The 56,645-nt window shown below is 67.3% G+C and carries 53 protein-coding genes and 3 tRNA genes (2 of these 56 only partly in view); 37 read left to right on the top strand and 19 right to left on the bottom strand.

Annotation, left to right across the window (positions count from 1 at the left end; genetic code table 11):
* The 3 genes from FBY39_RS12230 to pepN all read right to left on the bottom strand — a co-directional run.
* Positions 1-489, bottom strand: the 5' portion of a protein-coding gene (locus FBY39_RS12230) for an ABC transporter permease (RefSeq protein ID WP_141932553.1). It extends 369 nt beyond the left edge of the window; 489 of the gene's 858 nt are visible here — the first part of the coding sequence; the start codon lies at positions 487-489; the stop codon falls past the left edge of the window.
* On the bottom strand, positions 486-1,397 hold the full coding sequence (locus FBY39_RS12235; RefSeq protein WP_141932554.1) for an ABC transporter ATP-binding protein: 912 nt from the start codon (positions 1,395-1,397) through the stop codon (positions 486-488). Before FBY39_RS12235 ends, FBY39_RS12230 begins: the two co-directional genes overlap by 4 nt.
* Positions 1,398-1,509: 112 nt before the next feature.
* On the bottom strand, positions 1,510-4,056 hold the full coding sequence (pepN, locus tag FBY39_RS12240) for an aminopeptidase N (RefSeq protein WP_141932555.1): 2,547 nt from the start codon (positions 4,054-4,056) through the stop codon (positions 1,510-1,512).
* Positions 4,057-4,188: 132 nt separating this feature from the next.
* Between pepN and FBY39_RS12245 the strand changes: the two genes are divergently transcribed.
* Genes FBY39_RS12245 through FBY39_RS12265 form a run of 5 tightly spaced genes read left to right on the top strand, consistent with a single transcriptional unit; the run spans position 4,189 to position 9,108 of the window.
* The gene (locus FBY39_RS12245; RefSeq protein WP_186336951.1) at positions 4,189-5,376 is read left to right on the top strand and encodes a ferrochelatase; all 1,188 of its coding nucleotides are present in this window, start codon (positions 4,189-4,191) and stop codon (positions 5,374-5,376) included.
* A 21-nt stretch (positions 5,377-5,397) separates the two neighbouring features.
* The gene (locus tag FBY39_RS12250) at positions 5,398-5,940 is read left to right on the top strand and encodes a ribose-5-phosphate isomerase (protein ID WP_141932557.1); all 543 of its coding nucleotides are present in this window, start codon (positions 5,398-5,400) and stop codon (positions 5,938-5,940) included.
* Positions 5,940-6,941: an Fpg/Nei family DNA glycosylase gene (locus FBY39_RS12255; RefSeq protein WP_141932558.1), complete on the top strand. Its 1,002-nt coding sequence runs from the start codon at positions 5,940-5,942 to the stop codon at positions 6,939-6,941. Before FBY39_RS12250 ends, FBY39_RS12255 begins: the two co-directional genes overlap by 1 nt.
* 32 nt (positions 6,942-6,973) lie before the next feature.
* Positions 6,974-7,627: an FMN-binding negative transcriptional regulator gene (locus tag FBY39_RS12260; RefSeq protein ID WP_141932559.1), complete on the top strand. Its 654-nt coding sequence runs from the start codon at positions 6,974-6,976 to the stop codon at positions 7,625-7,627.
* Positions 7,624-9,108 carry an amidohydrolase gene (locus FBY39_RS12265; protein ID WP_141932560.1) on the top strand — a complete coding sequence of 495 codons (1,485 nt, stop codon included), beginning with the start codon at positions 7,624-7,626 and terminating at the stop codon, positions 9,106-9,108. Before FBY39_RS12260 ends, FBY39_RS12265 begins: the two co-directional genes overlap by 4 nt.
* A gap of 2 nt (positions 9,109-9,110) precedes the next feature.
* On the opposite strand, the gene FBY39_RS12270 is transcribed toward FBY39_RS12265, so the two are convergent.
* Together FBY39_RS12270 and FBY39_RS12275 are read right to left on the bottom strand one after the other, a co-directional pair.
* Positions 9,111-10,391 (bottom strand): ion channel protein, encoded by a 1,281-nt coding sequence (locus FBY39_RS12270; RefSeq protein ID WP_141932561.1) that lies wholly within the window; start codon positions 10,389-10,391, stop codon positions 9,111-9,113.
* Between the two features lie 87 nt (positions 10,392-10,478).
* A complete protein-coding gene (locus FBY39_RS12275; protein ID WP_141932562.1) occupies positions 10,479-10,964 on the bottom strand; it encodes a Dps family protein in 486 nt (161 codons plus the stop codon).
* Positions 10,965-11,132: 168 nt separating this feature from the next.
* Here FBY39_RS12275 and FBY39_RS12280 point away from each other — a divergent pair, with 168 nt between their 5' ends.
* From FBY39_RS12280 to FBY39_RS12290, 3 genes are all read left to right on the top strand, one after another.
* Positions 11,133-13,277 (top strand): acyltransferase family protein, encoded by a 2,145-nt coding sequence (locus tag FBY39_RS12280; RefSeq protein WP_141932563.1) that lies wholly within the window; start codon positions 11,133-11,135, stop codon positions 13,275-13,277.
* 10 nt (positions 13,278-13,287) lie between these two features.
* Positions 13,288-13,824: a gamma carbonic anhydrase family protein gene (locus FBY39_RS12285; RefSeq protein ID WP_141932564.1), complete on the top strand. Its 537-nt coding sequence runs from the start codon at positions 13,288-13,290 to the stop codon at positions 13,822-13,824.
* Positions 13,825-13,918: 94 nt separating this feature from the next.
* Positions 13,919-15,241 (top strand): right-handed parallel beta-helix repeat-containing protein, encoded by a 1,323-nt coding sequence (locus FBY39_RS12290; RefSeq protein ID WP_160133126.1) that lies wholly within the window; start codon positions 13,919-13,921, stop codon positions 15,239-15,241.
* Between the two features lie 214 nt (positions 15,242-15,455).
* Here the strand turns inward: FBY39_RS12290 and FBY39_RS12295 are convergent.
* Positions 15,456-15,529, bottom strand: a tRNA-Gly gene (locus FBY39_RS12295).
* A 185-nt stretch (positions 15,530-15,714) separates the two neighbouring features.
* Here FBY39_RS12295 and FBY39_RS12300 point away from each other — a divergent pair.
* The 6 genes from FBY39_RS12300 to clpX all read left to right on the top strand — a co-directional run bounded on the left by FBY39_RS12300 (position 15,715) and on the right by clpX (position 20,708).
* Positions 15,715-15,788, top strand: a tRNA-Pro gene (locus tag FBY39_RS12300).
* A gap of 89 nt (positions 15,789-15,877) precedes the next feature.
* Positions 15,878-17,329: a trigger factor gene (tig, locus tag FBY39_RS12305; protein ID WP_141932566.1), complete on the top strand. Its 1,452-nt coding sequence runs from the start codon at positions 15,878-15,880 to the stop codon at positions 17,327-17,329.
* Between the two features lie 75 nt (positions 17,330-17,404).
* The gene (locus FBY39_RS12310; protein WP_141932567.1) at positions 17,405-17,890 is read left to right on the top strand and encodes a tetratricopeptide repeat protein; all 486 of its coding nucleotides are present in this window, start codon (positions 17,405-17,407) and stop codon (positions 17,888-17,890) included.
* 82 nt (positions 17,891-17,972) lie between these two features.
* Complete coding sequence (locus FBY39_RS12315) at positions 17,973-18,557, top strand: ATP-dependent Clp protease proteolytic subunit (protein ID WP_141932568.1); 585 nt, start codon at positions 17,973-17,975, stop codon at positions 18,555-18,557.
* 33 nt (positions 18,558-18,590) lie between these two features.
* A complete protein-coding gene (locus FBY39_RS12320; protein WP_141932569.1) occupies positions 18,591-19,262 on the top strand; it encodes an ATP-dependent Clp protease proteolytic subunit in 672 nt (223 codons plus the stop codon).
* 177 nt (positions 19,263-19,439) lie between these two features.
* Positions 19,440-20,708, top strand: coding sequence for an ATP-dependent Clp protease ATP-binding subunit ClpX (gene clpX, locus FBY39_RS12325; RefSeq protein ID WP_141932570.1), 1,269 nt, complete (start codon positions 19,440-19,442; stop codon positions 20,706-20,708).
* A 631-nt stretch (positions 20,709-21,339) separates the two neighbouring features.
* On the opposite strand, the gene FBY39_RS12330 is transcribed toward clpX, so the two are convergent.
* A complete protein-coding gene (locus FBY39_RS12330) occupies positions 21,340-23,391 on the bottom strand; it encodes a M3 family metallopeptidase (protein WP_141932571.1) in 2,052 nt (683 codons plus the stop codon).
* Positions 23,392-23,481: 90 nt separating this feature from the next.
* On the opposite strand from FBY39_RS12330, the gene FBY39_RS12335 reads away from it, so the two are divergent.
* A complete protein-coding gene (locus tag FBY39_RS12335) occupies positions 23,482-24,105 on the top strand; it encodes a helix-turn-helix domain-containing protein (protein ID WP_141932572.1) in 624 nt (207 codons plus the stop codon).
* Positions 24,102-24,311 carry a hypothetical protein gene (locus tag FBY39_RS12340; protein WP_141932573.1) on the top strand — a complete coding sequence of 70 codons (210 nt, stop codon included), beginning with the start codon at positions 24,102-24,104 and terminating at the stop codon, positions 24,309-24,311. Before FBY39_RS12335 ends, FBY39_RS12340 begins: the two co-directional genes overlap by 4 nt.
* A 14-nt stretch (positions 24,312-24,325) precedes the next feature.
* Here the strand turns inward: FBY39_RS12340 and FBY39_RS12345 are convergent, their stop codons facing one another.
* From FBY39_RS12345 to FBY39_RS12365, 5 genes are all read right to left on the bottom strand, one after another.
* Complete coding sequence (locus FBY39_RS12345) at positions 24,326-24,574, bottom strand: hypothetical protein (protein WP_141932574.1); 249 nt, start codon at positions 24,572-24,574, stop codon at positions 24,326-24,328.
* A complete protein-coding gene (gene valS, locus FBY39_RS12350) occupies positions 24,574-27,156 on the bottom strand; it encodes a valine--tRNA ligase (protein ID WP_141932575.1) in 2,583 nt (860 codons plus the stop codon). The genes FBY39_RS12345 and valS overlap by 1 nt, the downstream gene beginning before the upstream one ends.
* 85 nt (positions 27,157-27,241) lie before the next feature.
* Positions 27,242-28,054, bottom strand: coding sequence for a MetQ/NlpA family ABC transporter substrate-binding protein (locus FBY39_RS12355; RefSeq protein WP_141932576.1), 813 nt, complete (start codon positions 28,052-28,054; stop codon positions 27,242-27,244).
* 41 nt (positions 28,055-28,095) lie between these two features.
* Entirely contained in the window at positions 28,096-28,767 is a 672-nt protein-coding gene (locus tag FBY39_RS12360) for a methionine ABC transporter permease (protein WP_141932577.1), read from the bottom strand.
* The gene (locus FBY39_RS12365; RefSeq protein WP_141932578.1) at positions 28,764-29,507 is read right to left on the bottom strand and encodes an ATP-binding cassette domain-containing protein; all 744 of its coding nucleotides are present in this window, start codon (positions 29,505-29,507) and stop codon (positions 28,764-28,766) included. Before FBY39_RS12365 ends, FBY39_RS12360 begins: the two co-directional genes overlap by 4 nt.
* A 116-nt stretch (positions 29,508-29,623) precedes the next feature.
* Here FBY39_RS12365 and FBY39_RS12370 point away from each other — a divergent pair, with 116 nt between their 5' ends.
* From FBY39_RS12370 to ndk, 5 genes are all read left to right on the top strand, one after another.
* Complete coding sequence (locus FBY39_RS12370; protein WP_141932579.1) at positions 29,624-30,037, top strand: OsmC family protein; 414 nt, start codon at positions 29,624-29,626, stop codon at positions 30,035-30,037.
* A gap of 250 nt (positions 30,038-30,287) precedes the next feature.
* Positions 30,288-33,686 carry an isoleucine--tRNA ligase gene (ileS, locus tag FBY39_RS12380; RefSeq protein ID WP_141932581.1) on the top strand — a complete coding sequence of 1,133 codons (3,399 nt, stop codon included), beginning with the start codon at positions 30,288-30,290 and terminating at the stop codon, positions 33,684-33,686.
* Complete coding sequence (locus tag FBY39_RS12385; RefSeq protein ID WP_141932582.1) at positions 33,683-35,035, top strand: folylpolyglutamate synthase/dihydrofolate synthase family protein; 1,353 nt, start codon at positions 33,683-33,685, stop codon at positions 35,033-35,035. Before ileS ends, FBY39_RS12385 begins: the two co-directional genes overlap by 4 nt.
* Positions 35,032-35,433, top strand: coding sequence for a DUF4233 domain-containing protein (locus tag FBY39_RS12390; protein WP_313901703.1), 402 nt, complete (start codon positions 35,032-35,034; stop codon positions 35,431-35,433). The genes FBY39_RS12385 and FBY39_RS12390 overlap by 4 nt, the downstream gene beginning before the upstream one ends.
* A 39-nt stretch (positions 35,434-35,472) precedes the next feature.
* Entirely contained in the window at positions 35,473-35,886 is a 414-nt protein-coding gene (ndk, locus tag FBY39_RS12395; RefSeq protein ID WP_141932584.1) for a nucleoside-diphosphate kinase, read from the top strand.
* Positions 35,887-35,892: 6 nt separating this feature from the next.
* On the opposite strand, the gene FBY39_RS12400 is transcribed toward ndk, so the two are convergent.
* A complete protein-coding gene (locus FBY39_RS12400; RefSeq protein WP_141932585.1) occupies positions 35,893-36,492 on the bottom strand; it encodes a vitamin K epoxide reductase family protein in 600 nt (199 codons plus the stop codon).
* A gap of 287 nt (positions 36,493-36,779) precedes the next feature.
* Between FBY39_RS12400 and FBY39_RS12405 the strand changes: the two genes are divergently transcribed.
* Complete coding sequence (locus FBY39_RS12405) at positions 36,780-39,047, top strand: Rne/Rng family ribonuclease (protein ID WP_141932586.1); 2,268 nt, start codon at positions 36,780-36,782, stop codon at positions 39,045-39,047.
* A gap of 3 nt (positions 39,048-39,050) precedes the next feature.
* On the opposite strand, the gene FBY39_RS12410 is transcribed toward FBY39_RS12405, so the two are convergent.
* The gene (locus FBY39_RS12410) at positions 39,051-39,323 is read right to left on the bottom strand and encodes a DUF4031 domain-containing protein (protein ID WP_141932587.1); all 273 of its coding nucleotides are present in this window, start codon (positions 39,321-39,323) and stop codon (positions 39,051-39,053) included.
* A 215-nt stretch (positions 39,324-39,538) separates the two neighbouring features.
* On the opposite strand from FBY39_RS12410, the gene rplU reads away from it, so the two are divergent.
* The 10 genes from rplU to FBY39_RS12460 all read left to right on the top strand — a co-directional run bounded on the left by rplU (position 39,539) and on the right by FBY39_RS12460 (position 46,313).
* Positions 39,539-39,847, top strand: coding sequence for a 50S ribosomal protein L21 (gene rplU, locus FBY39_RS12415; protein ID WP_186336952.1), 309 nt, complete (start codon positions 39,539-39,541; stop codon positions 39,845-39,847).
* A gap of 20 nt (positions 39,848-39,867) precedes the next feature.
* On the top strand, positions 39,868-40,125 hold the full coding sequence (gene rpmA, locus FBY39_RS12420) for a 50S ribosomal protein L27 (protein WP_141932588.1): 258 nt from the start codon (positions 39,868-39,870) through the stop codon (positions 40,123-40,125).
* An 85-nt stretch (positions 40,126-40,210) separates the two neighbouring features.
* Positions 40,211-41,719, top strand: a complete 1,509-nt coding sequence (obgE, locus tag FBY39_RS12425; RefSeq protein WP_141932589.1) for a GTPase ObgE — start codon at positions 40,211-40,213, stop codon at positions 41,717-41,719.
* The gene (gene proB, locus FBY39_RS12430) at positions 41,716-42,567 is read left to right on the top strand and encodes a glutamate 5-kinase (RefSeq protein ID WP_260837921.1); all 852 of its coding nucleotides are present in this window, start codon (positions 41,716-41,718) and stop codon (positions 42,565-42,567) included. Before obgE ends, proB begins: the two co-directional genes overlap by 4 nt.
* Complete coding sequence (locus tag FBY39_RS12435) at positions 42,567-43,826, top strand: glutamate-5-semialdehyde dehydrogenase (protein ID WP_141932591.1); 1,260 nt, start codon at positions 42,567-42,569, stop codon at positions 43,824-43,826. Before proB ends, FBY39_RS12435 begins: the two co-directional genes overlap by 1 nt.
* A gap of 55 nt (positions 43,827-43,881) precedes the next feature.
* A complete protein-coding gene (locus FBY39_RS12440) occupies positions 43,882-44,106 on the top strand; it encodes a hypothetical protein (protein WP_141932592.1) in 225 nt (74 codons plus the stop codon).
* An 11-nt stretch (positions 44,107-44,117) separates the two neighbouring features.
* Positions 44,118-44,714, top strand: coding sequence for a nicotinate-nucleotide adenylyltransferase (gene nadD, locus FBY39_RS12445; RefSeq protein WP_141932593.1), 597 nt, complete (start codon positions 44,118-44,120; stop codon positions 44,712-44,714).
* The gene (locus tag FBY39_RS12450; protein ID WP_141932594.1) at positions 44,711-45,793 is read left to right on the top strand and encodes a hypothetical protein; all 1,083 of its coding nucleotides are present in this window, start codon (positions 44,711-44,713) and stop codon (positions 45,791-45,793) included. Before nadD ends, FBY39_RS12450 begins: the two co-directional genes overlap by 4 nt.
* On the top strand, positions 45,790-46,167 hold the full coding sequence (rsfS, locus tag FBY39_RS12455) for a ribosome silencing factor (RefSeq protein ID WP_141932595.1): 378 nt from the start codon (positions 45,790-45,792) through the stop codon (positions 46,165-46,167). Before FBY39_RS12450 ends, rsfS begins: the two co-directional genes overlap by 4 nt.
* 70 nt (positions 46,168-46,237) lie before the next feature.
* Positions 46,238-46,313, top strand: a tRNA-Ala gene (locus FBY39_RS12460).
* Between the two features lie 301 nt (positions 46,314-46,614).
* Here FBY39_RS12460 and FBY39_RS12465 read toward each other — a convergent pair.
* Positions 46,615-47,853, bottom strand: a complete 1,239-nt coding sequence (locus tag FBY39_RS12465; RefSeq protein WP_141932596.1) for an RNA polymerase sigma factor — start codon at positions 47,851-47,853, stop codon at positions 46,615-46,617.
* Positions 47,854-47,873: 20 nt separating this feature from the next.
* Positions 47,874-48,293, bottom strand: a complete 420-nt coding sequence (locus FBY39_RS12470; RefSeq protein WP_141932597.1) for a YciI family protein — start codon at positions 48,291-48,293, stop codon at positions 47,874-47,876.
* A gap of 143 nt (positions 48,294-48,436) precedes the next feature.
* Between FBY39_RS12470 and FBY39_RS12475 the strand changes: the two genes are divergently transcribed.
* The 4 genes from FBY39_RS12475 to FBY39_RS12490 are packed head-to-tail and all read left to right on the top strand — an operon-like array spanning position 48,437 to position 52,984.
* Positions 48,437-48,913 (top strand): VOC family protein, encoded by a 477-nt coding sequence (locus FBY39_RS12475; protein ID WP_141932598.1) that lies wholly within the window; start codon positions 48,437-48,439, stop codon positions 48,911-48,913.
* Positions 48,910-50,040, top strand: coding sequence for a sorbosone dehydrogenase family protein (locus tag FBY39_RS12480; protein ID WP_260837938.1), 1,131 nt, complete (start codon positions 48,910-48,912; stop codon positions 50,038-50,040). Before FBY39_RS12475 ends, FBY39_RS12480 begins: the two co-directional genes overlap by 4 nt.
* A 41-nt stretch (positions 50,041-50,081) precedes the next feature.
* Positions 50,082-51,761, top strand: a complete 1,680-nt coding sequence (locus tag FBY39_RS12485; RefSeq protein WP_141932599.1) for an acyl-CoA dehydrogenase family protein — start codon at positions 50,082-50,084, stop codon at positions 51,759-51,761.
* 26 nt (positions 51,762-51,787) lie between these two features.
* The gene (locus tag FBY39_RS12490) at positions 51,788-52,984 is read left to right on the top strand and encodes a glycoside hydrolase family 3 N-terminal domain-containing protein (protein WP_186337015.1); all 1,197 of its coding nucleotides are present in this window, start codon (positions 51,788-51,790) and stop codon (positions 52,982-52,984) included.
* On the opposite strand, the gene FBY39_RS12495 is transcribed toward FBY39_RS12490, so the two are convergent.
* Genes FBY39_RS12495 through FBY39_RS12505 form a run of 3 tightly spaced genes read right to left on the bottom strand, consistent with a single transcriptional unit; the run spans position 52,985 to position 55,495 of the window.
* On the bottom strand, positions 52,985-53,704 hold the full coding sequence (locus FBY39_RS12495) for an SOS response-associated peptidase (protein ID WP_141932600.1): 720 nt from the start codon (positions 53,702-53,704) through the stop codon (positions 52,985-52,987).
* A gap of 52 nt (positions 53,705-53,756) precedes the next feature.
* Positions 53,757-54,794, bottom strand: coding sequence for an App1 family protein (locus FBY39_RS12500; RefSeq protein WP_141932601.1), 1,038 nt, complete (start codon positions 54,792-54,794; stop codon positions 53,757-53,759).
* A 5-nt stretch (positions 54,795-54,799) separates the two neighbouring features.
* The gene (locus FBY39_RS12505) at positions 54,800-55,495 is read right to left on the bottom strand and encodes a DedA family protein (protein WP_141932602.1); all 696 of its coding nucleotides are present in this window, start codon (positions 55,493-55,495) and stop codon (positions 54,800-54,802) included.
* A gap of 42 nt (positions 55,496-55,537) precedes the next feature.
* On the opposite strand from FBY39_RS12505, the gene pabB reads away from it, so the two are divergent.
* Positions 55,538-56,645 carry the 5' portion of an aminodeoxychorismate synthase component I gene (gene pabB / locus FBY39_RS12510; RefSeq protein ID WP_141932603.1) on the top strand. 185 nt of this gene lie beyond the right edge of the window, so 1,108 of the gene's 1,293 nt are visible here — the first part of the coding sequence; its start codon is at positions 55,538-55,540; the stop codon falls past the right edge of the window.

Raw genomic sequence — 56,645 nt, forward strand, 5'->3', positions numbered from 1 at the left:
GTCCGACACCGCGAGGACCGGGGCGATCGCGAACGCCGTGGCGGTGAAGATGACGACGCTCGCGACGAAGACGAATCCGCCGACGACGACGCACTTCGCCAGCAAGGAACCGATTCGACCCGGTGCCGCCGTCAGAGTGGAACGGATCATTCCTGTCGAGTACTCGCCCGTGATCTGGATGCTTCCGAGGATCGCGGCGAGGAGCACCGTGAAGGATGTCGGCAGGAGCACCATGTTCACGGCCGTGCCCGCACCGACACCTGCGGGACCGCCGATGTCGTCGGGAATGCTCTGCAGCGACCATGCGGCGAGGAGGGCGAACCCGACTGTCATGACGGCGACGATGGCGATGGACCACCACGGCGATCGCAGAGTAGTGAGCTTGATCCACTCGCTGCGCAGCAGGCGGAGGAAGGACACGCGGTGGCCGTCCGCGTATCGCGAGGCAGGAGCCGAGACGTCCGTCTCGGGGGCGGTGAGCGAGGTCATGAGATCTCCTTCGACTTGTACTCGACGGATTCCCCCGTGAGCGCGAGATAGGCGTCTTCGAGTGATCCTGTGGTCGACGCCAGCTCGTGGAGCGGTATGCCGTGAGCGGCAGCCGTGTCGCCGATGCGGTCCATGGGGATTCCGCTGATGGTCGCGGTGTCCGGCGCGCCTGTCGTGATCGTGGCCCCGTCGCGCGCCATGAGCTCCGCGAGTTCACCGAGGCGTGGGCTCCGGACGCGCACCGTCGTCGTCGTCCAGTCGCGGACGACATCGGTCATGGGGGCGTCGGCGAGCACCCGGCCACGCCCGAGGACGATGATGTGGTCGGCCGTCAGAGACATCTCGCTCATGAGATGGCTCGACAGAAGCACCGTCCGGCCCTGTCCGGCGTAGTACCGGACGAAGTCTCGCACCCAGCGCACACCCTCCGGGTCCAGACCGTTGACGGGTTCGTCTAGGATGAGGGTGCGCGGATCGCCGAGGAGTGCAGCCGCGATCCCGAGCCTCTGCCCCATGCCGAGGGAGAAGCCTCCCGCCCGCTTACCGGCGACGGACTCGAGCCCTGTCAGAGCGATGACCTCGTCGACCCGCGACGACGGGAGACCGTGCGTCGCGGCGAGAGCGCGGAGGTGGTTGCGCGCGGTCCTTCCCGTGTGGACGGCCTTCGCGTCGAGCAGCACTCCCACCTCCGTGAGTGGTGAGCGCAACCGCGAGTAGTCCTTGCCGTCGACGGTCACCCGTCCTCCCGACGGGCGGTCGAGTCCCACGATCATCCGCATCGTGGTGGATTTGCCGGCGCCGTTGGGGCCGAGGAACCCCGTGACCTTTCCGGGTTGCACGGTGAAGCTGACGTCGGACACGGCGTGCTTGGCACCGTAGTCCTTGCTGAGGTGTTCTGCGACGATCATGCTTCCACGCTAGGCAGAGCGCGCAGGATCCGAATCCGGCTGGGGGATGATCCTGAACCGTCCGGCGTGGTACCACGGTGCCACGCCGGACGGTTGCCAGGCGGCGGCGGTGCTACTCGGTGTCGCGCTGCTGGACCGACAGCGCACGCTCGACACCGGCGAGGTTCTCCGCGACGAGCCGGCGGAGAGCCGCGGGGGCGTCGGTGTTCGCGGCGAGCCAGGACCGCGTCGCGTCGCGCAGACGCACGTTGGCAAGTGGCGCGGGGTACAGGCCGGAGATCAGGTACTCGGCGATCTTGTAGGACCGGGACTCCCAGATCGGCAGCAGCATGTCGAAATAGACGTCGACGAAGTCCTCGAGGAGGTCCCGTCCGGCGGGATGCGTGAAACCGAGGGTCGTGGAGCGCACGATCGTGTTCGGCAGATCGTCGCGCTCGACGAGCGAGTCCCACGCGGCCCGCTTCGCCGCGAGCGTGGGAAGCGCCGCTTTCGCCTGTGCGGCGAACTCGCCGCCCTTTGCCGTGTTGTCGGCCTCGAGCGCTGCGGAGATGTCGCTCTGATCGACGAGACCGCCCGCCGCGAGCGACACGAGCAGCTGCCACGAGAGGTCGGTGTCGATCTCCAGACCTTCGAGAGTGATCTCTCTAGCACGCAACTGCCGGACTCGCTCCCACTGCGCGGGGGTCGATGCGGCTGACGCGAACGCCGTGGCGAACTGCAGCTGGTTGTCGCTGCCGTGAGCGGCCGACTCCGCAAGGCCCCACAGTGCGTCGGCGATGCGCGCACGCGTGCCCTCGCGCGTTTCCGGCGCGACATACGCGTTCGCGGCCAACTGGAGCTGCGCGAGCGTCGTGCGGACGGTCGTCGACTCGGTCTCCGCACCGATGTTGCCCAGAACGAGGTCGACGTAGGCGGATGCCGCAGCCTCGGCGTCGCGGGTCTGGTCCCACGCGGCGCCCCACACGAGCGAACGGGCGAGCGGGTCGCTGATGCGTGCGAGGTGATCGATCGCTGTGTCGAGCGAACGGGCGTCGAGACGGATCTTCGCGTAGGCGAGGTCGTCGTCGTTGAGCAGCACGAGGTCGGGACGCGTTAGGCCCTTGAGGTCCGGGACTTCCGTGAGATCGCCGTCGACGTCCAGTTCGATCCGGTGGGTGCGCACGAGCGCGTCGTCCTGGAGGTTGTAGAAGCCGACGGCCAAGCGATGCGGACGGATCGTGGGATAGTCCGCGGGGGCCGTCTGCACGATGGCGAAGCGGGTGATGGCGCCCGTGGCATCCGTTGTGATCTCCGGCGACAGCGTATTGACGCCCGCCGTTTCGAGCCACTTCTTCGACCACGACGCGAGTTCGCGGCCGCTCGTCGCCTCGAGTTCGGTGAGGAGGTCGCCCAGCTCGGTGTTGGACCATTCGTGCTTCTTGAAGTAGGCGGACACCCCTCCGAAGAAGGCGTCGATCCCCACCCACGCCGCCAGCTGCTTGAGGACGGACCCGCCCTTGGCGTAAGTGATGCCGTCGAAGTTGACCTGGACGTCGTCGAGGTCGTTGATCTGAGCGACGACCGGGTGCGTCGAGGGCAGCTGGTCCTGCCGATAAGCCCAGGTCTTCTCCATCGCGTTGAAGGTGGTCCACGCCTCGGTCCACTCCGTGGCCTCGGCGGTCGCGATCGTCGACGCCCATTCGGCGAAGGACTCATTGAGCCAGAGGTCGTTCCACCACTTCATCGTCACGAGGTCGCCGAACCACATGTGCGCGAGTTCGTGGAGGATCGTCACGACGCGACGTTCCTTCACGGCGTCTGTGACCTTCGAGCGGAAGACGTACGCCTCGGTGAAGGTCACCGCGCCCGCGTTCTCCATGGCTCCGGCGTTGAACTCCGGGACGAAGAGCTGGTCGTACTTCGCGAACGGGTAGGGGTAGTCGAACTTCGCCTCGTAGTAGGCGAATCCCTCCCGGGTCTTGTCGAAGATGTAGTCGGCGTCGAGGTGCTGCCACAGGCTCTTGCGCCCGTAGACACCGAGCGGGATGACGCGCCCCGAGGCGCTCGTCAGCTCGGCGAAGGTCGCCTCGTACGGACCCGCGATGAGGGCGGTGATGTACGACGAGATCGGCGGCGTCGGCTCGAACGTCCAGGTCGCCGTGCCATCTCCGTGGCGCTGAGGCTCGGGCGTGGGGGAGTTGGACACGACCTTCCACTCTTCCGGCGCCGTCACCGTGAACTGGAACGTCGCTTTGAGATCGGGCTGCTCGAAGACGGCGAACATGCGGCGTGAATCGGGCACCTCGAACTGCGAGTACAGATAGACCTCGTCGTCGACGGGATCGACGAAGCGGTGCAGACCCTCGCCCGTGTTGGTGTACAGGCAGTCGGCCTCGATGACGAGCTCGTTCTCGGCCGCGAGCCCCGTCAGCGCGATGCGCGAGTCGGAGAAGGACGTCGACGGATCGATCGAGCGACCGTTCAGCGTGATCTCGCGGACGTCGCGCGCGATGAGATCGATGAAGGTGTCGGCACCCTCCGTCGCAGCGAAGCGGATCACGGAGCGGGAACCGAAGATCTCGGCCCCTCTCGTCACGTCGATCGCCACCTCGTACGCGTGGGTCTGGACGATCTCGCGGCGCTCCTGCGCCTCGATGCGGGTGAGGTTCTCTCCTGGCACTGCACTGCTCCCGTGGGTGAGGGGTGGGATGCCGCCTCACGGCGCGGCTGGCGCCGACGGCAACCCGCTCAGCTTAGTCCGGGCCTTCGCGTCGTGGCCTGTCGAGTGTCGAAGCGGTGCGAGGATAGGCGGGTGAACTCGCATGCGCTTCCCATCGAAGTCCCGTTCGCTTCGGATGCCGCAGCATCCGGGCCTGCTCACGTCGAGGTCCCCGTCGCGTACGACGCCCTCCTCCTCGCCGGCTTCGGCGGTCCCGAGGGTCAGGACGACGTGATCCCGTTCCTCCGCAACGTCACGAGAGGCCGGGGGATCCCCGACGAGCGTCTCGAGGAGGTCGCACACCACTACCGCCATTTCGGCGGTGTGAGCCCGATCAACGCTCAGAATCGTGCGTTGAAGGCTGCTCTCGAAGAGGAATTGGCGCGTCGCGGCATCGACCTGCCGGTCCACTGGGGCAACCGCAACTGGGCGCCCTATCTCGAAGAGGCGGTGCAGGATGCCGCGGCCGCGGGCCACACGACACTGCTCGCCCTCGCGACGAGCGCCTACTCGTCCTTCTCGAGCTGTCGGCAGTATCGCGAGGACTTCGCACGAGTGCTCACGGAAACGGGTCTGGGGGATCGGGTCACGATCGACAAGATCCGCCAGTTCTTCGATCACCCCGGCTTCGTTCAGCCGTTCATCGACGGCGTGCGCGACGCGGTCTCGACGTTCCTCGATGACGGCGTCGCGCCGGGAGCGATCCGAGTCCTGTTCTCGACGCACAGCATCCCGACGGCGGATGCCGAGCGCTCAGGTCCACGGGATCTCGATCTCGGGGAGGGCGGTGCATACGCGGCACAGCACCTCGCCGTCGCAGAGGTCGTCATGGCGGCTGTCGCCGCCGAGCGTCCCGCGGCGACCGGCATCGGCTGGGAGCTCGTCTACCAGTCGCGCTCGGGACCGCCCAGCCAGCCGTGGCTCGAGCCCGACGTCAACGACGTCATCGCCGAGCTGCCGGGAAGGGGCGTCTCCGCCGTCGCGATCGTCCCCCTCGGCTTCGTGAGCGACCACATGGAGGTCCTCTGGGATCTCGACACGGAAGCCACCGAGGCTGCGGCGGAAGCGGGCATCCGGTCGATCCGCACGCCGACTCCCGGCATCGATCCCGCATTCGTGTCCGGCCTCGTCGATCTCGTCGAAGAGCGGCTGTCTGGCACCCCCGCTGCGGATCGCCCGCACCGCACAGACCTGGGCCCGTGGTTCGACGTCTGTCGTCCCGCGTGCTGCGAGAACGTCCGTGCGGGGTTCAAACCCGCCGCATCCGGAATCGCCCCCTGAGCCGTCCCTAGGATTGAAAACATGCGCATCCACATCGCGACCGACCATGCCGGTCTGGAGTTCTCCACGCAGCTGCAGCATCATCTCGCTGAGCAGGGCCACGAGGTCGTGGACCACGGTCCCCTCGATTACGAGCCGCTCGACGACTACCCTGCCTTCTGCATCCGTGCCGCACAGGCGGTCGTGCGCGACCAAGCGGCCGGGATCGAAGCTCTCGGCATCGTGTTCGGCGGGTCGGGCAACGGCGAACAGATCGCCGCGAACAAAGTGCGCGGCATCCGGGCGGCTCTCGTGTGGAGCATCGCAACCGCGGAGCTCGCCCGCGAGCACAACGACGCCAACGTCATCGCGATAGGAGCGCGTCAGCACACGTTCGAGCAGGTGACGTCGTTCATCGACCGCTTCGTCGAGACGCCCTTCTCGAACGAGGAACGACACGTGCGACGTATCGGCCAGATCGCCGCCTTCGAGATCGACGGCTCCCTCGAGCCCGATCCGCGCGCCGCGACGGGCGCTCCGGCGGGTGGAGAGTCGGCCGACGAGATCGACCCAGAGGCGGGCTGATGCCCGAAGGGCATTCGGTCCATCGCATCGCCCGACAGTTCGACCGCAACATCGTCGGAAAGAGCGTGCGGGCCTCCAGCCCGCAGGGGCGGTTCGCCGAGGGCGCTGCCGTCATCGACGGGCGGAGGGCCACCGCTGTCCGCGCGGTCGGCAAGCAGATGTTCCTCGAGTTCGACGACGACCTATGGCTGCGGGTGCACCTCGGCATGTACGGCGCGTGGGACTTCGCGGGTGAGATCGAGACAGACCCGACCATCGCCTCCGCCAACGGGCGCATGGGACAGACCAATCAGCGCGGCACCGTCAGTGACGACGAGCCGATTCTCGACTCCGCGGGTGAGAACTCTCTGACGTCGATCGGGGCCCCTCGGCGCACGCGCGTTCGTGTGCGCATGTCTGAGCAGACGACGGGCCTCCCGGGCGATGATCGGGAATGGCCGCCCCCGATCGTCGGGCAGGTGCGTCTGCGGCTTCTCACCGACGTCACCTGCGCGGATCTGCGCGGCCCGACGGCGTGCGAGCTGCAGAACTCCGACGAGGTCGCCGCGACGATCGCGAAGCTCGGACCGGATCCCCTCGTCGACGACGTCGCGGAGGGCGAGAAGCGCTTCATCGAGGTCGTGGGCCGCAAGCCGACGGCGATCGGGCTGCTCCTCATGGACCAGTCGGTCGTGAGCGGTATCGGCAATGTCTATCGCGCCGAGCTGCTGTTCCGAGCGCGCCAGAATCCGCACACGCCGGGACGAGATGTCCGTGAAGAAGTCGTGCGGGATCTGTGGCGCGATTGGGTGCGGCTCCTGTCGATCGGCGTCGAGACGGGCCAGATGATGACGATGGACGATCTGACGCCCGAGCAGTGGCGGGCGGCGATGGCCCACCGCGACGACCGGCATTGGGTCTACCACCGTGCGGGTCTGCCCTGCCGCGTGTGCGGCACGGCGATCGTCGTCGAAGAGGCAGCCGGGCGCAAGCTCTACTGGTGCCCGAAGTGCCAAGCATGAGGTGTCAAGCATGAGTCGCGGAGGCTGATCGAATGCGCCAGAACCCGAGTTTCACGATGACGGACGTCGGCGAGATCCGCCGGCTCATCGTGCGTCACCCGTGGGTCACGATCGTCAGCAGCACCGATGACGGCTTGATCGCGTCGCACTACGCGGTCCTCCTGGACCCCGACCGCGACGACCTCACGATCCTGGGTCACGTCGGCCGGCCCGACGACCTCCTCCACGGGCTCGGTGAGCGCGAACTCCTCGTGGTGGTGCAGGGACCGCACGGGTACGTCTCGCCCGGCTGGTACGGAGACGGCACCCAGGTCCCGACGTGGAACTTCGTCTCCGCGCATTTGTCCGGCGTGCCCGAAATCCTCAGCCGCGAGGAGAATCTCCGCGTCCTCGAGCGTCTCGTCGCCCACTTCGAGGAGCGCATGCCGGAACCACGCCTCATGTGGGCACCGCCCAACGATCCCGCCCTCGTCGAGCGCCTCGAGCGCGGGACGGTCGGCTTCCGGCTGACACCCACGAAGGTCGTCGCCAAGCGCAAGCTGAGTCAGAACAAGACGCCCGACGCCGTCGAGACGATCATCCGAGAGCTGTCAGGGAACGAGCGGTGGGCGAACCCCGAGCTGGCGGACGAGATGCGCCGCGCGCACGAGGCGATGGCTGCGGCGAAAGAGCGCGGCGCACGATGATCGGGACGATTCGTGCGGTGCGGGTGTCCGGACCTGGCCGCGAACTGCTGCCCGACGACGAGCCCACCGACATCTTCATCGAGGACGGGCGGATCAGCGACATCGCTCCGACCGGAGCGCTGCGTCCGCGCGGCGAGATTCTCGAGGGGGAGGGGACGCACCTCGTCCCGGGACTCTGGGATCACCACGTCCACGTCGTGCAATGGGCCCTCGCTGCCGGGAGGCATGATCTCGAGGGCGCGACGAGCGCCGCCCATGCCGCGCGGCTCATGGCGGGCGCTCCGGTCTTCGCCGACGGGCGCCGCATCGGCACGGGCTTCCGCGATGCGTTCTGGCCGGACGAACCGACGCTCGCGATGCTGGATGCCGCGACCGGCGACGTTCCCACGTACCTCATCAACGCGGACGTCCACAGCGTGTGGCTCAACAGTGCTGCGCTGCGCCGAGAGGGACACCAGCTGGATGGCACAGGGATCCTCCGCGAGGAGCCCGCTTTCGAAATCTCCCGTCGGCTGAACGCCATCGATCCGGTCGACGGCGATCGCTTCGTCGAACGGATGGCGAAGGATGCCGCGTCCCGCGGTGTCGTCGGACTCGTCGACCTGGACATGGACTGGAATGAAGCCGCGTGGGCGCGGCGCGTGAACAAGGGTTTCGACGCGCTTCGTGTCGAGTTCGGGATCTACCCGATGTTCCTCGACCGGGCGCTGAACGAAGGGCTCTCGACAGGCGACCCGGCACGCGGGACGAATGGCGGACTGACACGCGTCGGCCCCCTCAAAGTCATCAGCGACGGATCGCTCGGCACCCGCACGGCGGCGTGCACGCACCCCTACGGCACGGACACGCACGATCACGGCGTGCTGACGATCGATCCCGGAACGCTCTTCGAACTCATGAGCCGCGCGACGGCGGGCGGCATCGCCTGCGCGATCCACGCGATCGGCGATGTCGCCAACTCTCACGCACTGGACGCTTTCCAGAGCACTGGCGCGTGGGGGACGATTGAGCACGCCCAGCTCGTCGCGCACGCCGATATCCCTCGCTTCGCCCGGCTCGGAGTCGGTGCGAGCGTCCAGCCCGAGCATGCCCTCGACGACCGCGACCTCACCGACACCATCTGGGCTGGTCAGACGGCGCTGCCCTACCCTCTGCGTTCGCTCGCGGATTCAGGCGCCAACCTGCTGTTCGGCTCGGACGCGCCCGTGTCGCCCCTCGATCCGTGGGCAGCCATGGCGGGTGCGGTGTTCCGCGCGCGCGGCGGTCGTGAGCCCTGGCGTCCCGAGGAGGCGGTGTCGATCGAGACGGCGCTCGCGGCATCCACCCATGGTGGGTCGGCCGACCCCGCGCGCATCGAAGTGGGTGCCGTCGCCGATCTCGCCCTGTGCGCCGCCGACCCGCTCGCGGCCGATGAGACGGGACTCCGTGACATGGATGTCGTGGCGACGCTTCTCGCCGGACGACTCACGCATCGCGCCTGACCTCAGGAGTCGGCCGCCGCGCCAGGCGATCCAGGTGCGCGGACTTCCAGCAGTGGCGCTCTCGTCACGAGGAGCCACGTGGGAAGCACGATGACGCACAGAATGGGGAGCAGGCCGATGTCTCCCGTGAGCGCGACGCCCAGGAAGAGTGCGATCCAGCCGTCACGCGTCGCGAGCAGGACGATTCCCATCCCGCCGCACGCGATCGCCAGGCCGAGCGGCACGGACGGGAAGAGGGCGTGCGCACAGAGGCCGACGGCCACGCCGATGAAGACGGCCGGGAAGATGCGGCCGCCGCGGAACCCTGCGGAGGCCGCCACCACGAGCGCGATGAGCTTGATCCCGGCGAAGAGTGCCAGCTGTCCCGCCGAATAGTCCTCGGGATGGGCAATGAGCTCACCCGTTTCCTCGAGACCCTTGAAGAGCGTGAGCGGGCCGCCGATCACGCCGAGAAGACCCAGGACGAGACCGCCCAGCGTCGTGAAGAGAATCGGATTTCGAAGAGAGTGGAACAGCCGGTGCACCCGGGGGAGCGCCCACGCCGCCGCGATCCCGAGCCCTGCCGACACTGCCGCGATAGCGAACCCGCTCAGCAGATCGATCGCGTTCGGGCCCGTGTAGGCCGGGACGTCGAAAGCGAGGGCGGGTGAACCCAGCATCCGCATCGTGATTGCACCCGCGGCCGCCGCCGCGACAGGGAGGAACAGCTTGTCCCAGAGCGATCCGCCGCCGCGGACCGCCGCCACGGTACCGGTGAGGACGAGGGCGGCGGCGACGGGCGTGCCGAACAGGGCGCCGATGGTCGCCGCGGATGCGAGGAGGACGGCGACGTTCGTCGGCACCGCGCGCACGAAGCGCGCGCAGAGGGCGACCGCGATCGCGCAGTTGATCGCGATGATGGGGTTCTCAGGGCCGAGGCTCACACCTCCCGCGAGTCCGAGCACCGCCGCGAGGGCGACGCTCGGCACGGCGCGGATCGGGGGCGGCGGGGAGTCCAGCTCCGTCGTCGCGGAGTCCTGGCCTCCGTGGCCGGGCACGAACCGCACGACGAGTCCGACCGCCGCGCCCGTGAGGGTCAAGACCGCCACGATGAGCCACGGACTGTCCTGGGGGATGCCCAGCGCGTCGGGTGCGGTCTCCCAGAGGCCGGTTTGCAGCACCTCCGCGATCCGTTCGAGGCCCCACAAGACCAGAGCGGAGAGCACCCCGATCATGAGGGCCGGAAGGGACATCACGAGCAGCGTGCGGACGCTCAGCGAACCGAGCGGCTCCTGATCCGGCATCCGCGTCCTCTCCTCGGTTCACCATAGGGGAGACGCGATGACGGGGTCGAGACCTTTCGATCTCGACCCCGTCATCACGCGGAGGGATTACTCGGCGAGGTGCGCGAAGAGGAACCAGCGGTCCTTCTCGAGCGACTCCTTGATGGCGATCGCGACATCCTGGCTCGTCAGGTCGATCTCGTCGAGCCCGTCGATCGCGGCCTGTGTGTCGATGATGACGGCGTCCATGTCCGCGATCACGTTGCGGATCAGCGCCTCCCACTGCGTGAACCCTGCCGGCACCGCGGTGGGCTTGGCCTTCTCGGCGATCGTCGCGACACGCGCGTCGATCGGGAGACCGAGCGCGACGATCCGCTCCGCGGCGCTGTCCGCGCCGTTCTGCGCGTTCGTGACGAGAGTGTCGAGGAGCTCGTGGATCGCGATGAAGTTCGCGCCGCGCACATTCCAGTGCGCCTGCTTGCCGTTCACGGCAAGGCCCTGCAGGCCGAGGACAACAGGGGTGAGGAACTGGGCGGTCGCCGCGGCGACGGTGGGGTCGGCGGCGGTTGCGGGGGTGGTGTTGGTGTTCGTCATAGTGTCGCCTCCATGCTCCGGGGCGCTGCACTCGGTCGCGCAGTCTTCCCCTCGGGATGCAACGCTACTCAGGCGGTCGCATTCCGCAAGCAAGAGAAGGCTCCTCTAACACGTCTCACGGCGGCCGGTCGGCCGGGTCTCCACGGCGCTAACGACTAACGTCGAGGAGTGCCCTCCGCTGACCACGACCTCGGACCGCAGAATCTCGGCAAGCCGGCGCGCGTCGTCGCCCGCGAGCCGCGGACTGCGTCTCCGGAGCACGCCGAACCCTCACGTTTCATTCCCCACGTCCAGGGTCTCCGCGCCATCGCCGTGCTGTTCGTCGTGCTCTACCACTTCTGGCCGGCGCGCCTCCCCGGTGGCTACGTCGGCGTCGACGTGTTCTTCGTCATCTCAGGGTTCCTCATCTCGGCCCACCTCATGCGAGAACTCACCGCGACGGGCACCGTGCGCCTCGGACAGTTCTGGGCCCGGCGCGCACGCCGGCTCCTGCCCGCCTCACTGCTCGTGCTCCTCTTCTGCGCTCTCGTCGCGGCATCGCCTTACCTGACGCCGACCTCGGCACTTCCGAACGAAGTGCAGGAGATCCTCGCGTCGACGTTCTATGTCGAGAACTGGTTCCTCGCGCTCACCTCCGCCGACTACCTCAACCACGCCGGCGACCCGACGACGGTGCAGCACTACTGGTCGCTCTCTCTCGAAGAGCAGTTCTACGTGCTGTGGCCGCTCATCATGCTCGCCGCTGCCTGGGTCGGTGTGAAGTACTTCCGCGGCGCTCAGAGGCGGGCCGTGCTCCTCGCGCTCGCAGCTGTCACGGTGGCATCCTTCGTCTTCGGCGTCATCTTCACGATCACCGACCCGGCCCCTGCCTACTTCGTGACGTTCGGAAGGATGTGGCAGTTCGGGGTGGGAGCGCTCGTCGCACTCGTGCCCGTGTTGCGGGTGCGCAACGCGTGGGGCAGTTTCGTGCTGGGGTGGGCCGGTGTCCTGACGCTTCTCTACGTCGCGTTCACCTTCGACGGGCAGACGCCGTTCCCCGGCTACATGGCACTCCTGCCGACCCTCGGAGCTGCCGCCATCATCTCGGCTTCGAACACCGACCGCTGGTGGTATCCGACGCGCGTCCTCGGCGTTCGGCCGGCGCGCTTCATCGGAGACATCTCGTACTCCCTGTACCTCTGGCACTGGCCGCTCATCATCATCGCGCCGTCCGTGCCGTTCTGGGGTCTGACGATCTACCACCGCGTCGCGCTTCTCGTGCTGTGCTTCGTTCTCGCATGGCTCACGAAGCGCTTCGTGGAGGACCCCATGCGGAGCCTCAAGGCGCTCACCACGAGACCCGCGCGCGTGACGTTGTGGGCGTCTCTCGCCGCGATGCTGTTGGTCGCGGGCGTCACGACGGCCGGGTGGGCGGCCAACGCGCCCGCCTACACCGCCGGTGTCCAGGCGATCGAGGACCTGCGCGAGAACCCCCCGGAGTGCTTCGGAGCGGCATCCGTACTCGACCCCGCGTGCAGCGGGGCGGATTTCGGGGCAGACGTCCTGCCGGCGCCGGGATTCGCGGGAGTGGATCGCCCAGGAGACGCGGAGTGCTTCATCCAGCTGAACGACGCGCGTGCGCAGGCGTGCGAGTTCGGGTCGGACGCGCCCGATGCCCCGCGGATCGCGCTGATCGGCGACAGTCACGCGTACCAGTTGCTGCCGACGTTCCAGCGACTCGCCGACGAGCGGGGCTGGCACCTGACGACGTGGTTCAAGGGTGCGTGCCCGTGGAGCACGACACCCCTCTCCACGCCGGGTGCGTTCGGTGCCGCGTGCACCGAGTGGCGGGACGGCGTGCGCGCAGACCTCGCCGATCGCGACATCGATGCCGTCTTCACAGCGGCGATCGCATCAACCCCGTACTCCTCAGCCGGTTTCGACTCCTCGTACGACGCCGCCGTCGCGGGCTACCTCGGTGCCTGGCAGGAGGTGCTCGACCGCGGCATCCCCGTGATCACCGTCGTCGACAACCCCGTGTGGGAGACGGATCCCAACAAATGCCTGCGCACTCGGGCGCAGAGCGAGTGCGATGCACCGCGGTCGGATGTCCTCGTGACCGACGATCCTCTGCGGGCGGCGGCATCCGGCGTCGAGGGCGTGACGCTGCTCGACTTCACCGACGTGTACTGCGACGACGAGGTGTGCTGGCCGGTGGTCGGCGGCGCGAACATCTATCGCGACCAGGACCACCTGACGGTGACCTTCGCTGACACGCTCGCGCCCTGGTACGCCGATGCCATCGAGTCAGCGTTGGAAACACGAGCGGGCTAAGGTCTGAGCCATGACTGTTGCCGCGGGTGCGTCGATCCTTTCCGTCGGCGGGAGTTCGCCCATCCTCGACCCGTCGTCCTTCGTCGCGTCGGGTGCCCGCGTCATCGGCGCCGTCACCCTCGGCGCCGGCGCGAGCGTCTGGTACAACGCCGTCCTTCGCGCTGACGGTGATGCCATCACGATCGGCGCCGGAAGCAATCTGCAGGACAACGTGTCCGTGCACGTCGATCGTGGGTCACCCGTCGTCATCGGAGAGAACGTTTCCGTCGGGCACAATGCCGTCGTCCACGGGTGCACGGTCGAAGACGGGTCACTCATCGGGATGGGGAGCGTCATCCTGTCGGGCGCCGTCATCGGCGCGGGATCGCTCGTGGCCGCCGGCGCCGTCGTGCTCGAGGGTACGGAGATCCCACCAGGGTCCCTCGTCGCGGGCGTGCCGGGGAAAGTGCGGAGACCGCTCACGGACGACGAACGCGACAGCATCCTGAACAACGCGGATGCCTATCGTGCGCACACCGCCGCTCACGAAGAGGCCGTCGACATGTAGCGGTTCACACCGCGCGTCCGACTGGGGAGGACGGCGCTGGCTCGGCAACACATGTCTGGTTCACGCGTCACCAAAGCAGAAGGAGCGCCTCCCCGTGGTCGACTACTATCTCTCGGCTGCCGGCGCCGACGGCAATCCCGGATCATCCGCTGCGCCCTGGCGTTCGCTCACGAGGCTGAACGCCGCGTTCGCGAGCGGAGCGATCAAGCTCGGTGATCGCGTTCTGCTGCGGCGCGGTGATGTCTTCCCGGGGCGACTGCGTCAGCCCGACATGCTCGACCCCACCCGCACGGGGTGGTTGCGGATCTCGGCGTACGGCGACGGCGCTGCGCCTGTCATCGACGGGTACAAGTACATCGTCAGCTGGACGCAGCACTCGGCCGATGTCTGGAAGGTCCACTACAAGGCCTCGAGTGCGGGCGTGAGCTACCAGGGATACGACTCCGCGCAAGGCGAGGGCGACGTCGGACATCTGCTCGTCGATGGCGCCGTGCGAGGAGTGCGACGCACGGCACTGAGCGGGATGACCACGCAGTGGGACTTCTACTCGGGCGGCGGGGTCCTGTATGTCAAGTCGTCGAGGAACCCCTCCGTGCTGGCAGGACAGGTCGCCGTCGCCGTCGACGGCGACGGCAGCAACCAGCGCTCGGGCGTGTGGCTCTCGGATGTCGTGCTGCGCGGACACGGAGGACACGGCGTCGCCGCGCCCGGTTCCGGCGGCACGCGGCGTTCGAACATCACGGGGTGCGAGATCTACAACTGCGGGGGAGCCGCCCTCGACGGCTACGGGAACGGCAGCGTGCGGTACGGAAACGGCATCCAGGCCTGGGTCGATTCGCGGGACATGCTCATCGAGAACAATCGGGTCCACGACTGCTATGACGTCGCGATCACGCTGCAAGGCGGCGAGGCGGGACGCACCCAGGTGCTGTCCGACATCGTCATCCGCCTCAACACGACCTACCGCTGCTCGCAGGGACTCGAGTTCTGGTACGGGGGAGAGGGGCCGGGGTTCGTCCGGTGCCTCGTGGAGCGCAACTACGTGCTCTTCTCGGGCTACGGATGGGGCGGCACGGTCCGACCCGAGCAGGAGTCGCGCGTTCACCTTCTTACGTTCGGATGGGGGACGACGGCAGATCTGCAGTTGCGGCAGAACGGCTTCTACGACGCCTACACGGCGTACCGCTTCTCATCGGAGAAGCCGTCCGGGCTTGCCGGCGTGAGCAACGTCATCGCGATGAAGGCGGGTGTGCGGATGTCCTACCAGCGCTCCGAGACGATCGGCCAGGCGACCGCGTGGGCCAAGGCGGACGGGCACGAGAAGACCATGAAGACCCTCGTCCTCCCGACCGGCGGAGGATATGCGGACTCCCACGTCACAGCGGCGATCGCTCATCTGAAGCAGCTCGGTATCTAGGGCGGCGCGCCGGCTCACCGCGGTTCATGCGCCCGCCCGACGCACCACCGACGCTCACTTGTCGCAAAGGGCGGCCGACAATGCGCGGGAGTCGCCACTTGCGACAAGTGAACGGGCTGGTGGGCGCTCACGGCGCTCGACAACTGAGCGACCTGCGGAGGACACGGCCGTGCCACTCGCTGTGACAGCCGCGACGACGAGTAAGGCGATGAGGTGGAGGGGCTGACGGGAATCGAACCCGCATCATTAGTTTGGAAGACTAAGGCTTTACCACTAAGCTACAGCCCCGGATTTCGGCCGATCACGGCCGACAAATCGGGTATTCAATTGTCATGTTACGCCGAGCTGCAAGACGCGGCATCCGAAAGTCTAACGGACGGAAACGGCGTCTCCGAACACGCGGGGTTCGTGCAGGATCGTGTCGGCTAGACTGCTCAGGGCCGTTTCGTGTCCGCGTACGCGCGCGACCTGCCCGGGGCGTAGCTCAGCTTGGTAGAGCGCCCGCTTTGGGAGCGGGAGGCCGCAGGTTCAAATCCTGTCGCCCCGACGTCACGACCCCCGCTCGGGGATCCGAGACCCACAGACCCTTCAGCCCCAGCGCGCATGCGCGCGGTCACACGAGGAGAACGAAAAGGCATGGTCAACAGCACCGTCGAGAAGCTCAGCCCCACGCGGGTCAAGCTCAACATCACGGTCACCCCCGACGAGCTCAAGCCGAGCATCGCGCACGCGTACGAGCACATCGCGCAGGACGTGCAGATCCCGGGTTTCCGCAAGGGCAAGGTTCCCGCGCCCATCATCGACCAGCGCATCGGTCGGGTTGCAGTGCTCGAGCACGCCGTCAGCGAGGGGCTCGACAGCTTCTACCGCGAAGCCGTCGAGCAGAATGAGCTCCGCGTCATCGGCCGCCCCAACGCCGAGGTCGTCGAGTGGCCTGCGGAGAAGGACTTCTCCGGTGACCTGCAGGTGACCGTCGAGGTCGACGTGCGTCCCGAGTTCGATCTCCCGGCACTCGAGGGTCTCACGATCGAGATCGAGCCGGTCGAGATCGACGATGCCGCGATCGACGAGGAGCTCGATCGCCTGCGTGGTCGCTTCGGCACGCTCATCACGGTCGACCGGCCCGCGTCGACGGGTGACTTCGTCGAGCTCGACCTCGTCGCCACGATCGATGGCGCCGAGATCGACCGCGCCGAGGGCGTTTCCTACGAGGTCGGCTCGGGCGAACTGCTCGAGGGCATCGACGAGGCGATCGATTCGCTCACGGCCGGCGAGGACACGACGTTCCGCTCCAAGCTGATCGGTGGCGATCACGCCGGCGAAGAGGCCGAGGTCTCCGTCAGCGTCACCGCCGTCAAGGAGCGCGAGCTTCCCGAGGCCGACGACGATTTCGCCCAGATGGCGAGCGAGTTCGACACGATCGCAGAGCTCCGCGAGAGCCTGTCGGAGCGGGTTGGTCAGCAGTCGGTCTTCCAGCAGGGCTCGGCCGCGCGTGACAAGCTCATCGAGACACTCATCGAGCAGGTCGAGATCCCCGTCCCGCCGCAGCTCATCGAGGACGAGGTGCACAACCACCTCGAAGGTGAGGGGCGTCTTGAGGACGACGCGCACCGCGCTGAAGTGGCCGAGGCGAGCGAGCGGCAGTTCAAGACGCAGATGCTGCTCGACAAGGTCGCCGAGACCTTCCAGGTCCAGGTGTCGCAGGACGAGCTGACGCAGTACCTGATCCAGTCCGCAGCCCAGTACGGCATGGCGCCGCAGGAGTTCGTCGACGCGCTGCAGCAGGGCAACCAGCTGCCGGCCATGGTCGGCGAGGTTGCACGCAACAAGGCGCTTGCCGTCGCACTCGGCAAGGTCACCGTCGTCGACACCAACGGCAAGCCGGTCGACCTCACGGGCTTCGTCGCGGTCGAGGATGAGGCCGAGGCCGAGGCCGAGGTCGTCGAAGAGGCGGAGGAGATCGCGGATGCCGCGGCCGACGCCGACGAGGTCATCGAGGCTGAGGAAGCGCCGAAGAAGGCGCCCGCCAAGAAGGCGCCTGCCAAGAAGAAGGCGCCCGCCAAGGCGAAGGCCGCAGACAAGGAGTAGTCGCAGCGCGACGTTTCCGAGGGGGGTGGGTGCCGCGGCATCCGCCCCCCTCTGTCAGTTTCGGAGGACGAAGACATGGCCGATTGGGTTGCTCGAGTGGCTGCCGTGTGGGCAGATGAGACAGTGACCGACGATGACATCATCCACCGCATCGATCTGATCACGTCAGAGGGCGCACCCGACGACGGTCGGGCACTGTTCGAGCGCGCGAGTGCCAGAGACGCAGCGGGCCGCGAGAGCGAGGCCGAGCCGCTGTATCGCTCTGCGCTCGCTGCGGGGCTCGATGAAGAGCATCGCGCCCAGGCCGTGATCCAACTCGCGAGCACGTTGCGCAACCTCGAGCGTCTCGAGGAGAGCCGTGCGCTCCTCGAGGACGAACTGGATCGAACCCCGCCGTCGCTGTTGCGCGACGAGGCTGCCGCGTTCCTCGCGCTGACCCTCTCATCCGCGGGGGAGTCGGCGAGAGCGACCGCCGTGGCGCTCATGGCGCTCGCCCCGCACTTGTCGCGCTATTCGCGGTCTGTGCGCGCGTACGCGGAGGACCTCGCGGCGACACCTTGATCTGCCCACGGCGAACACGGCCGGGTCGGTCTCGGGGCGCCGGTAGATTCGTCAGCGACGACCACGGAATCAGGAGTCTCACATGGCCGAACCACTTGTCGCGACGAGCGTCTTCGACAGGCTGCTCAAGGACCGCATCATCTGGCTGGGGTCGGAGGTGCGCGATGAGAACGCGAACGAAATCTGCGCGAAGATCCTCCTTCTCGCCGCCGAGGACCAGGAGAAGGACATCTTCCTCTACGTCAACTCGCCCGGTGGCTCGATCACGGCGGGGATGGCGATCTACGACACGATGCAGTTCGTGCCCAACGACATCGTCACGGTCGGAATCGGCATGGCGGCGTCAATGGGACAGCTGCTGCTGACCGCCGGCACCAAGGGCAAGCGATACATCACGCCCAACGCGCGGGTCCTGCTGCACCAGCCGCACGGCGGTTTCGGTGGCACATCGAGCGACATCCAGACGCAGGCTCAGCTCATCATCTCGATGAAGAACCGCCTCGCAGAGATCACGGCGGCGCAGACCGGCAAGTCTGTCGAGCAGATCAACGCCGATGGCGACCGCGACCGTTGGTTCACCGCGCAGGAGGCGTTGGAGTACGGCTTCGTCGATCACATCCGCGAATCGGCCGCTGACGTCGTCGGCGGCGGCGGAACCACGGCCTGACGGTTAGCTGCGGCGAAAGAGAGAGAACCAGGAATGCACACCCCCACCTTCGGCGGCACCGCCCCACAGGGCCTGCAGATGCCCGGCAGCCGTTACGTCCTCCCGCAGTTCGAGGAGCGCACGGCGTACGGCTACAAGCGTCAGGACCCGTACAACAAGTTGTTCGAGGATCGCGTCATCTTCCTCGGCGTCCAGGTCGACGACGCCTCGGCGGATGATGTCATGGCCCAGCTGCTCGTGCTCGAGTCGCAGGACCCCGACCGCGACATCATCATGTACATCAACTCGCCCGGCGGCTCGTTCACCGCAATGACGGCGATCTACGACACCATGCAGTACGTCTCGCCTCAGATCCAGACGGTCGTGCTGGGTCAAGCGGCCTCCGCAGCAGCAGTTCTGCTCGCCGCGGGAGCACCCGGTAAGCGTCTCGCGCTGCCGAACGCCCGCATCCTCATCCACCAGCCCGCCATGGGCGAGGCGGGACACGGGCAGGCGTCGGACATCGAGATTCAGGCGCAGGAGATCCTCCGCATGCGCACGTGGCTCGAGTCCACTCTCGCTATGCACTCGAACAAGTCGATGGAGGAAGTCAACAAGGACATCGACCGCGACAAGATCCTCTCGGCAGAGGAGGCCGTCACCTATGGCCTCGTCGATCAGGTTCTGACGACACGCAAGCGCACGCCCGCAGCTCTCACCAAGTAGCTCGCTGCAGAGGAACGCCCCGCCCCCAGTTCTGGGTGGCGGGGCGTATGCACGGCACTTCTCCGCCCTGGGCAGAACGTCCCCGACGTCGCCCGTCGCAATCCCACCTCATGTCTGTGAGAGCGGTTAGGCTCTGAGAAGTGCCCGACTGGGGGCAGTGGGTCTAGGAGGAGCCTGATGGCACGCATCGGTGAGAGCGCCGACCTGTTCAAGTGCTCTTTCTGCGGAAAGAGCCAGAAGCAGGTCCAGCAGCTGATAGCGGGTCCCGGGGTGTACATCTGCGACGAGTGCGTCGAGTTGTGCAACGAGATCATCGAAGAGCGCATGGCCGAATCGTCATCAGGCGTCGTGTCCGACTTCGATCTCCCGAAGCCGCGCGAGATCTTCTCCTTCCTCGAGGAATACGTCGTCGGTCAGGATGCCGCGAAGCGCGCCCTCTCCGTCGCGGTCTACAACCACTACAAGCGCGTCCGCGCGCACGGCACACTCCAAGCCGCCGAACAGCGCGCCGATGAGATCGAGATCGCGAAGAGCAACATCCTCCTTCTGGGTCCGACCGGCTGCGGCAAGACGTACCTGGCGCAGACGCTCGCGAAGCGGCTCAACGTCCCGTTCGCCGTGGCGGATGCTACGGCTCTCACCGAGGCCGGTTACGTCGGTGAAGACGTTGAGAACATCCTCTTGAAGCTTCTGCAGGCAGCAGACTTCGATACGAAGAGGGCAGAGACGGGCATCATCTACATCGACGAGGTCGACAAGATCGCTCGCAAGGCCGAGAATCCTTCGATCACACGCGACGTTTCGGGGGAGGGCGTCCAGCAGGCGCTTCTCAAGATCCTCGAAGGCACAGTCGCCTCCGTTCCTCCGCAGGGTGGGCGCAAGCATCCTCATCAGGAGTTCATCCAGATCGACACGACGAACGTCCTGTTCATCGTCGCGGGTGCTTTCGCGGGGCTCGAAGACATCATCTCGTCGCGCGTCGGCAAGCACGGCATCGGGTTCGGAGCCCCCCTCCACGAGAAGGGCGACGACCTCACGCTCTTCTCCGAAGTGCTGCCGGAAGACCTGCACAAGTTCGGTCTCATTCCCGAGTTCATCGGTCGGCTCCCCGTCGTGGCATCCGTGTCGCCCCTGGACCGCGAAGCACTCATGGAGATCCTCACCGAGCCGAAGAATGCGCTGGTCAAGCAGTACCAGCGGATGTTCGAACTCGATGACGTGCGGCTCGAGTTCGATACCGAAGCGCTCGAGGCCATTTCCGACCTCGCTGTGGACCGAAAGACCGGCGCCCGCGGGCTCCGGGCGATCCTCGAAGACGTCCTCGGTCCGATCATGTTCGACATCCCCTCGAGCGATGACGTCGAGAAGGTCATCGTGACCCGCGCTGCTGTCGAGGAGCGCGCAGCACCGACGTTCGTGCTCCGAGAGAAGCGCAAGAGCGCCTGACGCTCTGCAGCGTACCGGGGCGGCATCCGCCTCAGTGGGGCGAGGCTTCCGCGCCCCAGTGCTGATGAATACGCCCCACGAGCTCGTGCTCGCAAGCGGTTCTCTTCGACGGGTGGCCGCACCGTCGCGTTCCCGCGGAGCGGGTTCCGTCGACTCGGGACCGGCTCCGTGATCCGGGGCGGTTCGGCGACTTGGGCTGCGGTTCGTCGGCGCGGTGCGTGATTCGTCGCGGTCCCGGCGGCGCGGTGCGCGTTCTCTGGGGCGCAGTTGGTCGACACGGGGCGCGGTTCGTCGACACGGGGTGCGGAAGTCGCGCCCCGGACCACACGAGTCCGCCCCACGACGTGTGGCGGACTCGCGGGCGCCGAGGCGCGCAGCGGTTCGCGCTCTGTGTTCGTCGCGGCGCTGCTCGTTCGTCCGCTCGGCGTCTTCGGACCTTCGGACCTTCGGGCCTTCGGGGCGGGATCCATCCGCTAGGGGCGAAGTTTTCGCGCCCCTGAACGCAGGACCGCGCCCTGAGCGCAGGATCGCGCACTGGAGGCCGGGGCGGGTTCTATCGGTTTGGGGCGGGGCTTCCGCGCCCCGAACCGACGAACGACGCCCCACAGGGGCTGGCTCGGGAACCTGCGACTCAGTCGGAGAGGCCGCGCCGCTCGAGCAACGGCTCGATGGTCGCGTCACGCCCGCGGAAGTCGCGGTAGGCCTCGAGCGGATCCTTCGAACCACCCACGCCCAACAGTCGCTCGCGGAAGCGGTCGCCATTGGACCGGGTGAGGCCGTCATTCTCGCGGAACCATTCGACAGTGTCGGCGTCGAGCACTTCGCTCCAGATGTAGGAGTAGTAGCCCGCACTGTAGCCACCCGAGAAGATGTGTGCGAAGTAGGTGGATGAGTACCGCGGTGGGACGACGTCGATATCGAGGCCGATATCGGCGAGGGCAGCCTGCTCGAATGCGACGACGTCCGTCGCCGCCGCCGCCTGCTCGGGTGAGAGCGAGTGCCACGCCTGATCGATCCAGGATGCCGCGAGGTACTCGCTCGTCGCGAAGCCCTGGTTGAACGTCTCCGACGCCGTGAGCTTCTCGATGACGTCCGCGGGGAGCGGTTCGCCCGTGTCGACGTGCACGGCGTAGGAGGCGAGAACCTCAGGCCAGTAGATCCACATTTCGTTGACCTGGCTGGGAAACTCGACGAAGTCGCGGAAGACGTTCGTCCCTGCGAAGTGCGGGTACGTCACTGTCGCGAAGAGTCCGTGCAGGGCGTGACCGAACTCGTGGAAGAGCGTCGTCACCTCGTCGAGAGTCAGAAGCGTCGGCCGCCCGGGGGCGGGCTTGGACACATTCAGATTGTTCACGACGACAGGCGATGTCCCGCGCAGACGCGATTGAAGAACGATCGAGTTCATCCAGGCACCGCCGCGCTTCGTGTCGCGGGTGTAGAGGTCGAGAACGAAAAGCCCGAGAGCCGACCCGTCCTCGTTGTGCACCTCGAAGACACGGGCATCCGGATGGTACGCCGCGAGATCCCGACGTTCCGTGAAGGTGATTCCGTAGAGCATCGTCGCCGCATGGAACACCCCCTGCTGAAGCACTCGCTCGGCCTCGAACCACGGGCGGAGTGCCGACGTGTCGAGGTCGTACTCCGCGCGCCGGACCTTCTCGGTGTAGAACGCCCAATCGTGGGCTTCGAGGGCGAACGTCTCGCCGTCGGCATCGATGATTGCCTGCAGCGCCTCGCGCTCCCGGCCGGCATTCCGTGCAGCGGGCACGGCCAAGCGGCGGAGCAGCGAGTGGACGGCGTCGGGAGATCCCGCGGTCTCGTCCGACGTAACGTAGTGGGCGTGGGAGTCGTAGCCGAGCAGCTGTGCGCGCTCGGCACGGAGTGTCGCGATCTCGCGAAGCACCGCTCCGTTGTCGTTCTCGTTCTGCCGCCGCCCGCGCGAACGTGAGGCCTCGAGGATCCTCCGACGCGACTCGCGGTCGGTCAGCGAGCTGAGGTACGGATGTCCCGTGAAGAGAGTCAGCGTCACGACGAACGAGCCATCGAGACCGCGGTCGGTCGCGGCCTGCGCCGCCGCGGAGATCTCACCTTCGGTCAGTCCGTCGAGCTCCACGGCATCGTCGAAGACAACCGCCAACTCGTTGGTATCGGCGAGCAGGTTCTTCTCGAAGGTGGTGGTGAGCGTGGAAAGTCGCTGATTGATCTGGGTCAGACGCACTTTGGCTGCGTCGTCGAGCCCCGCTCCGGCGTGCGCCATCTCACGGAAGTGACGCTGCACGAGGTAGCGCTGCTCCGCGTCGAGGGGGAGTTCGTCGAGGCGGTCGTGGAGGGTCTTCACGCGCCAGAACAGCTGGGCATCGAGTTGGATCGCGTCGTGGTGCGCGGCCATCAGGGGAGCGAGCGCTTCCTCGACCTCCTGAATCTGCTCGGTCGCGTCTGCGGACGAGACGGTGTAAAAGGTGCGCGCGATCGTGCCGAGCAGTTCACCACTGGATTCCAGGGGAGTCATCGTGTTCTCGAATGTGGGCATCGAGCGCACGCGCGTGATCGCATCGATCTCGCGGCGGTGTTGCGCGAACGCTTCCTCGAATGCAGGGAGGTAGTGGCCGGGCTCGATCGCCCCGTAGTCGGGGAGACCGTAAGGAAGCGGGGACGCGGTCAAGAGGGGATTTTCGCTCGCCATGCACCCAGCCTAACCGCGTCGATCGCCATGCAGAGAGACATTTGCAAAGTATTGCTTGCAAAGGGCGCTTTGCACTGCTAGCGTCGTCGCATGGCCGAGGACAGGACGCCCGCGAACGCACTCGAAGCGCATCGTCGCGACGACCGCGTCCTCGACACCGGCGCCTTGCGGGCTCTCGCCCACCCGCTGCGGGTGCGCATGTACGACATCCTGAGTCAGTACGGACCCCAGACCGCGAGCTCACTCGCGGAGCGGCTGGGGGAGTCGAGCGGCTCGACGAGCTATCACCTCCGTGCTCTCGCGAAGCACGACCTCATTCGCGAGGTCGCTGACCGCGGCACGGCTCGCGAACGCTGGTGGGAGAGGCCAGAAGGAGGCATCTCATTCGCGAGTCCCGAGGCGATGGACACACCGGCCGGACGCTCCGCGAAGCAGCTCGTGATGGTCGAGTTCCTCCGCAACCGCAACGAGCAGCTTCTCGACTACGCCACGCGCGGCATCGAGCAGGAGGACGAGGTTTGGCGCGACGGGTCGATCATCTCGTCAGCGACGACACGGCTCACCGCTGAGCAGGCGCAAGAGCTTTCCGCCAAGATCATGGCACTCATCGACGAGGCGGTCGAGAACCATCGCCACCAATCGGGCGAGGGAGTGCGACCGGTCACGATCCGCGCAGATCTGTTCCCACTCCCGCCGATCGGAGACCCGTCATGACCGCTGTGCACGCAACAGGTGTCGCCGCTCGGGCGACGCGTCTCGAGCGTCTGATCCTCGGGCTCGCAGCGAGCATCGAGCGCGCCGTGACCGCGCATGTCGAGCGACGCTCAGGACGGGTCGCCCGTGTCGCGCTCTACGACGAGATGCTCGATGTGCAGACCGATGCCCGCGCTCTCGGCAGCATCGGAATGCTCCCTCGCTGAACCAGGCCCGCGGATCAGGCGAAGGCGTCGCCGCCGTCGTAGGTGACCTCGGCGACGCCGTCGGCGTTCAGGCTCACAACGACGCCTGTATCGAGTTCCGCGATCGGCCGGCCCTCGAGCCACGTGAGCGTCCACCGTGGACGTGGCTGCCCGAGTTCGTCGAGCGGAATCGCCTCATCGACGGCGCGGATGCCCACGGCAAGCGCCTCCGGCACTGCCGCAGGCAGCTGCGCTCCGGATGTCCATCTTGTTCCGAGTTGCATCATGCCTCCTCGACGGGCGCGAGCTCGACATCACTCACGACGATCTGGTCACCTTCGCTGTATCGGATCTCGGCGATCCGACCCACCGCTTTGAGGTCGCCTTCGGCGAGCCGGATCGCCGCGAGGGCGACAGGCGGGGCGGCGATTGCGAGCTTCGCGACCGGCGTCTTCTGCGACGCCTTCGCCTCGGTCTTCGCACGCCGGATGCCGATGAGGGCTTCGCTCACCGTCGTGAGGACGCCCGGGTCACCGTCGATGCCGAGCGGCTCGGGCCACGCGGCCGTGTGCACCGAGCCCTCGTTGAACCACGACCACGACTCCTCCGCCGCGAACGAGAGGACGGGCGCGAACAGGCGCAGAAGCGTCGACAGGGCCGTCCTCAACGCGAGGGCCGCAGACGCCTGGCCGACATCCGTCCGGTCGTACGCGCGTTCCTTCACGAGCTCGAGGTAGTCGTCGCAGAAGGTCCAGAAGAACGACTCCGTCAGCTCCAGTGCGCGCGCGTGGTCATAGCCGTCGAAGGCCTTCGTCGCCTCGCGAACGACGGTGTCGAGTGTCGCGAGCATCGAGGCGTCCAACGCGTGTGTGATCCGCGCGTCTTCCGGAACGGGGAAGGACAGGACGAACTTCGATGCGTTGAGCACCTTGATCGCGAGTCGACGCCCGATCTTGACCTGCGTGGGGTTCTGCGGGTCGAAGGCGGCGTCAGCGCCCAGGCGGCTCGATGCCGACCAGTATCGGACGGCATCCGTGCCGTGCTGGTCGAGGATATCGGCGGGCGTCACGACGTTGCCCTTGGACTTCGACATCTTCTTGCGGTCCGGGTCGACGATGAATCCCGAGATCGCGGCATCCGTCCACGGCGCCCGATCGTCTTCGAGGGCACTGCGCAGCATCGTCGAGAAGAGCCATGTGCGGATGATGTCCTGGCCCTGAGGGCGGAGATCGAACGGTGCGACGAGCTCCCACAGGTCTTCATCCCTCTGCCAGCCGCCGGCGAGCTGGGGCGTCAACGATGAGGTGGCCCAGGTGTCGAAAATGTCCTTCTCGCCCTCGAAGCCGCCGGGCACACCACGATCCGCCTCGGAGTAGCCGGGGGGAACATCCGTCGTCGGGTCGACCGGCAGCGCTGCGGCATCCGGCGTCAGGACACTCGAGTAATCGCGTTCCCCGTTCTCGTCGAGCGCGTACCAGACCGGGATCGGGACGCCGAAGAAGCGCTGCCGCGAAACCAGCCAGTCGCCCGTGAGCCCTCCGACCCAGTTCTCGTAGCGGACGCGCATGAAGTCGGGATGCCACGCCATGCTCTTGCCGAGCGCGATGAGCCTCTCGCGGAGCGACTCATCGCGAGCGCCGTTGCGCACGTACCACTGCCGTGTCGACACGATCTCGAGGGGGCGGTCGCCCTTCTCGAAGAACTTCACGGCGTGCGTGAAGGGTTTCGGGTCGCCGTCGAGCTCGCCGGATGCGCGGAGGAGGTCGACGATCGCCTTCTTGGCGCTGAAGACGGTTTTGCCGGCGATCTCGGCATATGCCGCCTTTGCGGCATCCGTCACGATCGCATCAGGAGCTTCGGCGATGACACGTCCGTCCTTGCCGAGGATCGTGCGGTTGGGGAGATCGAGCTCCCGCCACCAGACGACGTCGGTGACGTCGCCGAACGTGCAGATCATCGCGATGCCCGAGCCCTTGTCCTTCTGCGCGAGCGGGTGCGCGAGGACGGGCACCTCCACGTCGAACAGCGGCGTGCGGACGGTCGTGCCGAAGACGGGCTGGTAGCGCTCGTCGTCGGGGTGCGCCACGAGCGCGACGCACGCGGCGAGCAGCTCGGGTCGCGTCGTCTCGATGTGGATGTCGCCGGAGCCGTCGGTCTTGTGGAAGGCGACACGGTGGTACGCCGCCGGCTGATCCCGGTCTTCGAGCTCGGCCTGGGCGATCGCCGATCGGAAGTCGATATCCCACAGCGTCGGTGCGAGCGCCTGGTACGCCTCGCCGCGCTCGAGGTTGCGGAGGAAGGCAAGCTGGCTCGTGCGCATCGTGTCGTCGGAGATCGTGCGATAGGTCTGGGTCCAGTCGACGCTCAGACCGAGCTGGCGGAACAGAGACTCGAACTGCTTCTCGTCTTCGAGCGTGAGACTCTCGCAGAGGTCGATGAAGTTCCGTCGGCTGATGGGAATCTGGTCCGCCGCCTTGGAGGACTTGTTGTCGCCGCCCTCGTACGGGGGAGTGAAGTCGGGGTCGTAGGGGAGCGAGGGGTCGCAACGCACCCCGTAGTAGTTCTGCACTCGACGCTCGGTGGGAAGGCCGTTGTCGTCCCATCCCATCGGGTAGAAGACGGTCTTGCCGCGCATCCGCTCGTACCGCACCTTTACATCCGTGTGCGTGTAGCTGAAGACATGGCCGATGTGAAGAGATCCGGATGCCGTCGGCGGAGGCGTGTCGACCGAGTAGACACCGGCCCTGCCCGATTCGGCGGCGCGGAGGCGGTCGAAGAGATACGTTCCGTCCTCACGCCACCTGGCATCCCACTTGGCCTCCAGACCTTCGAGAACGGGCTTGTCGGGAATCTGCGCGTCGGCCATCGAGGTCTCCTGGCGATATGTGCGGCACTGTGTGAGCGTGCCTGAGTGTGCGATGCGCTGACGATTCTACCCGGCCGGGCCTGTCTCAGAATGCGGCTTCGATCGACGGGTTGCCATCGATGACGTCTCGCACGACGTCGCTCGTGAACGCCTTTCGGAGCGCCTCCACGGTCTCTGGATCGACATCCGCTCCGACGACGAGCTGCAGAGCGAAGCGGTCGTCGAGCTCCGTCAAGAGACCGTCCTCTTGAGGTGTGAGGCCGAGAGCCGCGATATGAGAGGGCCACTGGAAGACCAGGTCCGCCTCCTCGTAGGCCGTGTTGAGCTGTGCGATTTCGACTTTCAGGAACTGCAGGTCTCGCGGGTTGGCGGTGATGTCGTCGACCGTTGCGGCGTACGGGTCGATCGACGGATCCAGAGTCACGAGTCCGTTGTCGGCGAGCAGCTTCAGCGCCCTGCCGGCGTTCGACGCGTCGTTCGGAATGGCCACGCGGGCACCGTCCGGCAGATCCGCGATGTCGTCGACTGTGCGCGAATAGAACGCGATGACGAAGTTGTAGACCGGCTGCACGGCGGTGAGCGACGCGCCGTTCTTCTCGTTGAACTCCTGCATGTAGGGCTCGTGCTGAGAGAAGCTGGCCTCGATATCGCCCGAACCGAGCATCGAGTTCACGGTCACGTAGTCGGTGATCGTGAGCGGCTCGATCTCGTAGCCGTCCTCGATCTGCGCGGCTGCGGCCGCGACGATGTCCGTCGCCGGCGACGTGACGGCCGCGACGCGAATCGTCACAGTGTCGCCGTCGCCTGAGCCGGAGGAAGTGGATCCACTCGCGCATCCGGCGAGGAGTGCGGCGGCTCCGAAGAGGGCGGCGAGACGAAGAAGACGTTGCGAGGTCATGGGAGTGCTCCGTGGATCGGGGTGGGAGGGGGATGGGGGAGTCAACGGTGGTCGAGCCGCGTTGCCAGGCGGTATCCGAATGCCTGGATCGCGAGAACGATGACGAGGATGACGAGGATCGTCGTGTACATGAGGGCGTAGTCGTACTCCTGGTAGCCGTAGCGCATCGCGAAGTCCCCGATGCCGCCGCCGCCGACGACGCCGAGAACAGTGGAGTACGAGATCAGGCTGATCGTGGCCGATGTCAGGGCGTAGACGAGGCCGGGCCGGGCCTCGGGCAGCAGCACCCGGAACATGGTCTGGGGGAGGCTCGCGCCCATCGTCTCGGCGACGCGCAGGATGCCGGGACGGATCTCGCGCAGGATCTGCTCGACGAGACGGGCGTAGATCGCGACAGCGACGAAGCACAACGAGAACGTGGCGGCCGGCGTGCCGAACGTCGTGCCGTACACGAGACGAGTGAGCGGCACGAGGAAGACGACGAGGAGCAGGAACGGGAAGGAACGGATGACGTTGATGTACAGGTTGCCGAGAGTGAACACGACCCGATTGCGGGCGATGCCCTGAGGGCGCGTGAGGAAGACGAGGGTTCCGAGCGGCAGCCCGAGCAGCACGGCTGCCGAGAGGGAGACCCCGATCATGTAGCCGGTCTCGCCCAGTGCGGCCAGAAGCTCCGGGCCGTGCTCTCCGAGCGTTGCGCCGAGATCGCTCATGCGCCGAGGGCCCTTCGCGCGCGGTCCAGGTAGGAACCGTCCTGCCCGCCTCCGCGGGAGCGCACGGTCAGAACGTCATGCAAACGCCCCCGCTCGAACAGCGCGACGCGGTCGCAGATCGCGCGGACGACATCGAGATCGTGCGTGACGACCACGACCGTCGTGCCCAAGCGATCGCGCGCGTCGACGAGGACGCGCAAGATGTCGTCCGCTGTCGTGGCGTCGAGCGAGGAGGTCGGCTCGTCGCAGAGCAGGAGCTCCGGACCGGCGGCGAGGGCGCGTGCGATCCCGACCCGCTGCTGTTGGCCCCCGCTCAGCTGCGCGGGAAAGTGATCGGCCCGATCGGCGAGCCCCACGAAGGCGAGCATGTCGTGGGCGGTGTCCTGCTCGGCACGTCGTGTCGCTCCCGTCGGCCGCGTCTTGCGCGCGAGTTCCAAGGGGAGACGCACGTTCTCGAGCACAGTTCGGTTGCTCAGCAGGTGCACGCCTTGGAAGACGACTCCGATGCGACGCCGGAAACCGCGCAGCTCCCGCCCCTGCAGCTCGCCGACCGACCGGCCGAGAACGCGCAGCTTTCCCGCGCTCGGCGTGATCGATCCCGCCAGGAGGTCGAGGAGCGTGGTCTTGCCCGCGCCGCTCTCTCCGATCACGCCGAAGATCTCCCGATGACCGATCCGAAGATCGACACTCTCTAAGGCTGCAAGGCCGCCGTCGGTGTAGCGCTTCCAGACGCCGATCATTTCGACGACCGGCCCCGAAGGGGTGTTCGCAGACAGGGGGACCTCTTCCGATGCAGACTCCCGGGCGATGCAGACTCTCGGGCGAATTGTTGTATGCAGTCCAATATACTTGCCGAATGAGCGCGAGGTATCGGACGAAGGCCACGAACCGCGACGGCGGTACGGGGATCACGCGTATCGACGGAGGGCTCGCCGTGGCGGTGTGGAACCCCCTCGACCCCGCGGCCGATCCTGACGCGAGCAACCCCGAGCAGCTCCTGGCGCTCGCGTGGTCCACGTGTCTCAACGCGACCGCCCAAGCGATCGTCGGCGGCGAACGGGCCACAGCCGTGAGTGTCGAGGTGGAGTTGCACGAGGCGGTGGACCGCGTCGGCTACGAATTCCACGCCACCGCCTTCGTGTCGGCGGAAGGGCTCGATGTCGACGACACGCGGTCGCTCGCGGAGGCGGCGCATCAGCGTTGTCCGATCTCCCGACTTCTGCACTCGGCGACGACGGTCTCGGTCGAGCCCGCTCCCTACGCCGCCTGACTGCGCGGTCGGACTGCGAGGGGGACCGCGCGGTAGGACTGCGCGGCGGTATGATCGTCTGCAGCAGCGCTGAGCCGGCCATCACCGGGGAGCTTTCGGAAGAACAGGGCCTCGGCCCCCATTAGAACCGAACGGGGCAGGCCCGTCACAGCCGCAGTGAGAGTGGCCCGCAAGGGCACGCGGGGTGGTACCGCGGTTTCCCGCCAGGGGAGTCGTCCTCGCAGGAGCATCCGCAACCTGCTGGAGAGACATGACGTACCCCAAGACCCCTGACGGCACTTCCTTCGGCCCTGTCGTGCCGAGTCCTCGACTTCCTGAGATCGAGCGGGAGACGTTGGCGTTCTGGAAGGACGACGACACCTTCCGGGCCTCTATCGCGAACCGCGAGGGCGCCGAGGAGTGGGTGTTCTACGACGGCCCGCCCTTCGCGAACGGACTCCCTCACTACGGTCACCTCCTGACCGGCTACGCGAAGGACGTCTTCCCCCGCTTCCAGACCATGCGCGGCAAGCGAGTCGACCGGGTGTTCGGTTGGGACACGCACGGGCTCCCCGCGGAGCTCGAGGCGATGAAGCAGCTGGGCATCACCGAGAAGACCGAGATCGAGGCCATGGGCATCGATGTCTTCAACGCGAAGGCGCGCGCATCCGTACTCGAGTACACGCACGAGTGGGAGGACTACGTCACGCGGCAGGCCCGATGGGTCGACTTCGCACGCGGATACAAGACGCTGGACACGTCCTACATGGAGTCGGTGCTCTGGGCGTTCCAGACCCTCTACGACAAGGGCCTCGCGTACGAGGGCTATCGAGTGCTGCCCTACTGCTGGCGCGACGAGACGCCGCTGTCGACGCACGAACTCCGCATGGACGACGACGTCTACAAGATCCGACAGGATCCGTCGGTCACGGTGACCTTCCCGCTCGTCGGTGCCAAGGCCGAGGCACTCGGCCTCACGGGCGTCCGTGCGCTCGCGTGGACGACGACTCCCTGGACGCTCCCGACGAACCTCGCGCTCGCGGTGGGGCCTGCGATCCGTTACGTGGTCGTCCCGGGAGGCGACGCCGGCGCGGCAGACGTCAGGGAAGGCGACGAGCCTTTCGAGGCGACGGCACACCGCTACCTCTTGGCAGAGGACCTGCTCGCCGGCTACGCGAAGGATCTCGGCTACGAGTCAGCCGATGCCGCGCGCGACGCCGTCGAGCGCACGGTGCTCGGATCCGAGCTCGAGGACGTCTCCTACGATCGCCTGTTCGACTACTACGCGGATGCCGCGACGTGGGGCACCGAGAATGCCTGGCGGATCCTCGTCGACGACTACGTCACGACCACCGACGGTACGGGGATCGTGCATCAGGCACCGGCCTACGGCGAGGACGACCAGCGTGTCACCGAGGCGGCCGGCATCCCGCTCATCATGAGCCTCGACGACGGCGGGCGGTTCCTGTCCTCCGTCACGGACGTTGCCGGCGAATTGTGGATGGACGCCAATACCCCGCTCATCCGGCTCCTCCGCCAGCGAGGACGGCTCTTGCGCCTCGCCAGCTACGAGCACTCGTATCCGCACTGCTGGCGGTGTCGGAACCCCCTCATCTACCGCGCCGTGTCGAGCTGGTTCATCCGGGTCACCGCGATCAAGGACCAGCTGCTCGCGAACAACGAGCAGGTCACGTGGGTGCCGGAGAACGTCAAGCACGGCCAGTTCGGGAAATGGCTCGAGGGCGCTCGCGACTGGAGCGTGAGCCGCAACCGGTACTGGGGTTCGCCCATCCCGGTGTGGAAGAGCGATGATCCGGAGCACCCTCGGATCGACGTGTACGGGAGCCTCGAGGAACTGGAGCGCGACTTCGGTCGACTCCCGGTAGACCCCGACGGGAACGTCGATCTCCACCGCCCGTACATCGACGAACTGACGCGACCGAATCCCGACGATCCAACGGGACGCTCGACGATGCGCCGCATCGAGGACGTCTTCGATGTGTGGTTCGACTCGGGGTCGATGCCCTACGCGCAGGTGCATTACCCGTTCGAGAACCACGAGTGGTTCGACGAGCACGCACCCGCCGACTTCATCGTGGAGTACATCGGCCAGACGCGCGGCTGGTTCTACGTCATGCACGTGCTCTCCACGGCGCTGTTCGACCGTCCCGCCTTCACGGGGGTGTCGTGCCACGGCATCGTGCTCGGCAGCGACGGGTACAAGATGTCGAAGTCGCTCAAGAACTACCCCGACGTCTCCGAGGTTTTCGATCGCGACGGGTCCGACGCCATGCGCTGGTTCCTCATGTCGTCGTCGGTTCTCCGCGGAGGCAACCTCGTCGTCACCGAGGAGGGCATCCGAGCGGGCGTCCGTGAGTTCCTGCTTCCGCTCTGGAGCGCATGGTACTTCTTCTCCACGTACGCCAATGCGGCAGGCGGCGCAGATGGCTCGGGATACGAGGCGACGTGGCGGACCGACTCGACCGACGTCCTCGACCGGTACATCCTCGCGCTCACGGGGGATCTCGTGCGCGGCGTGGCGGAGGACCTCGAAGGACTCGATTCGACGACCGCCGCAGCGAAACTCCGCGACTTCGCCGAGGCCCTCACGAACTGGTACATCCGGCGTTCGCGCGATCGATTCTGGGTCGGTGCGTCCGAGGATCCGAAGAGCCGCGAGGCCTTCGACACGCTGTACACGGTGCTCGAGACGCTCACGCGCGTCGCCGCTCCGCTCATCCCGCTCGTATCGGAGCGCGTGTGGCAGGGCCTGACGGGCGGGCGCAGCGTGCACCTGGAGGACTGGCCGGACGCATCCGCGTTCCCCGAGGCCACCGACATCCGCTCCGCGATGGATGCCGTGCGCGAGGTGTCGAGTGTCGCGAACGCCCTCCGCAAGAAGGAGGGCAAGCGCGTCCGACTCCCGCTGCCCCTCCTCACCGTGGTCGCCGAGGACGCGGCATCCCTCGCTCAATTCGATGACATCCTCCGCGACGAACTCAACGTCAAGGCGCTCGAACTCGTGGAGCTGGAGGATGAGACAGCACGCTCCTACGGAATCACGCATCGGCTCTCCGTGAATGCCCGCGCTGCCGGTCCGCGGCTCGGCCGCGATGTACAGCGCGCCATCCAGGGGGCGAAGTCGGGTGATTGGTCAGAACAGGACGGCGTCGTGGTGTCCGGTGGGCTCCCGCTCGAACCGGGGGAGTACGACCTCGTCCTCGAAACGTCCGGGCGACCCGAGGGGGAGGCCCTCGCGCTCCTCGGAAGCGGCGGATTCGTGCTGCTCGACACGACGACGACTCCTGCACTCGAAGCGGAGGGCTTCGCTCGCGACATGGTGCGCGCCGTGCAAGACACACGCAAGGCTGCGGGCTTCGACGTGAGCGACCGCATCGCTCTCCACCTCGGATTCGACGACGCCGAGGAGGCGGCGGTCTTCACCGGAGCGAGCGGTTCGGTCAACTCCGAGCTGATCGCAGGCGAGACCCTCGCGACGCTCTTCACGACGTCGACACGGGGCGTGGACGACCCGGCTGCGGTCGCAGACGCGTCGGGCCAGGCGAGTCTCGGCTTCACGCCGGAGCATGTCGGAGTCGTCGCGCCGAAGACCTATGCCAACCGCGGTGCCGTCCATATCGCCGTCGCACGTCAGGAGGCTTCGTCATGAGCGATCGCGATCGCGCTGACGCCGTATACGCCGCGCTGCTCGCGCGACAGGGCGAGCAGTGGGTGCAGCCCCGCGTAGAGCGCACAGCGCGCGTGCTGGAGCTCCTCGATGACCCCCAGAAGACGTACCGCGTCGTGCACGTGACGGGGACCAACGGCAAGACATCCACGGCCCGGATCATCGAGAGCCTCGTGCGTGCCCATGGACTGCGGACGGGACTCTTCACGAGCCCTCACCTCGAGCGGTTCACGGAGCGCATCCTCATCGACGGTGAACCCATCTCGGATGCCGCGGTGGCGGATGCGTGGGACGAGATCGAACCCTTCGTCGCGATCGTCGACGCTGAGCTGGAATCCCGCGACGACGCTGCACTGACGTTCTTCGAACTGCTGACGGTCCTCGCCTTCGTCGCGTTCGCCGACGCGCCCATCGATGTCCTCGTGCTGGAAGTCGGCATGGGCGGCACGTGGGACTCGACAAATACGGCGGATGGCGACGTCGCGGTCTTCGGCCCCATCGACATCGACCACACCGACCGTCTCGGTGAGACCCTCGTCGACATCGCCGCCGTCAAGTCCGGGATCATCAAGGATGGTGCGGCAGTCGTTTCTGCACGTCAGCAGCCCCAGGTCGCGTCCATTCTCCGAAATGTGGCCGCGTCGAAGGGCGCAACCATCGCCTTCGAGGGCGAGGAGTTCGCCCTCGCATCGCAGGCTCTCGCCGTCGGCGGGCAGGCCATCACGGTGCGCGGCCTCGCCGGCGTCTACGAGGACGAGTACCTGCCGCTCTACGGCGCTCATCAAGGATTCAACGCGGCACTCGCGATCGCGGCCGTCGAGTCGCTCGTCGGCGGCGCGGGCCAGGCGATTTCGGGCGACGTTCTCGCCGAGGGACTCGGTCAGACGACGTCGCCCGGAAGGCTCCAGCTCGTCGGGACTCAGCCGACGGTGCTCCTGGACGCGGCGCACAATCCGCACGGCGCTCGCGCTCTCGCATCAGCGCTGCGGGACTCCTTCGACTTCGACGACTGGGGTCTCGTGATCGGCGTCCTGGGAGACAAGGATGCCGCGGGAATCCTCGCTGCCCTCGCTCCGCTCGCGACCCATGTCTTCGCGACCGTTCCCGATTCGGTTCGGGCGACCGACGCCGACCGCATCGCGGACATCGCGGAGACGCTCGAGCTTCCCGTGACGGTGCACGACGATCTCGGATCGGCGTCGGAAGCGGCGCGCGAGTGGGCGTCGGCATCCGATCGCCGCGCCGTCGTCATCGCGGGCTCGGTCGTCCTCGCCGGGGAGGCGCTCGCGCTGTCGACGGCGGAGGACTGGAAGGCCGGGTGGGAGTCGTGAGCGACGCACCGGCAGCGCGCCCACGCCGTGTGCGCGGGGCGGCCGAATCGCTCGCGTCGATCGTGCTCGCTTTCGAGTCGGTCATCGTCTTCCTCGCGGGACTCGTGGTCTTCGGCCTCGACGCGCTCCCTGCCGGAATCGAACCGTGGTGGGGGATCGTCGTGGGTTCGGTCCTCGCCGTCCTCATGATCGTCACGGGCAGGTTCGTCCGCTACACGTGGGGCATCGCCCTCGGCTGGGCGCTGCAGGTCGTCGTCGGATTCGGCGCGTTCCTCGAGCCCGCCATCGGGCTCGTGGCTATCGTTTTCGGGGCGCTGTACGCATATGCGACCATCAAAGGCAGCGCCCTGGATCGGCGGAACGCTCGCCTGAGGGACGAGCATCCCGACAACAACTGACCCGCGCACGCACGACACGAACGAAACGGAACATCTGTCATGGCCACTGAAGAAACTCTCGTCCTCGTCAAGCCCGATGGCGTTGCTCGCGGACTGACGGGCGCGATCCTCTCCCGTATCGAGGCGAAGGGATACGCTCTCGTCGACATCCGCCTCGTCGAGCCCGACCGTGCACGTCTCGAGCGTCACTACGCCGAGCACGAGGGCAAGCCGTTCTACGAGCCGCTGCTCGAGTTCATGATGTCGGGTCCTTCCGTCGCGATCCGTCTCGCGGGCAACCGGGTCATCGAGGGGTTCCGGTCGCTCGCCGGCACGACCGACCCCACGACGGCCGCTCCCGGCACGATCCGGGGCGACCTCGGCCGCGATTGGGGTCTCAAGGTCCAGCAGAACCTCGTGCACGGCTCCGACAGCCCCGAGTCGGCGGCACGAGAACTGGAGATCTGGTTCTGACCCGCCTCAGAACGTGCTGAGGACGTCGAGCCTCAGCTGGGCGATGAGAGCGACGATCGCGTAGCTGACGACGGCGAGGAGCGGCACCCACCCCATGAGGCGATCGGCCGCGCGTCGCAGCCCCGAGGGTGCGGGAAGGATCCCTGCGCGAAGCACGTGGAGAGTCACGGCGTAGAAGGTCGGGATGACGACGACCCACGTCACCATGCACCACGGGCAGAGCGTGTGGAGGTCGAAGATGCTCTGGCTGATGAGCCAGATGACGAACCCGAACGCGAACGTCACGCCCGCGAGGAAGAGCAGCCAGAACCAGCGGGCGAAGCGCGCGCCAGCGAGGATCGCGGCACCGACGACGATGGGGGCGACCCATCCCGTGAGCCCGAGGATCGGGTTCGGGAAGCCGAAGACGCTTCCCTGCCACGACCCGAGGTTGGCGCTGCACTGAACGAGGAAGCTGAAGTCGCAGCCCGCTGCGGCGTCCGGATCGGCGAGCTGGGCGAAGCGCTCCATCGTGAGCGAGAATGCCGCCCACCAGCCGACGACTCCGGCCAGAATCAGCCAGACGGCCATCGCGGTAGGTCGGGTGCGTGTCTGCGGTTGAGGCATATCTCGGATTATCTCAGCGACCCGCCGTGCACAGGCCCCACGACCTCCGGGAAAAACCTGCGCGGGCACGGCGTGCGCAATCCGGCAGGAGAAGTGCGATAATGAACCGGATGCTCCGCGGCCGCGCCGCAGCAGCATCACCGAAGACTTCAGGGCGATGATCGCCCGACGCAGCGCGAGCCCACGAGCCCGCTGCAGACCGAGTGAGTTCGCGGCACCGCAGGTGCGGCGCCGCACGAGATTTCGCCGGGCGACGCGCGGAGCCGCCCGCAGGGAGTGCGCCAGTGATGGCTGATGAGAAGAATTCAGACAATGACCAGCAGTCCGAGCAGGACGATGCGGTAGCGAACGAGAGTTCCGCTGCGGGCACCGAGCCGAACGGCACCGAGCCGAACGACACCGAGCCGAACGACACCGAGGCGGTCGTCGCGTCGGACCCGACGCACGACGACACGCACGAGCCGGAGACGGCAGGCAGCGGCGACGACGAACCCGAGCGCGCGCCGGAGGAGCCGAAGCCGTTGACGGCGGTCGCACTCGGTCTCCTCCCCGAGACGTTCGTTTCAGCGGTCTCGACGACACTGCACTTCTACGCCCCCGAGGTTGCACCGCTTCCGCCGCGTCCTGGACACCGCCAGGCACCGCCCGAGGAGCAGACTCAGCAGCAGCCGGGCTCCTCGCCGCGCCGTCGCGGTCGGCGCCGCGGGGGAGAGCAGCAAGATGGCGCGTCCGAGACGACGGAGCAGAGTCCCGCGCACAGGCAGAGGGCTGTCGAGTTCATCACGGAGCCCCAGCGGATCAAGGGCTCGACGCGGTTGGAGGCGAAGAAGCAGCGCCGACGTGACGGTCGTGAGGCGGGTCGTCGTCGTGCCGTCGTCACCGAGGCCGAGTTCCTCGCGCGGCGCGAGTCGGTCGACCGCGTCATGGTCGTCCGTTCCAAGAACGGCCGTGTGCAGATCGGTGTCCTCGAAGACGATGTGCTCGTCGAGCACTACGTCGCCCGCAACCAGGACGCCTCGCTCATCGGAAACGTCTACCTCGGCCGCGTCCAGAACGTGCTGCCGAGCATGGAGGCCGCCTTCGTCGACATCGGACGTGGGCGGAACGCGGTCCTCTACTCGGGTGAGGTGGACTGGGATGCCGTCGAGACGGGCAACCAGCCGCGGCGGATCGAGCTGGCTCTCAAGAGCGGCGATCGCGTGCTCGTGCAGGTCACGAAGGATCCCGTCGGGCACAAGGGAGCCCGTCTGACGAGTCAGATCTCGCTCCCCGGGCGCTACCTCGTGTACGTGCCGGGCGGAGCGATGAATGGCATCTCCCGGAAGCTCCCCGACACCGAGCGTGCGCGCCTGAAGAAGATCCTCAAGGAGGTTCTTCCCGAATCGTCCGGCGTTATCGTCCGCACGGCGGCCGAGGGTGCGACAGAGGATCAGCTCACGCGTGACGTCCAGCGGCTCACGAATCAGTGGGAGCACGTCTCGAAGCAGGTCGAGACGATCCAGGCGCCTGCGCTCCTGCATTCCGAGCCGGATCTGCTCGTCAAGATCGTCCGCGACGTCTTCAACGAGGACTTCACCAAGATGCTCATCCAGGGCGAGGACGCGCACGCGACAATCACGTCTTATCTCGCGAGCGTCGCGCCCGATCTCCTCGAACGCGTCGAGGTCTACGAGAGCGATGTCGACCCCTTCGACGCCTACCGGATCACGGAGCAGATCGAAAAGGCGCTCGACCGCAAGGTCTGGCTTCCCTCGGGCGGTTCGCTCGTCATCGACCGGACCGAGGCCATGACGGTCGTCGATGTCAACACGGGCAAGTTCGTGGGCTCGGGGGGAAACCTCGAAGAGACCGTCACGAAGAACAACCTCGAAGCCGCTGAAGAGATCGTCCGCCAGCTGCGGCTGCGCGACATCGGCGGCATCATCGTCGTCGACTTCATCGACATGGTGCTCGAATCCAACCGTGATCTCGTGCTGCGGCGTCTGATCGAGTGCCTCAGCCGCGACCGGACGAAGCACCAGGTCGCCGAGGTCACGTCGCTCGGACTCGTGCAGATGACGCGCAAGAAGCTCGGCCTCGGGCTTCTCGAGACCTTCAGCGAGCCGTGCGATGTCTGCGCCGGGCGCGGAGTCATCGTTCACCACGACCCCGTCGTCAAGCACCGGTCCGCTCCTGCGAGCTCGCAGGGAGGCCGTCGTCCGCGCACGCAGAACCCTCAGACCAACGGAACTTCGGGGACGCACGTCATCACGGAGGGCGTCAAGTCCGCACTCGCTCAGATCGCGGCCTCGACAATCCACCAGCCTGAAGACCAGGCCGAGCCCGTGGTGGTCGTCGATGAGGTCGTCGAGCAGACGCCCGCCGAGCGACCCAAGAAGCCGCGCAAGAAGCGCGAGGCTCCTGCGAAGCAGCCGCGCACCGAAAAGGACGTTCTGCTGGACTCCGTGCTGAGCGCGCTCCCGGAGCCGAAGGCACCGGGTCAGGGGCGTTCGCGTCGGCGCGTGACGACGGCGGCCCTCACCGGGACGCCCGTCTCACCGTCGTCGGAGGACTGACCTTCATCGACCCCGACGCTCGCGCGCTGTCACACGCAGTCCAGAGGCGATGAGTCTGCGCACGAGTTCGTGGCCGTCGACGTGTTCGGCGCCGGCCACGATGAGGCGCGCGTGGGCGTCGTCGGGTACGTCGTAGTGATCGAGATCGAATCCGCGACGGGGGATGCCGTTGGCGGCCGCGAAGGCATGGAGCTCGTCGAGGTCGCGGTCGCTCACGAGGTGCGCCCACAGTCGCCCGTGGGCGGGCCAGAGCGGGTCGTCGATCAGGATCGTCACCCCGCGATCATATTCAGGGATGCCGCGACACGGCCTGCTCTGCTTTTGCCGGATTCACCGGCATCGGGTAAAGTAGTCCTTTGGTGCGTCCCGTACCGCAGGCCCATGGCGTGCGGCGACAAGCTCGGCAGCCCGTTCGAGCCGTCCGCATCGAAGACTTCCCAGTCTCACAAAGACAACCGGAGCAGTCCGCTCCCAGACGAAACAGGTGTGAAGTGGTTTACGCAGTTGTGCGGGCCGGTGGCCGGCAGGAGAAGGTGGAGGTCGGCACGATCGTCGTCCTCGACCGTCAGGCCGCGAAGATCGGCGACTCGATCGAGCTCCCGGCTGTCCTCCTCGTCGACGGCGACGCCGTGACGACCGACGTCGACAAGCTCGCGAAGGTCACGGTCACGGCCGAGGTGCTCGGTGAGCTCCGCGGACCGAAGATCGTGATCCAGAAGTTCAAGAACAAGACCGGGTACAAGAAGCGTCAGGGTCACCGCCAGGACCTCACCCGCGTCAAGATCACCGGCATCAAGTAAGTCCAGGAAGAGACGCAGAGATGGCACACAAAAAGGGCGCAAGCTCCACCCGCAACGGTCGTGACTCCAACGCACAGCGCCTCGGGGTGAAGCGCTTCGGCGGCCAGCAGGTCCTCGCCGGCGAGATCATCGTCCGTCAGCGCGGCACGCACTTCCACCCCGGCTCCAACGTTGGTCGCGGCGGTGACGACACCCTGTTCGCGCTTGCGGCGGGTGCTGTCGAGTTCGGACACAAGGGCGGCCGCAAGGTCGTCAACATCGTCGCCGCCGCGGAGTGATCCACGGCGAAGACGACAGTCTTCAGCGGAAGGGGCGGGCTCTGGCTCGCCCCTTTCGCATTGCCCCGATTTAAGGAGGATGCGCATGGTCACGTTCGTCGATCGAGTGACGCTGCACCTGCGCGCCGGCAAGGGCGGCAACGGCTGCGTCTCTGTGCGTCGTGAGAAGTTCAAGCCCCTGGCCGGGCCCGACGGAGGGAACGGCGGTCACGGTGGCGACATCGTGCTCGTCGCCGACCCACAGGTGACGACGCTGCTGTCGTACCACCACTCGCCCCATCGCACCGCCGAGAACGGTGGATTCGGTATGGGCGATCACCGGTCGGGCGCAGCGGGCGAAGACATCGAGCTCAGCGTGCCGGTCGGGACGGTCGTCAAGGACGCCGACGGCGAGGTGCTCATCGACATGATCGAGCCCGGCATGAGGTTCGTCGTGGCTCCCGGTGGTCTGGGCGGTCTCGGCAATGCCGCGCTCTCTTCGCCCAAGCGGAAAGCGCCCGGCTTCGCGCTGCTCGGCACTCCCGGGTGGGAGGGCGATGTTCAGCTCGAACTGAAGACCGTCGCGGATGTGGCTCTCGTCGGCTACCCGTCCGCGGGCAAGTCGAGTCTCATCGCCGCGATCTCCGCTGCCCGTCCGAAGATCGCCGACTATCCCTTCACGACCCTCCACCCGAACCTCGGTGTCGTCCAGGCGGGCGACGTGCGCTACACCGTCGCCGACGTCCCCGGGCTCATCGAAGGCGCCAGTGAAGGCCGGGGGCTCGGGCTCGAGTTCCTGCGTCACGTCGAGCGCTGCACGGCACTCGTGCACGTCCTCGACTGCGCGACGCTCGAACCCGGACGCGATCCCCTCAGCGACCTCGAGGTGATCCTCGCCGAGCTCGCCGCCTATCCCGTCCCCGAGGGGCAGATTCCGCTCCTGGAACGTCCTCAGCTCGTCGCCCTCAACAAGATCGACGTGCCTGAAGCGCGGGATCTGGCCGAACTCGTCCGTCCCGACCTGGAGGCCCGCGGGTTCCGCGTGTTCGAGATCTCGACAGTGAGTCGCGACGGCCTTCGCCCCCTCACCTTCGCGCTGGGCGAGATCGTCGCTGCGCACCGCGCAGAGCTGGCAGCGGCGCCCGCGCCGGAACGCATCGTGATCCGTCCCAAGGGCGCCGTGAAAGAAGTCACGGTCCGCGTGGAGGGCGGGTCGTACGGAACGTTCTACCGCCTCCTCGGCGAAAAGCCGGTGCGATGGGTCCAGCAGACCGATTTCCAGAACGAGGAAGCGGTCGGGTACCTCGCAGATCGACTGGATCGGCTGGGAGTCGACGACGTGCTCTTCCGGGCGGGCGCCACTCCCGGCGCGACGGTCGTCATCGGTGAGGGTGACGGCATCATCTTCGACTGGGAGCCGTCGATGACGTCTGCCGCCGAGGTCATGACGGCACCCCGAGGCACCGACCCGCGGCTCTTCCAGAACAACCGCCGGACCTCCTCGCAGCGGCGTGAGGAATATCACGAGCGAATGGATGCCAAGGCCGAAGCCCGCGCCGAGTTGGAGGCCGAGCGCCTCTCCGCTACCGGATGGGACACCGAGGAGGACAAGTGACCGCATTCGAGCGGGACGACATCCGCACCGTACGCCGGATCGTCGTCAAGGTGGGTTCGTCCTCGATCTCGGGCGATGCCGCTCACCGCATCGACACGATCGTCCAGGCGATCGCCGCGGCGCACGACAACGGCACCGAAGTGGTGCTCGTCTCCTCGGGTGCGATCGCAACGGCGATCCCCTTCCTCGATCTCGGCGGGCGACCCAACGACCTCGCGACACAGCAGGCTGCTGCAGCCGTGGGGCAGAACGTCCTGATGTGGCGCTACCAGACCTCGCTCGACAGGTTCGACATTCTCGCGGGCCAGGTTCTCCTCACGGCGGGTGACCTCGAGAACGCCACTCCGCGGTCGAACGCGCGCCGCGCGATGGAGCGTCTTCTCGGACTGCGAATCTTGCCGATCGTGAACGAGAACGACACCGTCGCGACCCACGAGATCCGTTTCGGCGACAACGACCGGCTCGCCGCTCTCGTTGCCCAGCTCGTCGGTGCGGACGCACTCGTGCTCCTCAGCGACATCGAGTGCCTCTACACACGACCCCCGGGCGAGCCGGGTGCGACGCCCATCCATCGGGTGGCGTACGGTGACGACCTCGACGGGTTCGAGTTCGGCTCGGTCGTCGTCAACAGCGTCGGGACGGGCGGAGCGGCGACGAAGGTCTCCGCCGCACGGCTCGCGACGGCATCCGGAATCGGCGTGTTGGTGACGAGCGCCGACCGGATCGCGGACGCCCTCTCCGGGTCCGACATCGGCACGTGGTTCGCCCCGAACCCCGAACCCGCGACCTCGACGACAGGTCCCGTGCGTACGGCAGCGGCCACACTTCCCGCCGATAAGCTGGGCTGATGACCACCATCGCGACGACGGCTCGTGACCGCATGCTCTCGGCGAAGGAGGCCTCGCGGTCGATCGGCCTCCTCGACGATGCGACCAAGCGCGACGCGCTGCTGTCGATCGCCGACGCCATCGAGTCCGCCGCATCCTCGATCGTCGCTGCCAACGCCGAGGACCTCGAACGCGGACGAGCGACGGGGCTCTCATCCGCCCTGCAGGATCGACTCCGACTGGATGCGCCCCGCGTTGCTTCGCTCGCGGCCGCCGTGCGCGACATTGCGGAGCTTCCCGACCCCGTGGGCCGCGTGCTCGACCGCCGCGTGCTCGAGAACGGCGTGGAGCTGACGAAGGTCGCGGTCCCGTTCGGTGTCGTCGGCTCCATCTACGAAGCCCGGCCCAACGTGACGGTGGACATCGCCGCGCTGGCTCTGCGGTCCGGCAACGCTGTCGTCCTGCGCGGCGGCACGGCAGCCGAGCGCACCAACGCCGAGCTCGTACGCGTCATGCGCGCAGCGCTGGCCGAGAGGGGCATCGATCCCGAAGCCATCCAGACCGTTGATGAGTTCGGCCGCGACGGCGCCAAGGAGCTCATGCAGGCTCGTGGCATCGTCGATGTCCTCGTGCCCCGTGGCAGCGCGCAGCTCATCGAGACCGTCGTCACCGAGTCGTCCGTTCCCGTCATCGAGACCGGTGCAGGGGTCGTGCACATCGTGCTCGATGAGACCGCTCCGCTGGACTGGTCGCGCGACATCGTCGTGAACGCGAAGGTCCAGCGTCCGAGTGTCTGCAACGCCGTCGAAACGGTGCTCGTGCATCGGGCCGCAGTATCCCGACTCGTTCCCACCGTCCTCGAGGGTCTTCACGCCCAGGGCGTCGTGGTGCACGGTGACGAGGACATCGCGTCCTTCTCGTCGGACGTCGTCCCAGCGACCGACGAAGACTGGGCCACGGAGTACTTGGGACTCGAACTGGCGATGCGTGTCGTTGACGATCTCGACGACGCGCTCGCGCACATCCGGAAGTACTCGACCCACCACACCGAGTCGATCATCACGCAGGATGACGCCCACGCGGCACGATTCCTGGCGGAGGTCGATTCCGCCGTCGTCATGGTGAACGCCTCGACGCGTTTCACCGACGGCGGAGAGTTCGGGTTCGGTGCCGAAGTCGGAATCTCGACGCAGAAGTTGCACGCACGCGGACCCATGGGGCTGAGCGAGCTCACGAGCACCAAGTGGCTCGCGCGCGGCTCAGGACAAGTCCGCGCCTGACCACCTAAACTGGACGCGCGCCCGCGTCCGCGAGTGAACCCCGAACGGAGTCCGCATGTCCCTCGTCACGATTCTCGCCTTCGCCGCTGAGGAAGCCGAGCACACCGGCAACGTGCAGCTCGAGACCCTCTGGTACGGCGTGGTGGCGATCGTCGTGTTCGCTGCGCTCGGACTCGTGACGGCGTCGTACCGCAACGTTGCCAACCGCCATTCAGCCAAGGCCGAGGCATACGCGAAGTCGCATGCGAACGAGGTTCAGCGCTCCGGGCACGGCCACTAGGCCGCAACTGCATGTCGGCGACGCGCGCTCCGCGGATCGGGGTCATGGGTGGGACGTTCGATCCCATCCACCACGGCCACCTCGTCGCGGCGAGCGAAGTCGCCGAGTCTTTCGGTCTCGACGAAGTCGTCTTCGTTCCTACGGGTGAGCCTTGGCACAAGACCGTTGTCACCGAGAGCGAGCATCGCTATCTCATGACGGTGATCGCGACCGCGTCCAACCCGCAGTTCACGGTGAGTCGAGTAGACATCGACCGCACGGGGCCGACGTACACGATCGATACTCTTCGCGACCTGAAGGCGCAGCGTCCGGACGCCGACCTGTTCTTCATCTCCGGCGCAGACGCCGTAGCGCAGATTCTCAGTTGGAGGGACCATGATGAACTGTGGGAACTCGCCCACTTCGTCGCCGTCTCTCGGCCCGGTCATGTTCTGAACATCTCGGGGCTGCCGACCGACGATGTGAGTCAGCTCGAGATTCCCGCCCTGGCGATCTCGTCGACCGACTGCCGTGATCGCGTGCGGGACGAGAAACCCGTGTGGTACCTCGTCCCCGACGGGGTCGTCCAATACATTGCGAAGCACCACCTCTACCGGAGCAAGGAATGACTGAACCCGAGCACCCGGACACACCGCTGACCCGCAAGCAACTGCGCGAGCTGCGGAAGACCGGCGCGACCCCCGTCATCGTTCTCGATGACTCCGCCGCCGACCCCGCTGACGATCCGACCCCGGTCATCGAATCCGCGCCGGAACCTGAGCCGACGCCCGCCCCGCTCCCGCGACCGGCGGAGCCGGCGGCGGTGGGTCCTGCGCCGATCGCGGACGCCGATGTCGACCTCGGCGTCGCGCCGCTGACCCGCCGCCAGGCGCGACAGCAGGAGCGCATCCGCACCGCCTCGGTGCCCGTCATCACACCCGACCTCGCAGCTGCGCACGCGGCATCCGTCTCGGCGATCATCAGCGAGTCGTCCGTGCCGGTCGCATCCGGACCGATCGACTCGGTTCCGCAGTCGGCACCGGCGACAGAGGACCACCCCGTCGAGGAGTGGTCTCCGCCCGAAGACCTCGACACGATGCAGCATGAGGCCCCCGACGTCGAGGTGCCCTCGACGGACCCGGGGCGCGCCCTCGAACGCGATGTCGACGAGGACCCCGAGCTTGACGCCGAGGCACCGGTCGACGAGGTCCGACCCATCGTCAATCCCGCGCTCGGCGAAGACCTCATCGCCGGCGAGCCCGTTCAGATCGATCTGCCGCCGTCGTTCGACCAGCTGCTCGCGCGCGGGTCGACCGGTTCCGTGGGAACGCCGAACGCCCTCATCCTCTCTCAGACGACGGGAGACCTTCCGATCACCTCCGTCACGGCGACGGGTGAAGTGATCATCACGGGCACCTTCAACCTGCCCGAGGGACTCGGCTCGACGGGGCACGCGCCGGGTACGGCTGATGGCAAAGACGTCGACGCGGTCCTCATCGACGGCGAGCTGCCCGCACATTCGTCTCCCACGCCGATCGCCGCGAGTGCTGCCATCAGCACCGTCAAGAGCGCGGGAGACGTCATCAAGCCGCCGGTACCCGAGAAGGGCAGCCGGCTCATGATGTGGCTCGCGATCACCGCGGGAGCGTTGTTCCTCGCACTCGCCGGCGTCCTCATCGTGGCGATCGTGAATGGAGTCTTCTCATGACGGCAAGTGAACAGTCCCACGAGATGGTGCGGATCGCCGCTGCGGCGGCGGACGCCAAGGGCGGGGAGGACCTGCTCGCGCTCGACGTGTCGGGTCCGCTCCCGCTCGTCGACGTCTTCCTCCTCGTCACCGGGCGGAACGAACGCAACGTCGCCGCGATCGCCGATGAGATCGAAGAGAAGCTCCTCGAAGCCGGCCACAAGCGCCTCCGGCGCGAAGGTCGCTCGGAAGCACGCTGGATTCTCCTCGACTTCGGTGATCTCGTCGTGCACGTCTTCCACGAGCAGGAGCGCGTGTACTACGGCCTGGAGCGTCTGTGGAAGGACTGCCCGCTCGTCCCGATCGAGCTTCCCGAACACTCGTCCGCGGAGTGACCCGAGTTCGAGGCACGCTTCCCTGTGTAGTAAGCTAGGGGAGTTGCCTCGAGCGATCGAGGAAGCGTCTGGGCCTGTGGCGCAGCTGGTAGCGCACCTGCATGGCATGCAGGGGGTCAGGGGTTCGAGTCCCCTCAGGTCCACCAATTTCTCATCGAGATCATGCGCATCGCGTGATGCTCGGCAGCTCCCTCATGTTGAGACCGCCATGTCTCCAACGGGTGCTGCCACGTCGTCCATGAGTCCCGCGTCAGCGACGGCACGCGCTGGGCCGCTGTCCTCCGCGGTGCCGCCGCTCTATACGCCGAGAAGAACCCAACTGCTGCCGGAGGCGCCCGAGATCGACGGATCGCGTCTTCTCGGCGACGAGGGATGACGTGGTCTCGGCGCCGGATGACGAAGAGACCATGCGGGCGGGCCACGTGATGCGGCAGGGCTCCTGCGGCATCACGTGAGCGAGGCGGCCTTCTCCCGAAGCACCCTCTGCTGAGCCGCGTTCGTCGTGAGGCGTGCAGCTTCCAGAAGCTCCACGCGGGCCTCATCGGCGCGCCCCGCGCGAGCGAGAAGTTCTCCCCGCACGCTCGGCAGAAGGTGCGACCCGCGAAGCGCACCGCGATCACGGAGAGCATCCACGATCGGCAGCGCTTCGGCGGCGTTCGACGACATCGACACTGCGACAGCGCGGCTCAGCTCCGCGATCGGGCTGGGCGACACCCGAACCAGCGTCTCGTACAGCGCGACGATCTCCTCCCAGTCCGTGTCATCGACGCTCGCCGCGACCGCGTGGCGCTCGGCGATCGCCGCCTGGAGTGCGTACGACCCGCGACCGTGGCCGCGCGCGGCGGCTGCGGCATCCGCTCTTCCCAGGATCGCGATCGCCCGCGCGATCTGGCCGCGGTCCCACCTGCTGCGATCCTGGTCGGCGAGCGTGACCGCCGCGCCCGCCGACTCACGTGCCGCGAACCGCGACCGCTGGAATTCCATGAGAGCGAGGAGGCCAAGGGCCTCCGGCTCCCGGGGCAGGAGACTGACGACGACACGACCGAGCCGGATTGCTTCGTCCGCCAGGTCGGGGCGTATCCATCGGTCTCCCGCGGTGGCTGCGTACCCCTCCGTGAAGACGAGGTAGATGACCCCGAGAACCGACCCGAGTCTGTCTCGCCACTCGCCCGGATCGGGCGTCGCGAACGGGATGCGGGCGGCACTCAGCGTCTTCTTGGCGCGTGTGATCCGCGCCTGGACCGTCGGCGTCTCGACGAGCAGCATCCTGGCGATCTCCGCGCTGGTCAGCCCGCCCACCACCCGGAGCGTCAACGCCACTTGCGATTCCCGTGACAGCGCGGGGTGGCAGGCGGTGAAGACGAGCCGCAGGACGTCGTCGTCGATGGGCTCCCACTCCTCGTCGGACGCTTCGTCGAGCGAGCGCCCGATCTGGACGTACCGCTCGTTCAGCCGTTCACGCCGCCGCCACGCGTCGATCGCTCGTCGCGTCGCCACCGCCGTGAGCCAGGCTCCGGGGTTGACGGGCACGCCGTCGCGCGGCCATGCGGCCAGAGCCTCGGCGACGGCGTCCTGCGCGACGTCCTCGGCGAGGCCGAGGTCGCCGGTCATCTTGGCCACGGATGCCGTGATTCGCGGTCCTTCGATGCGCCAGACGGCCTCGACCGTACGCCGTGTGTCATCCATCGCCGTATCGGATCCCGCGGTCACTCCGTGCCGAGCTCCGCCCGCCACTCCTTCTCCTTCTGGATGTATTCGTTGTCGGCGAACTGCTCGAAGTCGGCGTCTTCTTGGACTCGGCGCACTTCGAGCTTGTTGCCAGGACCGAGTGGACACCGCTTGGCCCACTCGATCGCTTCGTCGGCGGTCGCGGTCTGGATGATCCAGAAGCCGTTGAAGAGCTCGTGCACCTCACCGTAGGGTCCGTCGCTGACGATCGGCGCGTCGTCGCTGAAGTCGACGACGTAGCCGGGTTCGGGGGAGAGACCCTCGCCCGCGACGATGACGCCCGCCTTCATCATGGACTCGTTGTATGCGCCCATCGCGTTGATGACCGCTTCGAAGTCCATCTCGGCGTAGCGGTCGACGGCTTCCTGCGTCGCCCTCATGATCAGCATGTGCTTCATCTCGTTCTCCCTGTTCGGCGGGGGTGCGATTCCCCCTTTCACTATTGCGTCGAATGGACAGCAGCGGAATCGACATGCCCGGAGAGTTTCTTTCACAGGTCGCCGGGCTTGTGCCGGAACCCCTCCTGGGCGAGCCTGGGACCATGAGCATCGTCACGCCCTTCCTCTGGTTCGATGACGACGCCGAGGAGGCGATCGCCTTCTACACCCGCATCGTGCCGCGTTCCGAGATCGTCGCCATCACGCGGTACCCCGAAGGCACTCCCGGCCTCGGCGGGAAAGTGATGCACGCGCACTTCCGCCTAGACGGCGCCGACTACTTCGCGATGGACGCGGGGCCGCAGTATCCGTTCACGGAGGCGATCTCCCTGCACCTGACATGTGCGGATCAAGACGAGGTGGACCGCTACTGGGACGCGTTGGTCGCCGATGGGGGCGTCGAACAGCCCTGCGGCTGGCTGAAGGATCGGTGGGGTCTGTCATGGCAGATCATCCCCGCTCGGCTCGCGTCGCTCATTCAGGATGCCGACGCTACGCGTGCGCACCGCGCGGTCCAGGCGATGCTCTCGATGCACAAGATCGACATCGTCGCCATCGAAGCGGCGGCGGATGCCGCATGACATGGTTCCGGATGCCGCGTGCCGCCGCCGCGGTGATCGCCGTCGCCGTCGTGGCATCTGGATGCGCCGCTTCTCCGACCGCTGAACCGCCTCCGCCCACCTCGCCGCGCCCCACGTCCGAACCTACCGGCACCGCAACACCGCCGCGGTCCGGTTCCTGGACGACGGGTGGCGCGGCGAATACCCTCGTCGGCGGGCTCGCCGCTCCGTGGTCGGTCGTTCCGCTCCCCGACGGTGGGGCTCTCATCTCGGAGCGGGACTCCGGGATCGTCCGCGAACTCACGACAGACGGCTCACTGCGCACGGCAGGCACCGTACCCGGGGTCGTGTCGGGAGGAGAATCCGGACTTCACGGACTCGCGCTCCTCGATGGCGAGACGCCGTGGCTCTACGCCTATCACGGCACCGCCGACGACAATCGCGTCGTACGCATGGCGCTGACGGGCCCAGCGGGCGCACTCACGCTCGGTGACGTCGAGGTCGTCTACGACGGCATCCCGCGCGCGAGCACACACAACGGCGGTCGGATCGCGTTCGGCCCCGATGATCTGCTCTACGTCGCGACAGGTGACGCACAGAATCGTGATGCCGCGCAGAACGTCGATGCTCTCGGCGGCAAGATCCTCCGGCTCACCCCCGAGGGCGACGCGGCACCGGGAAATCCCTTCGAATCCGCCGTCTGGTCGTACGGGCATCGCAACGTCCAAGGCATCGCGTGGACCTCCGACGGCACGATGTGGGCGAGCGAGTTCGGACAGAACACGTGGGATGAGCTCAACGTCATCGAGCCGGGAGCGAACTACGGGTGGCCCGTCGTCGAAGGAGTGGCGGAGGATTCGCGCTTCATCGATCCCGTCGTCGTCTGGTCGCCGTCCGAGTCGAGCCCCAGCGGGATCGCCGCTGTCGGAGAGACGGTCTTCGTCGCGGGACTGCGCGGCGAGCGACTGTGGCGCTGGGACGCGGCATCGGGAACGCTCGACACCGTGTTCTCCGGGCAGGGCCGCCTCCGCGATGTCATCGAAGGACCCGATGAGAGTCTGTGGGTGCTCACCAACAACACGGACGGCCGGGGCGCACCACGACCAGAGGACGATCTTCTCGTCCGTCTGCCTCTCGCGGCGGGCTGAAGGATGCCGAGGCGACAGCCGACCGACGAAAGGGGAGACGCATGACGTCATTTGCGCGCGGACAGCGGGTCATCGGGCCGGCGACGCACTACGTCGAGAATCAACCGCCGTGGCGCACCGGGGTCGACGAGTACTCGACGAATCGTCCCCTCGTCGCGGCGGTGACCGGCTTCGGCGCAGGATGGGCCGACGAGAATCTCCGCCGGACGGGCGAGCTTGTCGGCTCGACATCGTTCCAGCGCGATGCCGAACTCGCGAACACGCACACTCCCGTCGCACACGCGCACGATCGCTGGGGATTCCGGCTCGATGAGGTCGAGTACGACCCGTCCTACCACCGCGTGCTCGGCTCGGCGATCGCCCACGGTGCCCATACCTCCGGGTGGGTTGACCCGCGTTCGGGCGCCGGCGTCGCGCGTGCGGCGACGTTCATGCTGTTCGCGCAGGTCGAACCCGGACACGCATGCCCCGTCTCCATGACTCATGCCGCAGTGGCGACCCTGAAGGAGAGCCCTTCTCTCGCCGAGGAGTGGCTTCCCCGTCTCTACTCCCGCGAGTACGACCCGCACCTGCAGGGCGAGCACGACAAGCCGAGCGCGCTCATCGGGATGGCGATGACAGAGAAGCAGGGCGGATCCGACGTGCGCGCCGGGACCACCGTCGCGACGCACATGGGCGGCCGCAGCTATCAGCTCACGGGCCACAAGTGGTTCTGCTCCGCGCCGATGTCGGACGGATTCCTCGTCTTGGCGCAGGCGCGCCGCGGCGCGACCGACGAAGGGCTGACATGCTTCTTCGTGCCGCGGGTGCTGACGCGTGGGATGCGCAACGTCTTCCGCATCCAGCGGCTGAAAGACAAACTCGGGAACCGATCCAACGCATCGGCGGAGATCGAATTCGACGGCACGATCGCGGTTCTCGTGGGGGAGCCTGGGCGGGGCGTGCGCGCCATCATCGAGATGGTGCAGCGCACGCGCCTCGACTGCGTGCTCGGCACGGCAGCGGGCATGCGCCAGTCGGTCGCCGAAGCACTCTGGAACGCCCGCGGCCGGATGGCGTTCGGCGCCCCGCTCATCGACCAGCCCGCGATGACGGGTGTGCTGGCAGACCTGGCGCTCGAATCGGAAGCGGCGATGCTCACAGGCTTGCGGCTCGCCCAGCTCTTCGAGGAGGATGCGTCCGATCGTGATGTCGCGCTCCGCCGCCTCGCGACCCCCGTCTCGAAGTACTGGGTCTGCAAGCGGGGCCCGCAGCACGCGTACGAAGCGCTCGAGAGCCTCGGTGGCAACGGGTACACCGAGGACTTCCCTCTCGCGCGGCGATATCGGGAGCAGCCGGTCATGGCGATCTGGGAGGGGTCGGGGAATGTCATCGCGCTCGATGTTCTCCGCGCGCTCACGAAGGACGTCTCATCCGCTGAAGCGTTCGCAGACGAACTGTCGGACGCGCGAGGAGTCTCCCGGATCTATGACGCGCACGTCGATCGCGCCCTCGCGCTCCTGCGAGAAGCGCAGAGCGCGGACCCTGAGGCGGCGCAGGGGACGGCACGACGATTGACGGAGGCGCTCGCGGCGGCCTTCCAGGCATCCCTCATGCTTCGTCATGCGCCTGCAGCGGATGCGGATGCCTTCATCGCCGCTCGGCTCGGCGACGAGCGTATGTCGCAGTACGGAACACTCCCCGTCGGCACCGACGCCGCCGCCATCCTGACCCGTCACTGACACGCCCACGTAGTGTGGGATTCGTGATGAAGCACGTGAGAGTGGCGGTCGGTGTCGTCGTCGGCGCGCTCCTCCTCGCGGGTGCGGCTCCCGTGAGCGCGGTCGTGACGATGGACGTGCCGGATTCGACGGGCACGGTCACGGTGCGCGCGGCGACAGACGCAGAGCGCTCGGCACGGACCGAACAGCGGCTGGCCACCCTTTCGACGCGCGAGAAGGCGGCATCGATCGTCATGGGCCACATTCCGACGACGGATGCCGCTGCCCTTCGCGCCTACGTCGAGTCCACCGACGTCGGTGGGTTCATCCTCATGGGTGCGAACATCCCGGGCGACGAGTCGCAGCTTCGCGCGTTGACGGCCGCGCTCACCGTCGATCCCGCGCTGCCGCCCGTCATCGCCGTCGACCAGGAGGGAGACGACGTCTCGCGACTCCCATGGGACGACTTCCCGGCGGCCACGACACTCAAGTACGAAGCACCCGAGGCGACGGCGTCCGCCTTCGCAGGCCGGGGCGCTCTGCTCCAGCGCGCAGGTATCGGCGTCAACTTCGGCGTCGTCGCAGACGTCACGAACGACCGGTCGATGTTCATCTATCGGCGGGCCCTCGGCACGACTCCGGAATCCGGTGCCGCGCACGTCGCTGCTGCCGTGCAGGGGGAGAACTCCACGGTCTTCTCGACGCTCAAGCACTTCCCCGGCCACGGGGCGGCACCGGGCGACTCGCACGCCGGGATCCCGTCGACCCCGATGTCGAGGGAGGAGTGGCGGGCCACTGACGCTGCTCCTTTCGCGGCGGGGATCGACGCGGGAGCGCCGCTCCTCATGTTCGGGCATCTCGCCTACACGGCGGTCGACACGACGCCCGCATCGCTCTCGGCGGAGTGGCATCGCATCGCGCGCGACGACCTCGGTTTCGACGGCGTCATGATCACGGACGACCTCGGCATGCTCGAGGCCTCGGGAATTCCCGCCTACTCCGATCCGGTGGCGAATGCCGTGAGTGCGGTCGCTGCCGGCAACGACATGGTGCTCGCCGTTGTGTACACGTCCCCCGGCTCTGCGGGAGCGATCATCGACGGACTCGTTGCCGCCGTGGAGTCCGGCGCCCTCCCTGCAGAGCGGCTCGATGATGCGGCACGCCGAGTGCTCCAGCTGCGGCTCGACACGGCAGCCGCGGGCCGGGGGATGCTGCCGTGCTCTGAATGCGTCGCGGTACGCTGATCAGCCTTCGTCGCGGGCGGGCTCGATGAGCTCGGGCGAGTTGTTCCGGACGTTTCCGACGGCGCGCGACACCACGTGGTCGTCGAGGGTCTCCGCGATAGCCGGTGCCGCGTCGATCGATGCATCGAGAACATCCCGCACGTTCTCCGTCGAGGGATCGAGCCATGCATCGGCGTGATCCGGGTCGACGAAGAGCGGCATCCGGTCGTGGATCGAGCCGAGCCTGCCGATCGAATCCCGCGTCAGGATCGTGAAGCTGAGGAGCCAACGCTCGGGGTCGTCGTCGGTCTTCGATGGATCTTTCCACCACTCGTAGAGGCCCGCGAAGAAGAGCGGCGCGTCGTCTGCCGGGTGGATGTAGTGCGGCACTTTCACGTCGCCGAGGGTTTTCCACTCGTAGTAGCCCGATGCGGGCACGATCGCGCGCCGCTTGCCGAGGGCGTTCCGGAACATCGGTTTGTCTTCGAGTTCTTCTGAGCGAGCGTTGAACGCGCGAGCGCCGATCTTGACGTCCTTCGCCCACGGTGGCACGAGGCCCCATCGCGCCGACTCGAGCCGACGGGTCGGCGGGTCCGTCTTCGCGGAGTCGATCACGATGGCCGCACGGGCCGTGGGCGCGATGTTGAAAGACGGTGCGGGAAGATCATCGCCCTCGACGTCGACGCGCAGCACGCCCACGAGCTCGGAACCCGCACTGGCAACGACGAATCGACCGCACATGGCGACAGCCTACGCTCGGGCGCCGACACCGCTGCAGGTCCGTCGGCGTCCATCACCGCCCGATGACGCCGGCTTCCTCGAGACGCTCGAGAAGTCCCGCGCCGTCCTTGTCGGTGACCCACGGAATCGCCGCCGCCGAGTGATCGTTGACGGCCGTCCGACCGCCGGCGAGCACGGCTTCGGTGGGGGACAGCTGACGGATCGCAACCGCCACGACGTTTCCCGGATGCTCGCTCGTGAACGTCGTGTAGAGGTCATCGTCATGCTGACCGTCGTCGCCGATCAGGAGCCATCGCACGTCAGGGAACTCACGCGCGAGACGCCGGAGATTCTCGGCCTTGTGGTCGCGACCGCTGCGAAACCATCGATCGTGCGTCGGACCCCAGTCGGTGAGCAGCATCGCCCCCGGCGGGAAGAGGTGGCGCCGAAGGAAGCGGATGAGCGTCGGCGCGACGTTCCATGCCCCCGTCGAGAGGTAGATGAGCGGCGAGCCGGGGTTGTCGCGCACGAGGCGCTCCATCAGCACCGCCATGCCCGGTACGGGCTGACGTGCGTGCTCGTCGACGACGAACGAATTCCACGCCGCGATCAGCGGGCGGGGGAGGGCCGTCACCATGACGGTGTCGTCGACATCGGACACGACTCCGAATCGGAGATCGGGCGCGACGATGAACGCTCGCGTCTCGACGGGCTCACTGCCTTCGACCGTCACGGTGAAGGTCTGCCAGCCCGGGTCGAGTTCCGCGGGGATGACGGCATCGATGACGCCGCCGCGATCCGAGACCACGTCGTGCGTGACGCCCGCGATCGTGATGCTCACCTGCGCATAGCCGACGGGCACCGCGGCGAAGCTGCGCCACCCGCGGACCGAGGCGTACTCGCCCGGACTGCGCGGCTTGACGACAGGGACGATGAGCACCCGCCCGAGAACGCGCACCCACTCCGTACTGCCGTAGCCGGGGAACGGCGTGACCGTCGGCGTCAATCCGCGGGCTCGCGCACGACGTTCGCGCCAGGTGTGGAAACGGTGCTCGAGCCGGGCGAGCCAGAGCACCTTGGTGCGAGCGGGGGCGTCGGTGTTGTCGGGCATCCCCTTCAGTCTTCCACGTCGCCGATCGGCTCCGTTGAACGGCGGATGTCGGAAAGGTCGTCATCGGCCATGAGGTGGCGCCGTTCGCTGCGCTCGATGAGCTTCTTGGCGACGAACACTCCGATGAGGAAGACGACGATGATCGCGACGAAGATGTAGGCCGCATAGTGCAGGCTGTCGGCGAGTTCGCGGTATGTCCCCGCAGCGACGGCGGAGACGGAGATGTACAGCGTCGCCCAGAGGATGCAGGCCGGCGTCGTCCAGGCGAGGAAGCGCCGATAGGGGTACTCGCTCATGCCGACGGTCAGCGGCACGAGCGAGTGCAGCACCGGCAGGAAGCGCGAGATGAAGATGGCAGGGCCGCCGCGTCGACGAAGATAGCGTTCCGAGCGCTCCCAGTTGTCTGTCCCGATGCGGCGGCCGAGGCGGGAGTCGCGGATACGCGGGCCGAGGAATCGCCCCAGCCAGAATCCGATGCTCTCGCCTGCGAGGGCGCCGAGGACGACGACGATTCCCAGGATGACGCCTTCGAGGGGGGACTCGACAGCCGTGCCGGCGACGATCACGACCGTGTCACCCGGTACGACGAGTCCGATCAGGATGCTCGTCTCGAGCATGATCGCCAGCCCCGCGATGATGGTCCGTACGACGGGGTCCACGCTCTGGACCGTGTCGAGGAGCCACGACAGGATCTCGTTCACGCCATGAGCCTAAGGCTCGCAGGTCGCCCTAGCCTGGGAACCATGACCGAGGATCTCATCTCGACGCCGCTCGGTGCGTGGATGGATCCTCAGGTCGTCTTCCACGCCCTCCACGCGCGATCCGCGCATGCGTTCTGGCTCGATGCCGGACCGGATGCGGTCCACGGGTGGAGTTGGGTGGGCATCGGCGTACCGGAGCCCGATCCCCACCAGGTCCGGGCGGTGCCGTGCGCCGCGGCGGCATCCGACGGCGGGGCCGGCCCGTTCCGGGGCGGATGGGTGGGGTGGCTCGACTACGAGCAGGCCGCCGCCCGCGCCGGGGCGCCCGTCGCGGCATCCGATGCATTCGTCCCTTCCGTCAGCTGGTTGCGGGTGACGCGATTCGTCGCCTTCGACCATGAGCGTCGCCGGGCATGGCACTTCGGGGGAGCGGGCGAGAGCATCGACGTCGACGCGGCGGAGCCCGCACCGGCCCCCGTCGAGCCCGATTCGGCACCCTCGCCTGCGCGCGGCCGACACGACCCCGACGACTACGCGGCACTCGTCGAGCGATGCCGCGACGCCATCCGCGAAGGCGATGCCTACCAGCTGTGTCTCACGACACGGTTCGCCGTGGAAGGGGACATCGATCCCGTAGAGGCATATCGGCGGCTGCGCGCGACGACTCCTGCGCATCACGGGGGACTCATCGTGAGCGGCGACGTCGCCGTTGTGAGCGCGAGCCCCGAACGTTTTCTCGACGTGCGATCGGGTGTCGTCCGCACGCACCCCATCAAGGGAACCCGCCCCCGTGGCCGGGACGAGGAAGAAGATCTCGCGCTCGCGCACGAGTTGCAATCGAGCGCGAAGGAGCGTGCGGAGAACATCATGATCGTCGACCTCATGCGCAACGACCTCTCTCGCGTCTGCAGGGCCGGCACGATCCGCGTCGAGTCGCTTCTCGCGGTCGAGTCCTACCCGGCTGTCCACCAGCTCGTCTCCACCGTCGCGGGCGACCTGCTCCCGGGGACGACGGTCGGTGATCTGCTCGATGCAGCCTTTCCCGCCGGAAGCATGACGGGCGCGCCGAAGCTCTCCGCGATGACGATCCTGCACGACCTGGAAGGCGCCCCGCGCGGCATCTTCTCGGGGGCGTTCGGGTGGGTCGGAA

This window comes from Microbacterium sp. SLBN-146, assembly GCF_006715145.1.
Classification (GTDB): Bacteria; Actinomycetota; Actinomycetes; order Actinomycetales; family Microbacteriaceae; genus Microbacterium.

Coding starts and splice junctions, on each gene's coding strand:
- FBY39_RS12235 (WP_141932554.1), bottom strand. CDS start 1,397: ATGATCGTCGCAGAACACCTCAGCAAGGACTACGGTGCCAAGCACGCC.
- FBY39_RS12250 (WP_141932557.1), top strand. CDS start 5,398: ATGCGCATCCACATCGCGACCGACCATGCCGGTCTGGAGTTCTCCACG.
- FBY39_RS12255 (WP_141932558.1), top strand. CDS start 5,940: ATGCCCGAAGGGCATTCGGTCCATCGCATCGCCCGACAGTTCGACCGC.
- FBY39_RS12260 (WP_141932559.1), top strand. CDS start 6,974: ATGCGCCAGAACCCGAGTTTCACGATGACGGACGTCGGCGAGATCCGC.
- FBY39_RS12265 (WP_141932560.1), top strand. CDS start 7,624: ATGATCGGGACGATTCGTGCGGTGCGGGTGTCCGGACCTGGCCGCGAA.
- FBY39_RS12270 (WP_141932561.1), bottom strand. CDS start 10,391: ATGCCGGATCAGGAGCCGCTCGGTTCGCTGAGCGTCCGCACGCTGCTC.
- FBY39_RS12275 (WP_141932562.1), bottom strand. CDS start 10,964: ATGACGAACACCAACACCACCCCCGCAACCGCCGCCGACCCCACCGTC.
- FBY39_RS12285 (WP_141932564.1), top strand. CDS start 13,288: ATGACTGTTGCCGCGGGTGCGTCGATCCTTTCCGTCGGCGGGAGTTCG.
- tig (WP_141932566.1), top strand. CDS start 15,878: ATGGTCAACAGCACCGTCGAGAAGCTCAGCCCCACGCGGGTCAAGCTC.
- FBY39_RS12310 (WP_141932567.1), top strand. CDS start 17,405: ATGGCCGATTGGGTTGCTCGAGTGGCTGCCGTGTGGGCAGATGAGACA.
- FBY39_RS12315 (WP_141932568.1), top strand. CDS start 17,973: ATGGCCGAACCACTTGTCGCGACGAGCGTCTTCGACAGGCTGCTCAAG.
- FBY39_RS12320 (WP_141932569.1), top strand. CDS start 18,591: ATGCACACCCCCACCTTCGGCGGCACCGCCCCACAGGGCCTGCAGATG.
- clpX (WP_141932570.1), top strand. CDS start 19,440: ATGGCACGCATCGGTGAGAGCGCCGACCTGTTCAAGTGCTCTTTCTGC.
- FBY39_RS12330 (WP_141932571.1), bottom strand. CDS start 23,391: ATGGCGAGCGAAAATCCCCTCTTGACCGCGTCCCCGCTTCCTTACGGT.
- FBY39_RS12335 (WP_141932572.1), top strand. CDS start 23,482: ATGGCCGAGGACAGGACGCCCGCGAACGCACTCGAAGCGCATCGTCGC.
- FBY39_RS12340 (WP_141932573.1), top strand. CDS start 24,102: ATGACCGCTGTGCACGCAACAGGTGTCGCCGCTCGGGCGACGCGTCTC.
- FBY39_RS12345 (WP_141932574.1), bottom strand. CDS start 24,574: ATGCAACTCGGAACAAGATGGACATCCGGAGCGCAGCTGCCTGCGGCA.
- valS (WP_141932575.1), bottom strand. CDS start 27,156: ATGGCCGACGCGCAGATTCCCGACAAGCCCGTTCTCGAAGGTCTGGAG.
- FBY39_RS12355 (WP_141932576.1), bottom strand. CDS start 28,054: ATGACCTCGCAACGTCTTCTTCGTCTCGCCGCCCTCTTCGGAGCCGCC.
- FBY39_RS12360 (WP_141932577.1), bottom strand. CDS start 28,767: ATGAGCGATCTCGGCGCAACGCTCGGAGAGCACGGCCCGGAGCTTCTG.
- FBY39_RS12365 (WP_141932578.1), bottom strand. CDS start 29,507: ATGATCGGCGTCTGGAAGCGCTACACCGACGGCGGCCTTGCAGCCTTA.
- FBY39_RS12370 (WP_141932579.1), top strand. CDS start 29,624: ATGAGCGCGAGGTATCGGACGAAGGCCACGAACCGCGACGGCGGTACG.
- ileS (WP_141932581.1), top strand. CDS start 30,288: ATGACGTACCCCAAGACCCCTGACGGCACTTCCTTCGGCCCTGTCGTG.
- FBY39_RS12385 (WP_141932582.1), top strand. CDS start 33,683: ATGAGCGATCGCGATCGCGCTGACGCCGTATACGCCGCGCTGCTCGCG.
- ndk (WP_141932584.1), top strand. CDS start 35,473: ATGGCCACTGAAGAAACTCTCGTCCTCGTCAAGCCCGATGGCGTTGCT.
- FBY39_RS12400 (WP_141932585.1), bottom strand. CDS start 36,492: ATGCCTCAACCGCAGACACGCACCCGACCTACCGCGATGGCCGTCTGG.
- FBY39_RS12405 (WP_141932586.1), top strand. CDS start 36,780: ATGGCTGATGAGAAGAATTCAGACAATGACCAGCAGTCCGAGCAGGAC.
- rpmA (WP_141932588.1), top strand. CDS start 39,868: ATGGCACACAAAAAGGGCGCAAGCTCCACCCGCAACGGTCGTGACTCC.
- obgE (WP_141932589.1), top strand. CDS start 40,211: ATGGTCACGTTCGTCGATCGAGTGACGCTGCACCTGCGCGCCGGCAAG.
- FBY39_RS12435 (WP_141932591.1), top strand. CDS start 42,567: ATGACCACCATCGCGACGACGGCTCGTGACCGCATGCTCTCGGCGAAG.
- FBY39_RS12440 (WP_141932592.1), top strand. CDS start 43,882: ATGTCCCTCGTCACGATTCTCGCCTTCGCCGCTGAGGAAGCCGAGCAC.
- nadD (WP_141932593.1), top strand. CDS start 44,118: ATGTCGGCGACGCGCGCTCCGCGGATCGGGGTCATGGGTGGGACGTTC.
- FBY39_RS12450 (WP_141932594.1), top strand. CDS start 44,711: ATGACTGAACCCGAGCACCCGGACACACCGCTGACCCGCAAGCAACTG.
- rsfS (WP_141932595.1), top strand. CDS start 45,790: ATGACGGCAAGTGAACAGTCCCACGAGATGGTGCGGATCGCCGCTGCG.
- FBY39_RS12465 (WP_141932596.1), bottom strand. CDS start 47,853: ATGGATGACACACGGCGTACGGTCGAGGCCGTCTGGCGCATCGAAGGA.
- FBY39_RS12470 (WP_141932597.1), bottom strand. CDS start 48,293: ATGAAGCACATGCTGATCATGAGGGCGACGCAGGAAGCCGTCGACCGC.
- FBY39_RS12475 (WP_141932598.1), top strand. CDS start 48,437: ATGAGCATCGTCACGCCCTTCCTCTGGTTCGATGACGACGCCGAGGAG.
- FBY39_RS12480 (WP_260837938.1), top strand. CDS start 48,910: ATGACATGGTTCCGGATGCCGCGTGCCGCCGCCGCGGTGATCGCCGTC.
- FBY39_RS12485 (WP_141932599.1), top strand. CDS start 50,082: ATGACGTCATTTGCGCGCGGACAGCGGGTCATCGGGCCGGCGACGCAC.
- FBY39_RS12490 (WP_186337015.1), top strand. CDS start 51,788: ATGAAGCACGTGAGAGTGGCGGTCGGTGTCGTCGTCGGCGCGCTCCTC.
- FBY39_RS12495 (WP_141932600.1), bottom strand. CDS start 53,704: ATGTGCGGTCGATTCGTCGTTGCCAGTGCGGGTTCCGAGCTCGTGGGC.
- FBY39_RS12500 (WP_141932601.1), bottom strand. CDS start 54,794: ATGCCCGACAACACCGACGCCCCCGCTCGCACCAAGGTGCTCTGGCTC.